Source organism: Seonamhaeicola sp. ML3, assembly GCF_023273855.1.
Lineage (GTDB): Bacteria > Bacteroidota > Bacteroidia > Flavobacteriales > Flavobacteriaceae > Seonamhaeicola.
Map to the genome: position 1 here is coordinate 1,614,801 of NZ_CP096884.1, position 57,671 is coordinate 1,672,471.

Annotated in this window: 56 protein-coding genes (2 of these 56 cut by a window edge); 29 read left to right on the forward strand and 27 right to left on the reverse strand. The window is 35.3% G+C overall.

What is annotated here, in order from left to right:
* Positions 1-285: the 3' portion of an endonuclease gene (locus M0214_RS07220; protein WP_248724795.1), read on the forward strand. The gene continues 1,065 nt to the left of window position 1, outside the view; the window shows 285 of its 1,350 coding nt (coding positions 1,066-1,350); its start codon lies beyond the left edge, outside the window; its stop codon occupies positions 283-285.
* 91 nt (positions 286-376) lie between these two features.
* The gene (locus tag M0214_RS07225; RefSeq protein WP_248724796.1) at positions 377-811 is read left to right on the forward strand and encodes a hypothetical protein; all 435 of its coding nucleotides are present in this window, start codon (positions 377-379) and stop codon (positions 809-811) included.
* Positions 812-819: 8 nt separating this feature from the next.
* Here the strand turns inward: M0214_RS07225 and M0214_RS07230 are convergent, their stop codons facing one another.
* Positions 820-1,869 carry an endonuclease/exonuclease/phosphatase family protein gene (locus M0214_RS07230; protein ID WP_248724797.1) on the reverse strand — a complete coding sequence of 350 codons (1,050 nt, stop codon included), beginning with the start codon at positions 1,867-1,869 and terminating at the stop codon, positions 820-822.
* Positions 1,870-1,988: 119 nt separating this feature from the next.
* Here M0214_RS07230 and M0214_RS07235 point away from each other — a divergent pair, with 119 nt between their 5' ends.
* Both M0214_RS07235 and M0214_RS07240 read left to right on the forward strand, forming a co-directional pair.
* Entirely contained in the window at positions 1,989-4,790 is a 2,802-nt protein-coding gene (locus M0214_RS07235) for a TonB-dependent receptor (protein ID WP_248724798.1), read from the forward strand.
* 4 nt (positions 4,791-4,794) lie between these two features.
* On the forward strand, positions 4,795-6,234 hold the full coding sequence (locus M0214_RS07240; RefSeq protein ID WP_248724799.1) for a DUF5689 domain-containing protein: 1,440 nt from the start codon (positions 4,795-4,797) through the stop codon (positions 6,232-6,234).
* A gap of 5 nt (positions 6,235-6,239) precedes the next feature.
* On the opposite strand, the gene M0214_RS07245 is transcribed toward M0214_RS07240, so the two are convergent.
* Positions 6,240-7,208: an endonuclease gene (locus M0214_RS07245; RefSeq protein WP_248724800.1), complete on the reverse strand. Its 969-nt coding sequence runs from the start codon at positions 7,206-7,208 to the stop codon at positions 6,240-6,242.
* A gap of 177 nt (positions 7,209-7,385) precedes the next feature.
* On the opposite strand from M0214_RS07245, the gene hflX reads away from it, so the two are divergent.
* Complete coding sequence (gene hflX / locus M0214_RS07250; protein ID WP_248724801.1) at positions 7,386-8,600, forward strand: GTPase HflX; 1,215 nt, start codon at positions 7,386-7,388, stop codon at positions 8,598-8,600.
* Positions 8,601-8,652: 52 nt separating this feature from the next.
* Here hflX and M0214_RS07255 read toward each other — a convergent pair whose 3' ends face one another.
* From M0214_RS07255 to M0214_RS07320, 14 genes are all read right to left on the reverse strand, one after another.
* Positions 8,653-9,579, reverse strand: a complete 927-nt coding sequence (locus M0214_RS07255) for a DUF3078 domain-containing protein (protein ID WP_248724802.1) — start codon at positions 9,577-9,579, stop codon at positions 8,653-8,655.
* 75 nt (positions 9,580-9,654) lie between these two features.
* The gene (locus M0214_RS07260; protein WP_248724803.1) at positions 9,655-10,161 is read right to left on the reverse strand and encodes a DUF2480 family protein; all 507 of its coding nucleotides are present in this window, start codon (positions 10,159-10,161) and stop codon (positions 9,655-9,657) included.
* Positions 10,162-10,232: 71 nt separating this feature from the next.
* On the reverse strand, positions 10,233-10,559 hold the full coding sequence (locus tag M0214_RS07265; protein WP_248724804.1) for a DUF59 domain-containing protein: 327 nt from the start codon (positions 10,557-10,559) through the stop codon (positions 10,233-10,235).
* Positions 10,560-10,623: 64 nt separating this feature from the next.
* A complete protein-coding gene (locus M0214_RS07270; RefSeq protein ID WP_248724805.1) occupies positions 10,624-11,046 on the reverse strand; it encodes a SufE family protein in 423 nt (140 codons plus the stop codon).
* Positions 11,047-11,182: 136 nt separating this feature from the next.
* Positions 11,183-11,941, reverse strand: coding sequence for an META domain-containing protein (locus M0214_RS07275; RefSeq protein ID WP_248724806.1), 759 nt, complete (start codon positions 11,939-11,941; stop codon positions 11,183-11,185).
* Between the two features lie 313 nt (positions 11,942-12,254).
* Positions 12,255-13,469, reverse strand: coding sequence for an aminotransferase class V-fold PLP-dependent enzyme (locus M0214_RS07280; RefSeq protein WP_248724807.1), 1,215 nt, complete (start codon positions 13,467-13,469; stop codon positions 12,255-12,257).
* 84 nt (positions 13,470-13,553) lie between these two features.
* Complete coding sequence (sufD, locus tag M0214_RS07285; RefSeq protein ID WP_248724808.1) at positions 13,554-14,867, reverse strand: Fe-S cluster assembly protein SufD; 1,314 nt, start codon at positions 14,865-14,867, stop codon at positions 13,554-13,556.
* Positions 14,868-14,961: 94 nt separating this feature from the next.
* On the reverse strand, positions 14,962-15,711 hold the full coding sequence (gene sufC / locus M0214_RS07290; RefSeq protein WP_248724809.1) for a Fe-S cluster assembly ATPase SufC: 750 nt from the start codon (positions 15,709-15,711) through the stop codon (positions 14,962-14,964).
* A 46-nt stretch (positions 15,712-15,757) separates the two neighbouring features.
* Positions 15,758-17,206, reverse strand: a complete 1,449-nt coding sequence (sufB, locus tag M0214_RS07295; RefSeq protein WP_248724810.1) for a Fe-S cluster assembly protein SufB — start codon at positions 17,204-17,206, stop codon at positions 15,758-15,760.
* Between the two features lie 53 nt (positions 17,207-17,259).
* Complete coding sequence (locus M0214_RS07300; protein ID WP_248724811.1) at positions 17,260-17,589, reverse strand: iron-sulfur cluster assembly accessory protein; 330 nt, start codon at positions 17,587-17,589, stop codon at positions 17,260-17,262.
* Between the two features lie 106 nt (positions 17,590-17,695).
* Positions 17,696-18,736: a cytochrome-c peroxidase gene (locus tag M0214_RS07305; RefSeq protein WP_248724812.1), complete on the reverse strand. Its 1,041-nt coding sequence runs from the start codon at positions 18,734-18,736 to the stop codon at positions 17,696-17,698.
* A gap of 32 nt (positions 18,737-18,768) precedes the next feature.
* The gene (locus M0214_RS07310) at positions 18,769-19,527 is read right to left on the reverse strand and encodes an MbnP family protein (RefSeq protein ID WP_248724813.1); all 759 of its coding nucleotides are present in this window, start codon (positions 19,525-19,527) and stop codon (positions 18,769-18,771) included.
* Positions 19,528-20,880 (reverse strand): hypothetical protein, encoded by a 1,353-nt coding sequence (locus tag M0214_RS07315; protein ID WP_248724814.1) that lies wholly within the window; start codon positions 20,878-20,880, stop codon positions 19,528-19,530.
* 9 nt (positions 20,881-20,889) lie between these two features.
* A complete protein-coding gene (locus M0214_RS07320) occupies positions 20,890-22,146 on the reverse strand; it encodes a choice-of-anchor B family protein (protein ID WP_248724815.1) in 1,257 nt (418 codons plus the stop codon).
* A gap of 141 nt (positions 22,147-22,287) precedes the next feature.
* Between M0214_RS07320 and thiL the strand changes: the two genes are divergently transcribed.
* Positions 22,288-23,334, forward strand: coding sequence for a thiamine-phosphate kinase (gene thiL / locus M0214_RS07325; RefSeq protein ID WP_248724816.1), 1,047 nt, complete (start codon positions 22,288-22,290; stop codon positions 23,332-23,334).
* On the opposite strand, the gene M0214_RS07330 is transcribed toward thiL, so the two are convergent.
* From M0214_RS07330 to M0214_RS07345, 3 genes are all read right to left on the reverse strand, one after another.
* A complete protein-coding gene (locus M0214_RS07330; RefSeq protein WP_248724817.1) occupies positions 23,324-23,566 on the reverse strand; it encodes a hypothetical protein in 243 nt (80 codons plus the stop codon). The two genes, thiL and M0214_RS07330, sit on opposite strands and share 11 nt — an antisense overlap.
* 408 nt (positions 23,567-23,974) lie before the next feature.
* Positions 23,975-24,754: an alpha/beta fold hydrolase gene (locus M0214_RS07340; RefSeq protein WP_248724819.1), complete on the reverse strand. Its 780-nt coding sequence runs from the start codon at positions 24,752-24,754 to the stop codon at positions 23,975-23,977.
* A 47-nt stretch (positions 24,755-24,801) separates the two neighbouring features.
* Positions 24,802-25,458 (reverse strand): hypothetical protein, encoded by a 657-nt coding sequence (locus tag M0214_RS07345; RefSeq protein ID WP_248724820.1) that lies wholly within the window; start codon positions 25,456-25,458, stop codon positions 24,802-24,804.
* Positions 25,459-25,621: 163 nt separating this feature from the next.
* Here M0214_RS07345 and M0214_RS07350 point away from each other — a divergent pair, with 163 nt between their 5' ends.
* Positions 25,622-26,947 (forward strand): aspartate kinase, encoded by a 1,326-nt coding sequence (locus M0214_RS07350; protein ID WP_248724821.1) that lies wholly within the window; start codon positions 25,622-25,624, stop codon positions 26,945-26,947.
* A gap of 58 nt (positions 26,948-27,005) precedes the next feature.
* Here the strand turns inward: M0214_RS07350 and M0214_RS07355 are convergent, their stop codons facing one another.
* On the reverse strand, positions 27,006-28,298 hold the full coding sequence (locus M0214_RS07355; protein ID WP_248724822.1) for an aminopeptidase P family protein: 1,293 nt from the start codon (positions 28,296-28,298) through the stop codon (positions 27,006-27,008).
* Between the two features lie 260 nt (positions 28,299-28,558).
* Between M0214_RS07355 and M0214_RS07360 the strand changes: the two genes are divergently transcribed.
* From M0214_RS07360 to M0214_RS07375, 4 genes are all read left to right on the forward strand, one after another.
* Positions 28,559-29,236, forward strand: a complete 678-nt coding sequence (locus M0214_RS07360) for a succinate dehydrogenase cytochrome b subunit (RefSeq protein WP_248724823.1) — start codon at positions 28,559-28,561, stop codon at positions 29,234-29,236.
* A gap of 12 nt (positions 29,237-29,248) precedes the next feature.
* Positions 29,249-31,264, forward strand: coding sequence for a fumarate reductase/succinate dehydrogenase flavoprotein subunit (locus M0214_RS07365; RefSeq protein WP_248724824.1), 2,016 nt, complete (start codon positions 29,249-29,251; stop codon positions 31,262-31,264).
* Between the two features lie 22 nt (positions 31,265-31,286).
* A complete protein-coding gene (locus tag M0214_RS07370) occupies positions 31,287-32,030 on the forward strand; it encodes a succinate dehydrogenase/fumarate reductase iron-sulfur subunit (RefSeq protein WP_248724942.1) in 744 nt (247 codons plus the stop codon).
* Positions 32,031-32,159: 129 nt separating this feature from the next.
* Positions 32,160-33,047 (forward strand): M20/M25/M40 family metallo-hydrolase, encoded by an 888-nt coding sequence (locus M0214_RS07375; RefSeq protein WP_248724825.1) that lies wholly within the window; start codon positions 32,160-32,162, stop codon positions 33,045-33,047.
* Here the strand turns inward: M0214_RS07375 and M0214_RS07380 are convergent.
* Entirely contained in the window at positions 33,044-36,466 is a 3,423-nt protein-coding gene (locus M0214_RS07380) for a hypothetical protein (protein WP_248724826.1), read from the reverse strand. The genes M0214_RS07375 and M0214_RS07380 overlap by 4 nt on opposite strands.
* 270 nt (positions 36,467-36,736) lie before the next feature.
* On the opposite strand from M0214_RS07380, the gene M0214_RS07385 reads away from it, so the two are divergent.
* The 3 genes from M0214_RS07385 to M0214_RS07395 all read left to right on the forward strand — a co-directional run bounded on the left by M0214_RS07385 (position 36,737) and on the right by M0214_RS07395 (position 39,855).
* On the forward strand, positions 36,737-37,501 hold the full coding sequence (locus M0214_RS07385; protein WP_248724827.1) for an exodeoxyribonuclease III: 765 nt from the start codon (positions 36,737-36,739) through the stop codon (positions 37,499-37,501).
* Between the two features lie 31 nt (positions 37,502-37,532).
* A complete protein-coding gene (locus M0214_RS07390; RefSeq protein ID WP_248724828.1) occupies positions 37,533-38,492 on the forward strand; it encodes an OmpA family protein in 960 nt (319 codons plus the stop codon).
* A gap of 325 nt (positions 38,493-38,817) precedes the next feature.
* The gene (locus tag M0214_RS07395; protein WP_248724829.1) at positions 38,818-39,855 is read left to right on the forward strand and encodes an NADP(H)-dependent aldo-keto reductase; all 1,038 of its coding nucleotides are present in this window, start codon (positions 38,818-38,820) and stop codon (positions 39,853-39,855) included.
* A 66-nt stretch (positions 39,856-39,921) separates the two neighbouring features.
* Here the strand turns inward: M0214_RS07395 and M0214_RS07400 are convergent, their stop codons facing one another.
* Positions 39,922-41,466: a ribonuclease E/G gene (locus tag M0214_RS07400; protein ID WP_248724830.1), complete on the reverse strand. Its 1,545-nt coding sequence runs from the start codon at positions 41,464-41,466 to the stop codon at positions 39,922-39,924.
* Between the two features lie 314 nt (positions 41,467-41,780).
* Positions 41,781-42,071, reverse strand: a complete 291-nt coding sequence (locus M0214_RS07405) for an HU family DNA-binding protein (protein ID WP_248724831.1) — start codon at positions 42,069-42,071, stop codon at positions 41,781-41,783.
* Positions 42,072-42,211: 140 nt separating this feature from the next.
* Between M0214_RS07405 and mutY the strand changes: the two genes are divergently transcribed.
* The 4 genes from mutY to gldD are packed head-to-tail and all read left to right on the forward strand — an operon-like array spanning position 42,212 to position 45,689.
* Complete coding sequence (mutY, locus tag M0214_RS07410; RefSeq protein ID WP_248724832.1) at positions 42,212-43,276, forward strand: A/G-specific adenine glycosylase; 1,065 nt, start codon at positions 42,212-42,214, stop codon at positions 43,274-43,276.
* Positions 43,277-43,308: 32 nt separating this feature from the next.
* Positions 43,309-43,758 carry a single-stranded DNA-binding protein gene (locus tag M0214_RS07415; RefSeq protein ID WP_248724833.1) on the forward strand — a complete coding sequence of 150 codons (450 nt, stop codon included), beginning with the start codon at positions 43,309-43,311 and terminating at the stop codon, positions 43,756-43,758.
* Positions 43,759-43,809: 51 nt separating this feature from the next.
* Complete coding sequence (locus M0214_RS07420) at positions 43,810-45,111, forward strand: gliding motility-associated protein GldE (RefSeq protein ID WP_248724834.1); 1,302 nt, start codon at positions 43,810-43,812, stop codon at positions 45,109-45,111.
* A complete protein-coding gene (gldD, locus tag M0214_RS07425; RefSeq protein ID WP_248724835.1) occupies positions 45,111-45,689 on the forward strand; it encodes a gliding motility lipoprotein GldD in 579 nt (192 codons plus the stop codon). Before M0214_RS07420 ends, gldD begins: the two co-directional genes overlap by 1 nt.
* Before the next feature lie 51 nt (positions 45,690-45,740).
* Here gldD and M0214_RS07430 read toward each other — a convergent pair whose 3' ends face one another.
* Positions 45,741-46,235: a heavy-metal-associated domain-containing protein gene (locus M0214_RS07430; protein WP_248724836.1), complete on the reverse strand. Its 495-nt coding sequence runs from the start codon at positions 46,233-46,235 to the stop codon at positions 45,741-45,743.
* 160 nt (positions 46,236-46,395) lie between these two features.
* Between M0214_RS07430 and M0214_RS07435 the strand changes: the two genes are divergently transcribed.
* The 6 genes from M0214_RS07435 (at position 46,396) to M0214_RS07460 (ending at position 52,871) form a co-directional block, all read left to right on the forward strand.
* A complete protein-coding gene (locus M0214_RS07435) occupies positions 46,396-47,286 on the forward strand; it encodes a DMT family transporter (RefSeq protein ID WP_248724837.1) in 891 nt (296 codons plus the stop codon).
* Positions 47,287-47,455: 169 nt separating this feature from the next.
* A complete protein-coding gene (locus tag M0214_RS07440; RefSeq protein ID WP_248724838.1) occupies positions 47,456-47,908 on the forward strand; it encodes a DUF4199 domain-containing protein in 453 nt (150 codons plus the stop codon).
* 97 nt (positions 47,909-48,005) lie between these two features.
* Positions 48,006-48,506 carry a 50S ribosomal protein L21 gene (rplU, locus tag M0214_RS07445; protein ID WP_248724839.1) on the forward strand — a complete coding sequence of 167 codons (501 nt, stop codon included), beginning with the start codon at positions 48,006-48,008 and terminating at the stop codon, positions 48,504-48,506.
* Between the two features lie 25 nt (positions 48,507-48,531).
* Positions 48,532-48,792 (forward strand): 50S ribosomal protein L27, encoded by a 261-nt coding sequence (gene rpmA, locus M0214_RS07450; RefSeq protein WP_148545509.1) that lies wholly within the window; start codon positions 48,532-48,534, stop codon positions 48,790-48,792.
* Positions 48,793-49,012: 220 nt separating this feature from the next.
* Entirely contained in the window at positions 49,013-51,856 is a 2,844-nt protein-coding gene (locus M0214_RS07455; protein WP_248724840.1) for a TonB-dependent receptor, read from the forward strand.
* Between the two features lie 7 nt (positions 51,857-51,863).
* Entirely contained in the window at positions 51,864-52,871 is a 1,008-nt protein-coding gene (locus M0214_RS07460; RefSeq protein WP_248724841.1) for a phytase, read from the forward strand.
* Positions 52,872-52,968: 97 nt separating this feature from the next.
* Here M0214_RS07460 and M0214_RS07465 read toward each other — a convergent pair whose 3' ends face one another.
* The gene (locus tag M0214_RS07465; protein WP_248724842.1) at positions 52,969-53,445 is read right to left on the reverse strand and encodes a DUF1569 domain-containing protein; all 477 of its coding nucleotides are present in this window, start codon (positions 53,443-53,445) and stop codon (positions 52,969-52,971) included.
* A gap of 94 nt (positions 53,446-53,539) precedes the next feature.
* Here M0214_RS07465 and M0214_RS07470 point away from each other — a divergent pair, with 94 nt between their 5' ends.
* A complete protein-coding gene (locus M0214_RS07470) occupies positions 53,540-53,818 on the forward strand; it encodes a hypothetical protein (protein ID WP_248724843.1) in 279 nt (92 codons plus the stop codon).
* A 172-nt stretch (positions 53,819-53,990) separates the two neighbouring features.
* Entirely contained in the window at positions 53,991-54,218 is a 228-nt protein-coding gene (locus M0214_RS07475; RefSeq protein WP_248724844.1) for a hypothetical protein, read from the forward strand.
* Here M0214_RS07475 and M0214_RS07480 read toward each other — a convergent pair.
* Together M0214_RS07480 and ahcY are read right to left on the reverse strand one after the other, a co-directional pair.
* Complete coding sequence (locus M0214_RS07480; protein ID WP_256467958.1) at positions 54,205-54,687, reverse strand: very short patch repair endonuclease; 483 nt, start codon at positions 54,685-54,687, stop codon at positions 54,205-54,207. The genes M0214_RS07475 and M0214_RS07480 overlap by 14 nt on opposite strands.
* A 98-nt stretch (positions 54,688-54,785) precedes the next feature.
* Positions 54,786-56,102 carry an adenosylhomocysteinase gene (ahcY, locus tag M0214_RS07485; protein WP_248724846.1) on the reverse strand — a complete coding sequence of 439 codons (1,317 nt, stop codon included), beginning with the start codon at positions 56,100-56,102 and terminating at the stop codon, positions 54,786-54,788.
* A gap of 67 nt (positions 56,103-56,169) precedes the next feature.
* On the opposite strand from ahcY, the gene M0214_RS07490 reads away from it, so the two are divergent.
* The 3 genes in view from M0214_RS07490 to M0214_RS07500 are tightly spaced (at most 3 nt apart) and all read left to right on the forward strand, a layout consistent with a single transcriptional unit that may run on beyond the window.
* Positions 56,170-56,796 (forward strand): 4'-phosphopantetheinyl transferase superfamily protein, encoded by a 627-nt coding sequence (locus tag M0214_RS07490; RefSeq protein ID WP_248724847.1) that lies wholly within the window; start codon positions 56,170-56,172, stop codon positions 56,794-56,796.
* Entirely contained in the window at positions 56,797-57,522 is a 726-nt protein-coding gene (locus M0214_RS07495) for a geranylgeranylglyceryl/heptaprenylglyceryl phosphate synthase (protein WP_248724848.1), read from the forward strand.
* Between the two features lie 3 nt (positions 57,523-57,525).
* Positions 57,526-57,671: the 5' portion of a thiamine-binding protein gene (locus M0214_RS07500; protein WP_248724849.1), read on the forward strand. It continues 115 nt past the right edge of the window; the window shows 146 of its 261 coding nt (coding positions 1-146); it begins with the start codon at positions 57,526-57,528; the stop codon falls past the right edge of the window.

Below are 57,671 nucleotides of genomic sequence, written 5' to 3' on the forward strand. Positions count from 1 at the left end.
ACTTACAAACTAATAGGCGAAGCTTGGTTCCCGGGTGATGAATGGAAAGGTGATGTTGCAAGAATGATGATGTACCTTAATATTCGATATGGAGAAACCTTTTCAAAGGTGGGAACAATAGAATTATTTTTGAAATGGAATAGGGAAGATCCAGTGTCTGCTTTCGAGGAACAACGAAACAGTGTGATTTTAGGAGCTCAAGGCAACAGAAATCCATTTATAGATAATCCTTATTTGGCCACTTTAATTTGGGGAGGAGAAGCTGCCCAAAATAGATGGGAATAATTTATTATACAAAAAATACAAACCGCTTCATTGAAGCGGTTTTTTTATGGATTAAAATCATTATTTTTGATTTCAATAAAAACACAAAACCATGTACGAAACTATTCTTAGCTTACATTCCTATTGGGCCTATCTTGTATTACTAGTTATAATAATTGCTGCTTTTAATGCTATCATTAAGACTGTTGGTTCTAAAGAGTATAGTGCAAAAGACTTCAGGATTTCCTTATTTACTTTAATTGTTTCTCACATTCAATTGTTAATTGGAATAGTACTGTATTTTGTGTCTCCAAGGTTCGATTTATGGAGTGAATTAGGCGGAGGCGTAATGGGAAATAGTTTAGCAAGATTTTACTTGGTAGAGCACCCTTTTGTTAATATTCTTGGAGTTGCTTTAATTACAATTGGCTACTCAAAACATAAAAAGGTACTTACTTCTGGGGCTAAACTTAAAAAGATAGCTATATTTTATTCAATAGCCTTAGTTTTATTTTTGTCTAGAATTCCTTGGAATACTTGGATTTGATAAGTTTGCTACGGCATTTCCTTCACTAGATAGATATACACGGGGTAGTGGTCGCTGTAACCGTTTGTGAAAGTTCCGCTAGAAAAACTTCTAAACGGATACCCTTTATATTTTCCTTTGTGGTGGGTTAAATAATTTGCATTAAAAATACCGCCTTTAAAATAGTTGAGTTCTTCTGAGTTTTTTTTGAGGAAAGGCTCTGTAAAAAGAATTTGATCGAACAAAAACCAGTTATCCCTGTAAGCTGTAGTTCCTATTCCGTTTTTATAGATTTTAGTAAAAGGATTATAGATGTCTTTTAGCCTTACTTTGTTTGCTTTTTCCTTAGCTTCTAGCACATTTTTCACACTTTTATTGGTAGGGTTGTCGTTTAAGTCCCCCATGATAATAATTTTAGAATAAGGGTCAAGGGATTGTAAAGAATCAACAATACTTTTATTCAACTTTGCAGCAGCTACACGTTTTGGATCGCTTCTTTCTGCGCCTCCACGCCTGGAAGGCCAATGGTTTACGATAATATGGATTAACTCATTTTCTAGCATACCGCTTACCAATAATTGGTCTCTGGTGTAAATACGGGAACGGTCTTGGTCATCAAAAATTTTGAGTTCGTAGGTACTCGATTTAATGGGCTGAAATGCATTCTTTTGATACAAAAGTGCTACATCTATACCTCGGGCATCTGGTGCGTCGTAGTGAATAATGCCATAGTCTTTTTTAACAAGTGAAGAATCATTTACCAAATCCTCGATAACCGCTCTGTTTTCAACTTCACATATACCAATAATACTAGGACTATTCTTTGTGGTTTCTTTACCAATATCGGCTAAAACCCTAGCCATATTCTTTACTTTTTGCTTGTATGCTTCGCCTCTCCCGGTTTTCATTTCCATTATCGGGCTATACTCATCAAGTTTATTGGGGTTATTAATGGTATCAAAGAGGTTTTCCAAATTGTAGAAAGCTACCGTGTGAATTTTAAACTTTTTTTCTTGTGCGTTCAGGCTAGTGGTTATCACAATTAAAAAAATCGAAAGATATATTTTCAAAGTATTCATTTTTAAACAAAAAACAGCTAATAATTGACCTGCAAAAGATAAGCCAAAGTATGATATAAAATTAGAGTTTTTATCTGAATTAGGTTACTTTTTATATATTTATGTGTCTATAAATTAGGATGAAAAAAACCACATTTACATTTCTGTTTCTATTTTTTTTACTTTCAGTTAAGGCTCAAGATACAGTAGTAAAAGGAAGTGTAAAAGAATCTTTGACCTACCTACCTATCGAAGGGGTTCTGGTAGAAATCGAAAACACAAATTTAAAAACACTTACAGATCAATTAGGAACATTTGAATTTTTAAACGATATCCCTTTTGGTGAACAAGTGTTAAGAATTTCGAAGACCGGTTATGTTTCAAAACGATTTCCCATTATTGTGAACGAAGGTGTAGTATTAAAGATTTTTGACATGAGCCTAGATAGGGACGTATCTGAAATTGAAGACTTGTTTACAATAACCTTAACCGATGACGAACTAAATGATGATGCGAGCGGTGCAGACAATATTTCAGGATTGTTAATCTCTTCGTTAGATGTTTTTCAAAGAACAGCGGCATTCGAGTTTAGTTCTTCTTTTTTCCGGATACGCGGGTTAGATTCCAATAATGGAACCATTTTATTGAATGGCATTGAAATGAATAAAGCCTTTAATGGTCGGCCGCAATGGAGTAATTGGGGAGGTGTCAATGATGTATTACGAAACCAAGAATTGGCCCTTGGGCTGTCACCATCAAGTTTCACATTTGGTGGTGTTCTAGGGAGTACAAATATTAATTTAAGAGCATCTGAGTCAAGACCTGGTGGACGAATTACCTATTCCTCATCTAACAGAAGTTATACCAATCGCGTTATGGCATCCTATGCATCGGGACTTTTAGCCAATAATTGGGCGTATACCATTTCTATAGGTAGGCGTTGGGGAAACGAGGGCTTTCAAGATGCGACGTCCTATAATTCAAATTCTTTTTTTGCTTCGGTAGAGAAGAAGTTTAACAATACCCACAGTTTAGGTTTAGTTGCTATTTACACGCCTAACCGAAGAGGTAAGACTTCTCCAAATACACAGGAAGTATTCGATTTAAAGGACATAAAGTATAACGAATACTGGGGATGGCAAGATGGCGAAAAACGAAATTCCAGAATCAAAGAAGTGAGTGAACCTATCATAATGTTAAATCACTATTGGGACTTGAATGATAAAACGTCATTAACAACCAATATTGGTTATCAATTTGGAAAACTGAGCAACAGTCGTTTAGATTATAATGGCACAGACTTAATAAATGGTTTTCCAGAAGGCGGAGGGGCAAATCCGAGTCCCACCTATTATCAAAATTCACCTAGTTATTTTGAGAGGAACTTTCCAAACGACCTGCAGTTTGCATATACCGCTTTGAGAGATTTTCAGAATGAAGGGCAAATTGATTGGAATGGCATGTATGATGCCAATATAAGTAACTCCCAAAATGGTGGAAATGCCATTTATGCCTTGTACGAAGATAGAGTTGACGACGCTCAACTAACTATTAATTCTATTTTAAATAAGAAATTAAATGATAATGCCATCTTGAATGCTTCGGTAGGTTATAAGAACCTAAAGTCTGAAAATTTTGCAGAGGTTTTAGACTTGCTAGGCGCTTCAACATATTTAGATATTGATGGTTTTGCCTCTGAAATAAACGAAGCTCAAAATGATTTACTAAACCCAAACCGGTTGGTTGGTGAGGGTGATGTTTTTAAATATAACTATAACATCTTGGCTAGTGAAGTTAGCGCTTTTGCCCAGGCCCAGTTTAACTTCAGTAAATTAGATTTTTATATTGCAGGGAATATTGAACAAACACAATATCAAAGAGAGGGGCTTTATCAAAATGGAGGGTTTCCAGACAACTCTTTTGGGAAAGGAAACAAACTCTCTTTTACAGGATTTGGAGCTAAAGCAGGAGCAACTCTTAAATTAACCGGAAAGCATGTTTTTAATTTAAATGCGGGCTACGTATCCCGAGCACCCACTATTCAGAATACATTTTCTAATTCTAGAGAAAATCATAACGTGGTACCTAATATTTCTAATGAAAATATAATGGCTGTAGATGTAAGCTATATTTTGCGTTCACCAATAGTTCAGGGAAAACTTACTGGTTATTATACGAAAATAACAGATGCTAGTGAAATCTCTTTTTTCTTTGCTGATGGTATTGGTGGCGATAATGCTGTTTTTGTTCAGGAAATTTTACAGGGTATCGACAGAAAGCATTTGGGTGTAGAATTAGGTTTAGAAGCACAGGTAACCTCTAGAATTAAGTTAAAAGGGGTGGCATCGGTTGGTCAGTTTACCTATGATAATAATCCTAATTTATACCTTTCCACAGAACCAGACCAAGAGTCGGTAGATGCTGGTTTTGTTGATGGTTTTAAAGATTTTGGTAAAGCCCAACTTAAAAATTACAAATTAGCTTCTGGCCCCCAAAACGCGTATTCGTTGGGGTTTGAGTATAGAGACCCTGAGTTTTGGTGGTTTGGTGCCGCAGCTAATTTTTTCTCAAATACATATATTGATGTGAGCCCATTAACAAGGTCATCGAATTTCAATACCGATTTCGATGGTAATGTGTTTAATGATTATGATGAAGATTTGGCTAGGGAGTTGTTAAAGCAAGAACGCTTTGATGATTATATGGTGGTTAATTTGGTTGGGGGTAAATCATGGAAAATTGGAAATTATTATGTTGGTTTTTTTGCCAGTATCAACAACCTATTGGATGAAATTTATAAAACAGGCGGGTTTGAACAAGGTAGAAACGCCAACTATAGAGAATTACGAGATGATAAAGCACTGGGTACTCCAGTTTTTGGACCAAAATATTGGTATGGAAGAGGAACAACCTACTTCTTAAACCTTAATCTTAGATTTTAAAGAGATGAAAAGGATAGAAAAAATATTAGCACTACTAGTCTTTGCAAATATGTTGTTATTTGTAAATTCTTGTATTAAAGATGATGATTACGGTATTCCAGATATTTCAGTGTCTGAACTTGAAATCCCTCAAAATCAAATCACAACATTTAAAGCGATTAAGTCCTTATATGAACAAGCAGTTAATGGCGGAAACGCTACTGTTGTGATTCAAGACGATGTTTATCTTGAAGGTTATGTGGTGTCCTCTGATAAGGCCGGAAACTTTTTTGAAGAACTCATCATTCAGAATAAAATAGATGGTAGTAATCCGGAAAACGACCCAAGACTTGGATTTAAGATAGATATTAACAAGAGCAATTTGTCAGACACATATCAGTTCGGGCAAAAAGTATATGTTAAGTTGAACGGGCTAACCATTGGTGAAACAAGCGGCGTCATAACCATTGGTAAAGGAGATGCGGTTAATGTAAAACAAATTCAGGCTTCAGAATACAGGGATATTGTATTAAGAAGTACAGAAATTGCCGAAATACAAGCTAAAGTGATTAATCTGGAAGATTTAACCGAAGCAGATGAAAATACTTTAATTCAATTGAATAATATGCAATTGAATAGGTTTGAATTGGGCGCTACTTTTGCCAGTGAATCTTTCGATGAATTTGATGGATTAAGGTTGCTGGAAAGTTGTGATTCAGGTGTGCAGGTAATCATGCAAACCAGTACATTTTCCGATTTTAAAGCCTTGTTGGTTCCTGAAGGAAACGGGAGTGTTGTAGGCGTTTACAGTCGAGATTTTAGAGACGATTTTAGTGTTATTCTACCTTTAAGTTCAGCATCTGTTAATTTTGATAGCGCCAAAAGATGCGATCCGTTGGAATTCTCCTGTGGTATTGCGTCCACCTTTGGTACTGAAAACTTATTCTTTGAAGATTTCGAATCGCAACGCAACAATCGTTTGGTTGAAGGCAATGGCTGGACGAATTATATTGAAGCTGGCTCCGAAGGATGGGAAGGATGGTCATCTACTTCAACCAATGCGTCTTTGGGACGTTCTGCCAGATTTCAATCGGCTAGTTCTGGGGATACTAAAAACATAGGTTGGTTAATTACACCTGCAATTAATTTAGACACTCAAGAAGGTGAAACGCTTCGTTTTAAAACCTCCAATAGTAGAGCGGATAGTAGTTTTATGGAAGTATTGTATTCTCAGGATTGGGATGGAACAGAAGCCAATGTTACTTCGGCGACTTGGAGCATTTTATCAGATGCTTATGTGGTTAAAGATTCCGATTCATTTGTAACTTGGTTTAACTCAGGAAATGTAGATTTATCTTGTCTTTCGGGAACTATTCATATCGCTTTTAAATACACTGGCGGGGATAAAGAATCTTTTGATGGACTTTATGAATTGGATGATGTTAGTATTGATTATGTACCGTAAATGAGTTACCTCTTAAAAACCGCATAAACAGGAAAGTGATCACTATAACCGCCTTTATACTTTTTACCAACATAGGTTCTAAAGGGCGCACCTTTAAACCTGCCGTTAAAGGTCTTTAGGAAATCTTCATCAAAGATGTTGGCATTGTAATATTCAAATTCATTTTTTGAACTCTTAAAAAAATTGGAAGTGAAAAATACTTGATCAAATAAACTCCATTGTTTAAATCTGGAAACCGTACCTCTGTTGTAGGTGCGAAGCGCCTCAAAAGGATTATACAAGCCATAATTTTCAACTAATCTAACTATACTGTTGTTATGAGGTTCGTCGTTAAAATCTCCAATCACAACTATTTTAGAAGCCTCATCTTCATGTTTCAAGGAATCTATAATTTCTCCAACCTTTTCAGAGGAGGCTAAACGTTTAAACTCGGTTTCTTTGGTGCCTTCTCTTCTAGAAGACCAATGGTTTACAATAACATGGATAAATTCACCATCTAATTCCCCAGAAACCAAGAGAATATCCCTCGTATAATCGGCAGAGCCGTCATCATCGGTCAAGTGAACGGTGAAGGTTTCAGAATGAGAGACTTTAAATGCTTCTTTATCGTAAATCAAAGCCACATCGATACCGCGTTCGTCAGGAGATTCGTAATGCACGTAGTCATAGTCAAGTCCCTCCAAATGCTTTGTGTCCAATAGGTCTTCAATGACTTTAGTATTTTCAACCTCTGCAAGACCAACAATGGCTGGGTGTTTTCCGGTTTCCCTTTTACCAATATTTGAAATGGCAAATCCTAGTTTTCTCAGTTTGTTTTTATAGCGTTTAGGCGTCCATTTTTTTGCTGAGCTTGGCAAAAAATCATTGTCATTGGTGTGTTCATCTTTAGAAATATCAAATAGATTCTCAACATTGTAAAATGCAATAGTTTGCATGTTGTCTTTCACAGGTATATCCCCAAATAAGTCGCTCATATTCTAAAAATTGATTCTAAAAATATAAAAATAAAGAATGCAAATGATTCTTTATTTTTCAGATTCCCGCTTTCGCGAGAATGACAATTTCATTTGATAGCTCAACATTCATTGTTGAGCAGCTCTTTTTTAATTAAAATGGATGCAATTGTGTAACTTTGTACATTATTAAAATTTATGATAGAAAAGAAGGACATAGCTTTAGAGAAGGCCGTTTTAATTGGAATTATAACCAAAGACCAAGACGAGGTCCAATCTAAAGAATATTTGGATGAACTTGAGTTTTTGACTTATACAGCGGGAGGTGAAGTAGTAGGGCGATTTACGCAGAAAATGGATATGCCAAACGCTAAAACTTTTATAGGGTCTGGTAAGATGGAAGATGTCCGTAATTTTATTGATGAAAACAAAGTGGGAACTGCCATTTTTGATGATGAATTATCGGCTGCTCAAGAGCGAAACATCAGTAAGATTCTTAATGTAAAAGTTTTAGATCGAACCAATCTAATCCTTGATATATTTGCGCAACGTGCCCAAACGAGTTATGCCAGAACACAGGTTGAGTTGGCGCAGTGTGAATATTTATTACCACGATTAAGAGGTATGTGGACACACCTTGAGCGTCAAAAAGGAGGTATTGGAATGCGTGGTCCTGGTGAAACGGAGATTGAGACCGATAGACGTATTGTACGCGATAAAATAGCCTTACTAAAAGCCAAAATCAAGACCATTGATAAGCAAATGGCGGTACAACGTGGTAACCGAGGAAAAATGGTTCGTGTGGCCTTGGTGGGTTATACCAACGTTGGTAAATCTACCTTAATGAATGTGGTGAGCAAAAGTGCTGTTTTTGCCGAAAATAAACTTTTTGCGACTTTAGATACGACTGTTAGAAAAGTGGTGATTCAGAATTTACCATTCTTATTAAGTGATACGGTAGGTTTTATTAGAAAGTTACCGACTCAATTGGTAGATAGTTTTAAAAGTACCTTAGATGAGGTTAGGGAAGCTGATTTATTGTTGCATGTTGTTGATATATCACATCCTAATTTTGAAGAGCATATTGCTTCTGTAAACAAGATTTTAGGTGAAATAGACAGTAGTGATAAACCAACGATTATGGTGTTTAACAAAATCGATGCCTATAAATCTGAACCTCTTGATGAAGATGATTTAGATACTGGAAGAACCAAAGCTAATTATAGCTTAGAAGAATGGAAAAACACTTGGATGAGTAAAATTGGTAACAATGCCCTTTTCATTTCTGCAATTAACAAGAGCAATTTAGAAGACTTTAAGAAACGTGTTTATGATGAAGTAAGAGATATTCATATTACACGTTTCCCTTATAATCATTTCTTGTATCCAGATTATAATTATGAGGATATGTAATAATAAAAAGGCATCTGTTTAAGATGCCTTTTTTATTTATAGTTGTTACTATTTAGAATTTATAGCTTAATCCAAGCGTCCAATACGTTTGTAAATCGTTGTCTACATCGTCAAATCCAGTTGCTGTTGCAGGAGTTTGTGCTAAAGCATAGTTTAAAGCTTCTTGTTTGTTGCTTCGTAAACCAAAATCAAAACCAACACCAATCATTTTCCAAAGGGTGTAACCAAATGAGTTGGTCCATGTCCAGCTTGAGAAATCTCCGCTTTTGTAGCTTTGGAAGGTAGATAGGTTTGTTTTAAAGTTTACTGCACCAATTTGTCTGGTATAGTCAGCTACTATTTTAGCCCCTAAAGAAGATTCAAAAACCGTGTCGCCACTACTAAACACAAAGTTGTAGTTTAGTGGGTGTATTACCACTACAAGGTTTTTAGTCGGTGTCCACGTTCCACCAATACCTAAATCTAAATATCCAGGGTCATTAAAGTTGTCTAACAATGTGGTTCTATATTCTCCCATTCCCGAAATGGCAAACTTGTCACTAAGTTTTCTACCATATAATGAAGAAATATTAAACACATCGGTTGTAGGATTGAAACTGTCATCATCGTTTGGGTTGTCCTTATCATCTAATTTTACCCAGTTTAAGTTTGTGGTTAACGCGTTTCTCCAAAAGAATTTATCTTCTATAAGGTTTGCAAAAGCGTTAACAGTAAAGCCAATATTACCCGAGCTATTATTTGGTGTTCCTTGTGCGTACCAGTTATTGAAGTTAGACAAGCTACCTCCAATGGTACCAAAAGCTCCCGTTCTCCAACCTGGTAAAGCATCTATTTGAGCTTGTAATGCATTTGCTTCTGCTTGGGCTGCATCTGCCTCAGCTTGTTTTTCAGCTTTTTTAGTTTGTAGTTCTTCTTTAGTCTGGGCATTTAAGGATATTGCTCCAAAAATCAACACAGCGAATAGTAATACTTTTTTCATACGTAAAATTTGATTTTGTAAAAGTTTTTGCAAATATAACTGTTAGACCCATTTAAGACTTTAGGTCACAAAGAATTATTTGTTTTTAAATAATGGAACCGAAGAGCAAGCCTCCCCATACATTATTGATTTAGCAACAGGTTTTAACTTGTTGGCTAACATGATATAGGCATTTTGGGGAACGGGTTTGTTGGCACAGCCTTTAATGATTATGGGTTTGCCCTCATATTCCTCAATAGGTAGGCTGCTAATAATATCTTGATAAACAGAAGTTTCTAGTATTTCTAAATCACCAATAACAACTTTTTTTACAAAAGGTTCTAGTTGAATGCTCAGTAGCATATAAGCCCAGCCAGGAATAATGGCATCTGTACTACAGGTTAAAGCCACATAACTGTCTTTATATTGAGACCAGTCATTAGATTTGACGTGTTCCCTAAAATCTTTTTCACGTAAAACAAAGCCCTCAAATAGCCAATCTTTAATGTCAAATAAAACACGTTTGCCTTCAGGATAAAAATCCTCAAGGTCTAAGGTAACTAGTTTACTGTTCGCTACGCGATTTATGATTTCGTCTGCCATTGTAAAAAGTTCAAAGTTAAAAGTTCAAGGTTTTGGGTTACTGCAAACTGTAACTGAATACTGCCACTGAATTAAAGCATCCCCAATTCCAACTTAGCTTCTTCACTCATTAAATCTTGAGACCATGGTGGGTCGAAAGTAATCTCCACTTCAGCATCTTTCACCTCATTTAACGATTTTACTTTTTCCTCAACTTCCAATGGTAAAGTTTCAGCCACCGGACAGTTAGGTGTTGTTAAGGTCATAAGTATTTTAACGTCGTAATCTTCGTTTACGAATACATCGTATATCAGCCCTAATTCGTAGATATCCACAGGAATTTCTGGGTCATAAATAGTTTTTAAAACATTTACTATTTTTTCACCTAGGGCGTTTGTGTCTATTGTTGTATCACTCATATTTAAATGTTTATGCGTTTATTTGTTGAGTCGTTTAAACGAATACACGTATCAACGAATAAACCTAGTTGAGTTGTGTTTGATACGCTATTGCGTACATTTTTAACTGTTTTACCATACTTACCAGCCCGTTGGCACGAGTAGGCGATAAATGCTCCTTTAATCCAATTTTGTCAATAAAACCGGTGTCGGCATCAATGATGTCTTTTGGATTCTGATTTGAAAATGCTCGAATTAAAATCGCAATGATACCTTTTGTAATGATGGCGTCACTATCGGCTGTAAATTCTAATTTATCATCTTTCATTTCAGCATGAACCCAAACTTTACTTTGGCAACCTTTAATAATGTTGCTTTCGGTTTTGTATTGGTCGTCAATCAAGGGCAATTCTTTCCCTAAATCTATCATGTATTGGTAACGCTCTTCCCAATCGTCAAACATTGAGAATTCGTCAATTATTTCGTTTTGAATGTCTTCAATCGTCACAGTGTCAAATTTTAATTGTTGTCACCTCGAGCGGAGTCGAGAGGTTTCTCATTTTTGTTAGTTATACCAATTGAGGTCTCGACTCCGCTCGACCTGACAATACTAATTAAACGCAAAAATACGATAACTAAAGTTGCTATTCAATGTTTTGAGCTATTGATAAGATTTCTTTAACAAGATTAGTAATGGCTGTATTTGGGTTGCCATGGTCAAAACTTGGTGTTTCGTATGTTTTTCCATTTAGAGTTACTTTTAGCTTAGCAATAGCTGCACCATCAAATAAGCGTTTTTGGGAAGGTGCGTCTAAACTCGAGAGGGTTTCTATATTGATAGTCTTAATAAGATTAATTAGTTTATCCCATTGTTCATCTGTGCATCCCATTTTAGTTATGCTGCCATTCCTTTCATTTTGAACCGAAATAGACTTTTCGTTAATTTGAATGACCTGAAAACTATTTCGGGAGTGTTGATTGTATTCTAATGAAATGGCTAAGTCTTGTTTCGTAGCTTCCATTAAAACTCTATCTCCATTTGAAAATATCAATGTATCGCCTTTTACTGAAAACAAGTTCACTTTAGATAGTGCATCCAACATTTTGCTTTCCACATCGTTGAATTTTGGAGAACACATCATTCGGGTTGATCCTATAGGTCCAAACCGTAAACCATTATCAATAGTTCCAAACGACCCAAAGAAACGGTTACATCCAGAAAATCCTGAGACTTGTTTAGTGGAATCGTTAAAGGTAATATTCAGATTAAATTCTGAAACATCATTTCCATTTAAAGTTGTAATGTTGAAGGTGTCATTCAACATAGTATTTTGTTTTTGGCCATTAGAATTATCACATGTTTTTAATGCCATAACACTGAATAGCATCAGTATCCATTTCATATTACTAAAATTTTAAAAATGAAAGTACAAAAAAGATGCCTAAATTAAAGAGTCCTTGTCATTCTGAGCGAGGCACGAGCGCGAGAATCTGTAAAATGGATTTACAAATAATTACTAGTTCGGTTTTAAAAGAGATTGCTACGTCGCTATGCGCCTCACAATGACGTCTTACTTTGTGGGACACGTTTTACACTTAGCTTGATGAAGTAAAGTATATTTCAGAATCTTTTCCTTTTAGTTAATACAAATTATGAGAACCTGAAATACTGAAACAAGTTCAGCACAGGCAAGTTCAAGTTGACAAAGGTGTTTGTCAGGATAGCATCATTTGGGCTTTTTTAATACCCGCAACTAAAACATCAATTTCAGCTTTGGTATTATAAAAAGCAAAAGAAGCTCTTATAGTTCCTGGGATTTTGTAGTAGTCCATTATGGGTTGTGCGCAGTGATGCCCCGTACGAACGGCAATACCCAATTTATCTAAAATAGAACCAACATCATAAGGATGAATACCTTCTAGATTAAATGATATCACAGATGTTTTATTTTTAGCTGTACCGTAAATTTTTAAACCTTCAATTTCTAGAAGTTTTTGGGTAGCGTATTCCAATAATTCATTTTCGTATGCTGCAATGGCTTCAAAACCAATAGTATTCATGTAATCTATAGCAGCTCCAAAAACAATGCCGCCAGCTATATTAGGTGTGCCGGCTTCAAACTTATGTGGTAAATCGGCATAGGTGGTTTTTTCAAATGTTACCTCAGCAATCATTTCACCGCCCCCTTGGTATGGAGGAAGTTTGTTTAACCATGCTTCTTTACCATAAAGCATTCCTACTCCCGTTGGGCCACACATTTTATGTGCAGAGGTTACATAAAAATCAACGTCCAACTCTTGAACATCTGGTTTTATATGCGGACAAGCTTGCGCACCATCAATTAAAACCGCTGCACCTACAGCATGCGCCTTTTTAATGATATATTCAATAGGGTTAATAGTTCCTAAAGCATTAGATATGTGGTTGGTGAAAACTAATTTTGTGTTTTCGGAAAGGAGCTTGTCGTATTCAGACATTACTAATTCGCCTTCGTCATTCATAGGAATGACTTTAAGGATAGCTCCAGTACGTTCACATAACATTTGCCATGGCACAATATTGCTATGATGCTCTAAGGCAGAAACAATGATGTCATCTCCTTTCTTAAGAAGAGAGGAAAATCCATTGGCTACTAGGTTAATACTATCTGTAGTTCCAGAGGTGAATATAATCTCATGTGCATGTTTCGCATTAAAATGATGCTGTATTTTTTGTCTGGATTGTTCGTATAAATCCGTAGCTTCTTGGCTTAGTGTATGCACACCACGGTGAATGTTCGAGTTGTAGTTATGGTAATAATTTACAATAGCATCAATAACTTGTTGCGGTGTTTGAGACGTAGCTGCATTGTCAAAATACACTAAAGGTTTACCATTAACTTCTCTGGAAAGAATGGGGAAATCTTTTCTTATTTCTTCAACGTCTAACATACTTTTGTTATAGCCTTTATACTTGTCTAAAAATTTGTGGATTCCAGTCTTCGCCGGAATGACAGCTTAAAGTTTCCGAAAAAGTTACAGGTCGAAACCGATATTTACACCTAGTTGGTTTGCTATCATTTGCGTAATTCTTCGTTTCAACTCTGGAATTTTAACAGAACTTAAAACGTTATTACTGAAAGCATACATCAATAAAGCCTTTGCTTCTTTCTCAGGTATTCCTCGTGAACGCATATAGAACAGAGCACTATCGTCTAATTGGCCAACGGTACAACCATGTGAACATTTAACATCATCTGCAAAAATCTCTAATTGAGGTTTTGTATTGATAGTCGCTTTATCGCTGATTAAGATGTTATTATTGGCTTGAAATGCATTGGTCTTTTGCGCCTCTTTTTCAACTACTACTTTCCCGTTGAATACACCAGTGGCACTATCTCCAAAAATACCTTTGTAGTCTTGGTGGCTTTCACAATTTGGTTCTATATGGTGAACTAAAGTGTTATGGTCTACATGTTGCTTGTCGCCAATAATAGTTACACCTTTTAAAGTTGAGTCTATGCGCTCACCCTCTTGGTAAAAGTTAAGGTTATTACGAATTAACTTTCCACCAAATGAAAAAGTGTGAACCGATACAATACTTTCACGCTTTTGTTTAATGAAAGTATTGTCTACTAAAGACGCTTGTTGAGTATCACTTTGTATTTTGTAATAATCTACTATGGCGCGTTTTTTTGCGAAAATTTCTGTAACACTATTGGTTAATACCGGATTGCTTGTCAAGCTTTGATGACGCTCTATTAATTGAACATGCGAATTCTCTTCAACGACAATTAGGTTACGCGGTTGTAGCATTGTTGCCGATTCATTACCCGTTGAGAAATGTATGATCTGAATGGGTTTTTCAACTATTTTTCCCTTTGGAATGTGAACATAAGCTCCCTCTTTAGAAAATGCTGTGTTTAAAGATGCTAAGCTATCATCTGTTGCAGCTTTATTGAAATAGTTTTCAATAATCAATCTGTACTTTGGTTTGGTCAATGCTGCAGACATTAAGCAAACGTCTATGCCGTCATGCGTAGTTTCAGAAAGATTAGAAGAATATTTACCGTCTACAAATACAATTTTATAGCTATCTATATCGTGTATGAAGTATTTATTTACTTCTCTATATTCTAAAGCATTTTCCTGTTTTGGGAATACGCTGTAGTCTTCTTTTAAAAGTTTATTTAAAGAGGTGTATTTCCAAGCCTCGTCTTTTTTTGTAGGGAAGCCTTTTTCTTCAAACGTTTTTATGGCATCGTTTCTAACTTCGTGAACATAAGAATCTGTCTCGGCTTGGTTCTCGAATACTAAAAATGACGATAATAATTTTTCTTTTAAATCCATTCTTTTAAGTTGAAATGTTTAAAAAGTTTGAAAGTAAAAAGTTGTTGAAAACTTTAAACGCGATAAACTTTTTACGTTTTAACTCAAGAATTGGTTAAACCAATTCTTGTTTAATCCAATCGTATCCCTTTTCTTCAAGCTCGTGAGCTAACTCTTTGCTTCCAGACTTTACAATTTTTCCATCGTGTAAAACATGAACAAAATCTGGTACTATATAGTCTAACAATCTTTGGTAATGCGTAATCACAATTACCGCATTGTTTTCACTTTTAAGTTTATTTACACCATTGGCAACAATACGAAGTGCATCGATATCTAATCCAGAATCGGTTTCGTCGAGAATAGCCAATTTGGGTTCTAACATAGCCATTTGGAAAATCTCGTTACGTTTCTTTTCACCACCAGAGAAACCTTCATTCAATGAACGCGATAAGAATTTTCTATCGATTTCCAGTAAATCGGATTTTTCACGAATCAATTTAAGCATATCTTTAGCGGGCATATCTTCTAAGCCTTTAGCTTTCCTTGTTTCGTTAATAGCGGTTTTGATAAAGTTGGTTACAGACACTCCTGGGATTTCAACAGGATATTGAAATGATAGGAAAATCCCTTTGTGAGCACGTTCATCGGCTTCTAACTCTTCAATGTCTTCACCTTCAAAAATGATGCTTCCTTCTGAAACCTCATATTCTTCTTTTCCTGCAATTACAGACGATAGGGTGCTTTTTCCAGAACCATTTGGTCCCATAATAGCATGAACTTCACCAGGTTTAACCTCTAGGTTAATCCCTTTTAAAATACTTTTGTCTTCAACACTTGCGTGCAGGTTTTCTATCTTTAACATATTAATTGGCTTCGTTTGTATTCTTTTATTTTATAGGAATCTGAGATTATCCTACGCTTCCTTCTAAACTTATTTCTAATAATTTCTGTGCTTCAACAGCAAATTCCATTGGTAACTTGTTCAATACTTCTTTACTAAATCCATTAACGATTAAAGCAATGGCTTTTTCGGTATCTATACCTCTTTGGTTACAATAAAAAATTTGGTCCTCGCCAATTTTACTAGTTGTAGCCTCGTGCTCAATTTGAGCTGTTTGGTTTTTAGTTTCAATGTATGGGAAGGTGTGTGCACCGCACTCATTGCCCATGAGTAAACTATCGCATTGCGAGAAGTTACGAGCGTTTTCTGCTCTGGAATTTATTTGAACTAATCCGCGATATGAGTTTTGAGATTTTCCAGCTGAAATTCCTTTGGAAATAATGGTTGACTTCGTGTTTTTTCCTAAGTGAATCATTTTTGTTCCCGTATCGGCCTGTTGGTAATTGTTAGTTACGGCGATAGAATAGAACTCACCAACGGAATTATTCCCTTTAAGAACACATGAAGGGTATTTCCAAGTTACGGCACTTCCGGTTTCTACCTGAGTCCAAGAAATTTTGGCGTTGGTTTCGCATAAGCCTCTTTTGGTTACAAAGTTGTAAACCCCACCTTTTCCTTCGGCGTTACCTGGAAACCAGTTTTGTACTGTAGAATATTTGATTTCGGCATCGTCTAGAGCAATTAACTCTACAACTGCTGCGTGTAATTGGTTTTCATCTCTACTTGGAGCTGTACAGCCTTCTAGGTAACTTACATAGCTGCCTTCGTCTGCAATAACCAAAGTTCTTTCAAACTGACCAGTTCCTGCTTGGTTAATTCTAAAGTAAGTAGATAATTCCATAGGGCACCTAACACCTTTAGGTATGTAGCAGAAACTACCGTCACTAAATACAGCGCTATTCAAGGCTGCATAAAAGTTATCTTTTTGAGGTACTACAGTTCCGATATATTTTTTTACTAGCTCTGGATGTTCTTTGATAGCCTCTGAGATACTCATAAAAATGATACCCTGTTCAGCTAAAGTTTCTTTAAAAGTGGTAGCAACCGACACAGAATCTACAACTACATCCATAGCAACACCGGCTAATTTTTTTTGTTCATCTAAAGAAATGCCAAGCTTTTCAAAAGTTGCCAGTAGTTCTGGGTCAACTTCGTCTAAACTATCATATTTAGGTTTACTGTTTGGTGCCGAGTAATATGAAATGGCCTGGAAATCGGGCTTTTCATAATGTACATTAGCCCATTCTGGCTCTTCCATATCCTTCCATATCCTAAAAGCCTCAAGTCGCCATTCGGTCATCCATTCCGGTTCTTCTTTCTTTTTAGAAATGGCTCTAACGATATCTTCGTTTAGACCATTGGGGAAAGTCTCTGATTCAATATCAGTATAAAAACCATATTCATATTCTTTGGTTTTTAATTCTTCTCTTAAATCGTCCTCTGTATATTTACTCATGTTTCGAGTTTATTAGTTTTAAAAGTCTTCCTATTGGGAAGATTTAGATGGGTCTATAGCGAAAAAGATTCACCACAACCGCAAGTTCTATTGGCATTAGGGTTGTTAAATACAAATCCAGTTCCGTTTAATCCTCCGGAGTATTCTAAGGTTGTACCTATTAGATAGAGAAAGCTTTTTTTGTCTACAATGATTTTAACACCGTTATCCTCGAACACTTTGTCCTCATCTTGTTGCTCTTTGTCAAATTTTAAGTCATAAGACAATCCTGAACATCCGCCACTTTTTACACCTACACGAACAAAATCTGTAGAGGCATTATAACCATCTTCGGTCATAAGCTCAATCACTTTTTTCTTAGCTGTTTCAGATACTTTAATCATTTGATTTTAATTAGATTGACTCTAAATAGAGTGCAAATATACAATATAAGTCATGGATTACCGCAGAACCTAACATTATATTAATATATGGTTTTATAGTTTTTAATTATTGATTTTTAAAAATGGGATTGTTCACAAATTCAAAATCCGAAAGAGATAAAAGGAAAGCCTTTAAATCTGCTTTATCCTGAGGGCTTAATTGAACACCGCCTTGGTCTATTTTTTTCATTAATGGGTCTATTGTGGGAGAGTTTTGAAGTCCTTCACTGTAGTGGTTTATTACTTCATCTAGAGTAACAAATCTCCCATCGTGCATGTAAGGCGCTGTAAACGCTAAGTTCCTAAGTGAAGGTGATTTGAATTTGCCATTATCGGCGGGGTCTCCTGTAACAGCTCCAAGACCCAAATCTGTAAATGTTACATCTAAGCCGTTGTTATGAAAGAGATTGTCTGTCCATAAAGGGTTGTTTTCGCTACCATGGCAATGAAAACAGTCTCCCTTGTTTTCATCCATGAATACATTAAACCCATTAAGTTCTTGAGGGGTAAGTGAGGTTTCTCCCAAAAGGTATTTATCAAACTTGGAATTTCCAGAAATTAAAGTGCGCTCAAATTGAGCAATGGCTTTGGTTACCAATGTTGAATCGATTTTTGACGTTCCAAAAGCTTGATTAAATAATGTTTGGTATTCTGAGTGATTTTGAAGTTTTTGCTCAACGGTAATCCAAGTATTGTCCATTTCTGTTGGGTCTGAAACGGGATTAAAAGCCTGATGCTCTAGACTGAAGGAACTACCATCCCAAAAGAATTTTTCATCATAATTCCAGGCCAGATTAAAAAGTGGCATAGAGTTTCGGGTTCCAAGAGTTCCGTTTACACCATCACTAAATCTATCAGGATCTGCAAAGGCGTTTTTTGGTGCGTGGCAATCGGCACAAGCTTGTGAGTTGTCTTTAGATAAAATGGGGTCAAAGAATAGTTTTTTTCCTAGGGCAATCCCTTCAACAGTTTGTGGATTGTTAAATGGTACAACGGGATTTAGTATTTTATCTTCAAATAGTTGTGGAATATCTAAAGGGCTTTTAGTTGGGCTATAGGTGTCTACCGTTTCATTTGCACAGGAGAAGCAAATAAACAGGAAAAACATACATTTATGTGCAAACCATTTTTTCAAATCTATTAATCTATTGATTTTAAACTAAATACATTTTGCCCGTTGGCATGCATTAAGATTTGAGCCGATGAATTTGGCATTAACATTTGGTTTAAAGTATTTAAATCCCAAACATTAGGGTTTTTAAACCATTCAGCAATATTCATTTCAATATTTAAAGTTGTATCGTTGGAAACAGTTATACTTCCTAGGTTTACCTCAAAGAAAGTGTCCTGTGGAAATGTTGGATTTGAGCCCGGATTGTCTGCAGCCCTAATCGCATGGTAATTATAGCCATGTTCTTCACTGTTGCTATTAATAAATTTTCCGTCTAATTGCATGTAATGATAGCCGCCTCCTAACATGACTGGAACATTCCAGGAAGCAGAATTTAAATCTGGATATACTCCATCACTATTTTTTTCATTTGTAAATCCAAATACAAAAGAAACTTTGGAATAAGTTCCTTTGGGGATGGTTGTAGATGGAGAAAATTCTAAGTTTTCACCGTTTGTGACATCAATAAGATTATATCCGTCTATGATTATGGTTTCCCCGCTAGATTTTTCCAGTTTCAAATCGGATATTAAGTAACGAAGGCGTTCAATACTAAGTTCTTCTCCATTTGCATTGGTGAATTTAATAACATTAAAATCGGAACTGGTAACCGTTATTCCATCCCAATTGTGACTAAAACTAAGCGTAATGGTATAGGCTTCTGATTCGTCATCAGAACTACAGGAAAGCAATAGTAAGAGTATTAAAAGCAAGGCAATTTTTTTCATTTATTTTGTTTTAATAATTAATAAATCAGAAAATCCTTTGTTGTTTTGAATATCAAAATCTGAACTACTGGATTCCCCAACCACCAATGCAGATCCGTCATTCAGTTCGATAACGTCGTAAGCCAGGTCAACTTCGGTACCGCCAATATTTTTCTGCCATAACAATTCTCCGTTGTTGTTTATCTTAATGATCCAAGCGTCGTTTTGGCCTTTATTGTCGGAAACGTCAATATCACCACTTCTGGAGCTTCCACAGATGATAAAGCCACCGTCTTGAGTTTTGGTTATTGCACGTGCCGCATCAAAACTGCTTCCTCCATAAGTCTTTTCCCAAATTAGAGTTCCTTCGGGAGATACTTTAATCACCCAAAAATCGGCTGCACCATTATTGGTAGAGATATCTTGGTCGTTACTTCTTGTGTCGCCAATTATTAAAAGATTTCCATCGTTGGTTGCCACAATTCCGCTGGCTTCATCGGCTTGGTTTCCACCAAACGATTTTTCCCAGATAAGTTCACCTGTTTCAGATATTTTAACCACCCAAAAATCGTAAGAGCCTTTATTGTTTTTTATGTCAACATCGTCACTATCAGATGAGCCTACAATAACATATTCGTTGGTATTAGTTTGTATAACACCATAGGGAGTGTCTGTAAATGAGCCTCCAAAAAACTTACTCCATTGCATGGTTCCGGCTGAATTTAATTTAATGGCCCAATAATCGCCGCCAGCATGCCTTTTTGATGTTGTTTTAGTGTTGCCTTGTCCTCCTGAAGCACTCACATCTAATACACCTGTGATTAAAAACCCACCATCGTTTGTGGTTATCATTGAGATACCATCATCGGCACCAGAAAAGCCAAACGATTGCTCCCAAGACACATTGCCAAAGGCATCTGCTTTTAGAATCCAAAAATCATTAAACCCGTTATTTTCCGAAACATCTCCGTCGTTACTTTTACTTGACCCTAAAATAGCATAACCACCATCGCTTGTTTGAACAATATCGTTTCCTCTATCATCATTAGACCCGCCATAAGTTTTTTGCCATTGTAAATTATGGTTTTGGTCGAATTTTAAGAGCCAATAATCAAACGATGTGTTTGTTTTATTAGCTATATCTCCATCAGAACTTTGGGTATATCCCAAAATAGCGTAACCACCATCGTTGGTTTGTATTACAGATTGAGCACTTTCGTTATTGGAACCTCCTAAGGTTTTTACAAAATCTATTTCTATGCCGACTGGAATAGGGTCTTGAATTTTAGGAGATTCACTTTTTGAACAGCTTACAGCTATCAAGGTTAAAGTAAAGCAGCATATTAAGAGTTTATGTTTTAAGGTGTTATTCATAATATAAAATTATGTTCCACTCTTTCTAACCACAAAAAGTCCTCTGTTTATATCACTTATAATAATGTTGCCACTTGGTAGATAAGGGTAGATACTCCAAGCGCCCTCAAAGCCAACATTGTTATTTTCGGGATGGGTATCGAAATAACCAATTTCTGAAAAACTGCTATTGTCTATATTGGAAATATCAAGCACACGCATTCCAGCATTATAGTTCGCGTAAAAGTAATTGTTGTCTTTAACGTAGCCATTATGATCTATAGCAGATGACGAACCAAAATAGTTGAAATGGAATTCAGGATTGTCCAGATCTGTAAAGTCAAGAATTATAGTTTTGGTATTAAAACCAAAAGTAAGTTCGTCGGTTTCGTCTCCTAGTATAAAATACTTCATATCTGTAGTTAGCCAACCTTGGTGCGTATAGCCAACATTACTGTAGCTAATTGTTGAAATTATGATAGGAGTTTCTTTATCTGTAACATCGGCGATAACCACCTCGTCTTCGTTACTCCCTATCAAGATTTCCTTGCCAGTATAGTCTAAATCGGGGCCGCTATAAGTTACTACTTGGGCGTCATGCGAATAACCACCGTCTCTTAACCCACCTTCTATGAATGGTGAAGTTGGGTTTTGTATGTTTATGAAAATTGGGCCTCCAGCAAAGGTGCTGCTTCTATTAGCGCCAACAATGTAAGCATACCCAGTCGATTCGTTAATTACAATATTATGTGCTCTTCCAAAACCAGTAAAGTGGGTATCTACTGAAAAAATTTCAGGAGGATTTGTAACAGTTCTTAAACGTGTTAAATCGAAAACCTGCATACCATGACTGTCTTCTCCAAAGTTATTATCTGCAACAATAAAAGCATGGTTGTTGTAAACCTTAACATCTCTCCAAGTAGATGTTGAAGTGGCTGTTGGTATTTTTCCTAAGTAAACCGGGTCGGTAGCATTTGATATATCCACAAAGCCAACACCGTTGTCTAAACACATTATGGCATATTCTTTACCTGTGTTTGCATCTACCCAGCCCCATGAATCGTTTCCAGATTCCTCTGCGTTAAAGGTACTTAATGGGATATTTGACATCAGGTCGTAATCGTTACAAGGATATTCTCCTGCAAATCCATTTAGGCAAGGGGTAAAGGTGTCTTGGTCTAGCCTAGTGTTAATAGGGATATTATTATCTCTTTCACATGAAACAAGCACAAAAAACAATAAGAATACTAATGAAAGAAAGTTGGCTTTTCTTTTTATTTGGCACATACAAGCAATTTTTAATCAGAACGGAATTTCGATAACAAATATTTTGTTCTAATCGAATAACCAAGTTAAAGTTATGAATTTAACGCAATAAACTATAATTATTAAATAGATTAATACATATAAGCTTCTTATTTTTGCGCCATGATAGAAGATAAAAATCAAGAAAGAACCCAATTAAGTGATTTAGGTGAGTTTGGTTTAATAGATCATTTAACCAAAAATTTTGAGCTAAAGCAAAAATCTACCATAAAAGGAATAGGTGACGATGCTGCAGTTCTAAATTTTAAGAACAAGAGCGTAGTTGTTACTACAGATCTTTTAGTTGAAGGGGTTCACTTTGATCTTAGTTATGTGCCTTTAAAGCATTTGGGTTGTAAGGCTGTGGTGGTCAATCTATCTGATGTTTATGCTATGAACGCCACTGCTTCCCAAATAACGGTTTCTATTGCTGTATCGAACAGGTTTCCTTTAGAAGCACTAGAAGCATTGTACGCAGGAATTGAGACTGCCGCAAAAATTTATAACGTAGATGTTATCGGTGGAGATACCACATCATCTAATACTGGGCTTTTAATATCTGTAACCGCTATCGGGGAAGTGGATGTAGATCAGCAAGTATACAGGGACGGTGCTAAACCAAACGATTTGTTGGTTGTATCAGGTGATTTGGGAGGCGCTTACATGGGGCTTCAGATTTTGGAAAGAGAGAAAGAGGTGTATAAAGTTAATCCTAACAATCAGCCAGATCTTGAACCTTATTCATATATTGTTGAAAGGCAATTGAAGCCTGAAGCTAGGAAGGATGTTGTACAACTGTTACAAGATTTAGAGGTAAAGCCAACCAGTATGATAGATATAAGTGACGGACTTTCTTCTGAAATTCTACACTTGTGTAAACAGAGTGGTGTTGGTTGTGATTTGTTTGAAAACAAAATTCCATTAGATCCACAAGTTATTTCAACTTGTGAGGAGTTCAATATAGACAGTACTACTGTAGCGCTAAATGGAGGGGAGGATTATGAACTTTTGTTCACGATTTCGCAAGAGGACTATCCTAAGATTAAAGCAAATCCAAGTTTAACGGTTATTGGATATATAAGGGAAAAAGAAGCAGGAATTCACCTTGTTACGAGAGCTGAAACAAAAATTGAGCTTAAGGCTCAAGGGTGGCGAAATTTTAATGACTAAATACCAACAACTCTGGGTTTAGGCGTCTCTTTTTAAGAAGTCTTCTATTGTGAACATTCTCCAATACTGCGTTTATCTCCTTGAATTTTGGTGTTAGTTCGGTTAAATTACCGTTGCTATTTGTGGTAAATTTTTTTCCGCAGTTTTTGCAAGTATACTCTTTTACGTGGAACGTGACGTTTTTACTAACTTCTAAGTCGTGTCCAAATACTTTGCATTGGATGTTTTTCATAAGAATTATGCCATTATTTAATTACGTTTTAGATAGGGAGACAATAAATTTAGAAAAATCAACTAAAAGTTATCAACAACATTTTAACAGATCGATGAAATAACCGATTTCTCCTTTGAACGTTTCTTTCTGACCTTATGTATGTGTTCCAAGGCGTTATTTATTTCCTTGAACTTTGGGGTAAGTTCAACAAGTTGGCCATTACTATTTGTGGTAAGCTGTTTGTTACATCGGGTACATGTATATTCCTTTACATGGCGAGTAACCATTTTGGTCAGTTTATAATCATGGCCAAAAATAGAGCAATGCAATTTTGGTAGAAAAGTAGGTTTTTGTTTGGGACTGGGCATGGTATACGAATTCGGAAAACATAAACCTACAAAAAACATATTAAAAAACGATTAAAAGTTAAATATTTTCGATGAAATGCATTATTTCTTGTGAAAGTTCAGCTTTATTTTCTATAAAGCTCATATGTCCATCTTCGAATTCTACTAATTTTACTTTCGTGTTTTGGATTTGAGCAATTAAGTCCTTATGGTTTAAGGCGGGATCGTTTTTGCCTAAAATCATCATCTTCTTATAAGGTGAAAAATGAAGTAAAACCTCACGGTCTTCTCTTATTTTCATACCTTCTAGCGCGGCAACAATTCCCTGTAATGGTGTTTTTAGGCATTCTTCTATAAGTGCTTCAATTTCTTTTGAAAAAATGTCTTGATTTTCTTTGGTAAATAAGTTCTTTATAGCAATTCTAATAAAGGTTTTGTGGTTTTGTTTTACAGCTTGAATACCTCTTTCTCTATTTATTTTCTTTTCTGGAGAATCTGCTCGCGAAGTTGAATTCATTAAGCATAAGCCTTTAACGTTATCTGGTCGTTTTTCTGCAAAAGCTAAAGCAACATAGCCACCCATGGAATGGCCAACCAAAATGGACTTTCTTATTCTTAGGTGTTTTAAAACAGCTTCCACAACTTCAGCCATAAGTTCCATGGAATGTATGTATCCTAAACAGCCTGTTTTTCCATGACCCAATAGGTCGATGCAAATAACCCGATTATTTTTTGAAATCTGGGGAGCTAATGATTTCCAAATAGTCGAATTTTCCAAAAAGCCATGCAGTAAAACTACAGCACTGCCTTTGCCTTCATCGGTGTAATAAATAGGTATCCCTTTATACTCTAATATCATGATACTTTAATGAAGCACAAAGGTAGTAATCGCTCGTTCAAATCCTCTTAGGATTTCACTCTTTTTATAGCTGTAAAAGCTTTATCTACATAATCGTCTTCTACCAATATAGTGAACTCGTTTGTGGTTGAAAGAACTTCATATAGAACAATACCTTCCCAAGCTAATCTTTTAAAGAAGTGGTAGTATAAACCGGCTATTTTAGAATTATTCTGAGGCAGGTTAATACTTATAGCCGAAAGTCCTTCTTGTACTGCCAAAAATGTTTCGTTTTTCAGGTTTTCTCTAACGAATTCATCCATACTACTGGAAATTATTAATGTACTCTCATGAATACCGCGTGTGAACGTGTAGAAAAGTTTGTTTTCTTGATTTATTCTAGCTAGAATTTTGGCATGGTTATCAATTAAAGTATCCGAGTTTTTTACCGTAAAATCTGTTAAGTTAGAGCGCACCGTTATGTCGCCTAAGTTTTGAATGACGCGGCGCATTTTTATAGTGTTACCTAAAGTTGGTGGCGGACTGTAACGTCTAAGTGCCATCATGATAGCACCAGGTTTAACATCTTTTTTTAGCATTTTACTTATGGGTTCTGTGAGTTCTACAGCCAGAGCACTATAGTTTATAATGTTTCTGGAAAGCGCCTCCTCTAAATAGGGTTGTGTTATTAAAATGTCTTCGACACAGTTAGATACTGTTTTCATTTCCTTTAAGTTAGTTGCTTAATGTTAAATATTTAACATTTTGTATAAAAGTAAACATTTTTTTATAAAAATAAGTTTTAAGTGCTGTTCTCGATTAATTTTGCAGCTCAAAATGAATTAGAAATTAAAAGAATAGGTGATATGCACCTTGTGGAATAATACTATGAAAGTTTTAAAGTTTGGAGGTACATCGGTTGGATCTGTAAAGAACATGGATAATGTAAAGACCATTATTAATGATGGTGAGCAAAAAATAGTTGTACTATCTGCCATGTCGGGCACAACCAATATTTTAGTTGGGATTGCCTCTAAAATTCAATCAGGTGATGTTAAAGAAGCCCAATCTGAGGTTGATGCTTTACATAAAAAATATATTGAGGTTATAGATGATTTATTGAGAGATGAAGTTCTGAACCAAGAGGTGTCTTCTTATGTTTCTGAACGTTTTGATTTTTTAGTGAGTGCGACCAAAAGTGCGTTTTCGAAATCTTTGGAGAATGAAATCTTGGCGCAAGGGGAGTTATTGTCAACCTATATGTTTAGTGCTTATTTAAAGCAAGAAGGTATCAACGCTCAGCTATTAGCTGCGTTAGACTTTATGAGGATTAATGAGATAAATGAGCCTGATTTCGACAGAACTAAAGAAGCGCTTTCTGAGGTGTTGAGTAGCACTCCAAAAGCTGAAATTTATATCACACAAGGATTTATATGTTTAGATAGCAATAACGAAGTTTCAAACTTACAACGTGGCGGTAGTGATTACACAGCAACGATTATTGGGGCAGTAATAAAGGCAGAGGAAGTTCAGATTTGGACAGATATTGACGGCATGCACAACAATGATCCAAGATTTGTTGAAGGTACAAACCCAATTTCAAATTTGTCTTTCGATGAGGCGGCCGAGCTTGCGTATTTTGGTGCTAAGATTTTACATCCGCAAACAGTATTGCCAGTAAGAGCAGACGGTATTCCTGTAAGGCTTAAAAATACAATGAATCCTCCAGCTCCAGGGACATTGATTAGTGGCGAACATGTGAAAAATGGCATAAAGGCCATAGCCGCTAAAGATAATATTACTGCAATTAAGATTAAGTCTGGCAGAATGTTGCAGGCTCACGGTTTCTTAAAAAAGGTTTTTGAAGTGTTTGAGATTTATGAAACACCTATAGATATGATTACAACTTCTGAGGTGGCGGTTTCATTAACTATAGACGATGATAAAAATCTAGAAAAAATAGTTGCAGAATTACAGGAAATAGCAACTATAGAAGTTGATAGAAACCAAAGTATTGTATGTCTAGTTGGTCACTCTATAGTGGACCATGAAGATACCTTTAAGTTGTTCCAAATATTAAAGGATGTTAAAATACGAATGATATCATACGGAGGAAGTAGAAACAACATTTCACTTCTAATAGATACAAATGATAAAATCGAAACTTTGCAAAAGCTAAACGAGTATTTATTTGAATTAGTCACTCTTAATTAAAGATCAACTAGGTTTTGCATAAAAAAAAGCGGGGTTAATTACCCCGCTTTTTCTATTTCTAAGTATTCATTAAATCCTCAATTTCTTCAATTTCAATCGGGATGTTTTCCATCAAATTGAAAGGGACTCCTGTCTCTTGAATAACCACATCATCTTCAATTCTAATTCCAAAACCTTCATCAGGAATATAAATCCCCGGCTCAACGGTAAATACCATATTAGCTTGCATAGGTTCAGTTAAAATTCCGTAATCATGTGTGTCTAAGCCCATGTGATGACTTGTGCCATGCATGAAATATTTTTTGTATGCTGGCCAGTCAGGATTCTCATTTTGTATATCTGCTTTGTCCAGAAGTCTCAGATTCAATAATTCTGAAGTCATTATTTTTCCAACCTCAATATGATAATCCTCCCATAAGGTTCCTGGGGTTAGCATTTGTGTGGCTTCGTTTTTTACATTTAAAACGGCATTATAAACAGCTTTTTGTCTTTCAGAAAATTTACCAGAAACCGGAATGGTCCTTGTCATGTCGCTCGAATAATTAGCGTATTCGGCTCCTACATCCATAAGTATCAATTCACCAGCTCTACATGGTTTATTGTTCTCTATGTAGTGCAAAACCTTGGCATTGTTTCCCGAGGCAATAATAGGTGTGTAGGCGAATCCCTTAGAACGGTTTCTTATAAATTCATGAATGTATTCTGCTTCTATTTCGAATTCCCAAACACCGGGTTTTACAAAATCCAAAACTCGCCTAAATCCTTTTTCTGTTATGTCACAGGCTTTTTGAATTAACTCAATTTCAATTTCCTTTTTAACAGAACGAAGCCTTTGTAAAATAGGATTGCTTTTGGCTACATTATGTGCAGGATATTTTTCTTTTAGCCATTTTGTAAACCTGTCTTCGCGAGTTTCTACTTCAACATTAGAACGGTAATGCTCGTTGGTGTTTATATAAACCGTATCGCACTGCGTCATGATTTCAAACATGATTTTTTCCATGTCTTTAAGCCAGTAAACAGTTTTTATGCCACTTACTTCAAGAGCTTTTTCTTTGGTGAGTTTTTCACCTTCCCAAATGGCAATATGTTCGTTAGTTTCCTTAAGGAACAATATTTCACGGTGTTTTTCTTTAAGGCAATCTGGAAATAAAACCAAAATACTTTCCTCTTGATCTACACCGCTTAAATAAAAAATATCCCTATGTTGTTGAAAAGGGAGGGTGCTATCGGCACTTATAGGATATATGTCGTTAGAGTTAAAAACAGCTAAGCTATTTGGTTTCATTTTAGAGCAAAACTGCTTTCTGTTTTCTGTGAAGAGTTTGTTGTTTATCTGGGAATATTTCATCGTATTTGTTTATTCGAGTAAATTTAAAAAGAAATCTAGACTTTTCTTGGGTTTTAAAACATGAGTGTACATTACAATCTGAGTAAATAAGTTGATTCAAAAACCAGCTAAAACTATTTCAATACCTATGACTTAAATCATTTTAAAAAACTAAGTATTATTACTTATAATTGTTCTAAATTAGCGTTAAAAAATAAATACATATTGTCTATGTATGTGTATAGGGTTACCTTTGCACAATTCTACTAAATAAATAAATAATGAGCGGATTTTTTAAATCTTCGATAGGTAGGAAAGTAGCTATGGCGCTTTCAGCCTTTTTTTTAATGTTCTTTTTAATAATGCATCTCAGTGTTAATTTAGTATCTGTTTTTAGTGAAGATGCATTCAACACAGCATCGCATTTCATGGGTACGAATCCTGTTGTTCAATATGTCATGCAACCTGTATTAATTTTCGGGGTTGTGTTTCATTTTGTAATGGGTTTTGTTTTAGAGATGCGAAACAAAAAGGCGATAGGTGTTTCTTATGCTAAGAATAACGGCGCTGCCAATTCAACTTGGGTAAGCAGAAATATGATTTACAGTGGGTTGGTTATCCTAGCGTTTTTAATCTTGCATTTTATAGATTTTTGGATTCCTGAAATGAATGTTAAATACATTCAAGGTGATATGTCTGGACTTATTGAAGGAACTGAAAACTTTAGATATTACGAAGAACTACAGCATAAATTCGTAAGCCCAATTAGAGTTGGAGCTTATGTTATTTCATTTGTGCTTTTGGCACTGCACTTGCTTCACGGATTTACATCGGCATTTCAATCTGTAGGCTCTAATGCTGGTAGGAAAAAGTCGTTACAAACATTTGGTAAAATATACTCAGTTATAATCCCTTTAGGATTCATCATTGTAGCCGTTTATCATCATTTTAATCACTAATAATTTTTTAATATGAGTGTTTTAGATTCAAAAGTACCAAAGGGTCCTATTAAAGATAAATGGACTACTTACAAAGATAAAATCAACTTAGTAAATCCAGCTAATAAACGTCTTATTGATGTTATTGTTGTTGGAACAGGTTTAGCTGGAGGTTCTGCCGCGGCGACACTTGCTGAATTAGGTTACAATGTTAAAGCATTTGCTTATCAGGATTCTCCTAGACGTGCGCACTCTATTGCAGCACAAGGAGGAATAAATGCTGCTAAAAACTATCAAGGTGATGGTGATTCCACTTATAGATTGTTCTACGATACTGTAAAAGGAGGAGATTATCGTTCTCGTGAAGCCAATGTTCATCGTTTAGCTGAAGTTTCAACGAATATCATAGATCAATGTGTAGCTCAAGGGGTTCCTTTTGCACGTGATTATGGCGGACTATTAGATAACCGTTCTTTTGGAGGGGTTTTGGTGTCAAGAACATTTTATGCCAAAGGTCAAACAGGACAACAGTTATTGTTGGGAGCTTATTCTGCAATGAACCGTCAGATTGCCCGTGGTAAAATTCAAATGTACAACCGTCATGAAATGCTTGATGTAGTTGTGGTTGATGGAAAAGCCAGAGGGATTATCGCTAGAAATTTGATAACTGGTGAGATAGAGCGTCATTCTGCTCATGCTGTTGTTGTAGCTTCTGGTGGGTACGGAAATGTATATTTCTTGTCAACTAATGCTATGGGGTCTAACGTAACAGCAGCATGGAAAATCCATAAAAAGGGTGCCTTCTTTGCAAATCCTTGTTACACTCAAATTCACCCAACGTGTATTCCGCGTTCGGGAGACTACCAATCGAAATTAACGTTGATGTCGGAGTCTTTACGTAACGACGGACGTATTTGGGTTCCCAAAAACATGGATGATGTTCTTGCTATTAGAGAAGGTCGTAAAAAACCAACGGATTTATCTGAAGAAGAAAGAGATTATTACTTAGAAAGACGTTATCCTGCATTTGGAAACTTAGTGCCTCGTGATGTGGCTTCAAGAGCAGCAAAAGAGCGTTGCGATGCCGGTTACGGTGTTAATGCCACAGGTGAAGCTGTTTACTTAGATTTTGCTGCAGCCATAGAACGTTACGGTAAAGAGCAAGCGAAAATTCAAGGTATTGAAAATCCATCAGCTGCTACAGTATACGATCTTGGGCAAAAGATAGTTGAAGCCAAATACGGTAACCTATTCCAGATGTATGAGAAGATTGTAGATGACAATCCATACAAAACACCTATGATGATTTATCCCGCGGTACACTATACCATGGGAGGTGTTTGGGTAGATTATAACTTAATGACAACGGTTCCTGGATTATACTGTATTGGAGAAGCTAATTTCTCTGATCACGGAGCTAACAGACTAGGAGCTTCCGCATTAATGCAGGGATTAGCCGATGGCTATTTCGTGTTGCCTTATACTATAGGTGATTATTTAGCCGATGATATTAGAACAGGACCAATTTCAACAGAAACATCAGAATTTGATGAAGCTGAAAAAGCTGTTAAAGATAGAATAGATTTCTTTGTAAATAATAAGGGAACTAAGTCTGTAGATTATTTCCACAAGAAACTAGGTAATGTAATGTGGAACAAATGTGGAATGTCCAGAAACGAGAAAGGTTTAAAAGAAGCCATGACAGAAATTAAGGCCATTCGCGAAGAATTCTGGAAAGAGGTTTCTGTGCCTGGTGGAGCAAATGAAATGAATCCAGAATTAGAAAAAGCAGGTCGTGTTGCAGATTTCTTAGAGTTAGGAGAGCTATTCGCTAAAGATGCTTTAATGAGAGAAGAGTCTTGTGGAGGACATTTTAGAGAAGAATCAGCTGAAGAATCTGGACCGCAAAAAGGAGAGGCTAAACGAGACGATGAAAATTTTGCTTTCGTAGCGGCTTGGGAATATAAAGGAGAACCTGCTGATGCTGTACTTCATAAAGAAGAGTTAGAATTTAAAGACATTGAATTAAAACAACGTTCATACAAATAAGAGAGTTATGTCAGGAAAAGGAATGAATTTAACATTAAAGATTTGGCGTCAAAAAGATGCTCAATCTAAAGGTAAGATGGAAACTTACAAAGTGGATGATATTTCAGAACACATGTCTTTCTTAGAAATGATGGATGTTCTAAATGAACAGTTGATTGCCCAAGGTGATGAACCTGTAGCTTTTGATCACGACTGTCGTGAAGGTATCTGTGGTATGTGTTCATTGTATATTAATGGTGAAGCGCACGGACCAGACAGAGGTGTTACTACTTGTCAGTTACACATGCGTATGTTTAATGATGGTGATACTATTTATATTGAGCCTTGGAGAGCGGCTGCTTTTCCGGTAATTAAAGATTTGGTGGTTGATAGAACTGCTTTCGAGCGTATTCAACAAGCTGGTGGCTATATTTCTGTAAATACTTCTGGAAATACACAAGATGCCAATGCCATTCCAATTTCTAAGCATGCTGCAGATGAAGCTATGGATGCTGCAACCTGTATTGGTTGTGGAGCTTGTGTAGCTACTTGTAAAAACTCTTCGGCTATGCTCTTTGTTGGAGCAAAAGTATCACAGTATGCATTGTTACCACAAGGACAAGTAGAGGCGGCAGATCGTGTTAAAAATATGGTTGCTCAAATGGACTTGGAAGGTTTTGGTAACTGTACCAATACCGGAGCTTGTGAAATTGAATGTCCTAAAGGCATATCGTTAGACAATATTGCAAGAATGAACAGAGAACTCATTAAGGCCTCTGTTAAGTAAAATAAGATGATTTAAGATTAAAGCTCATACCATAAAGTATGAGCTTTTTTTTTGAAAATTGATTGATTAAAAATGTATATTTAATTTTTACTCCTCTTTTTGGTGCACATTAGTTCCTATATAAAATTTTTGATACCGGTTTTAGTCGGTATATTTTATGCTCGTGTGGGTTTTTCTCAAGAATGTTCGAAGCCTTCATTAGATGGAAATGTGCTTTTAAAACATGTTGAAACACTATCTTCAGATTTGTTTGAAGGTAGGTTTACTGGTTCTGAAGGAGGTATCAGGGCAAAAAAGTATATAATTAATCAGTTTTATAGTTTAGGTGTTAAGCCATTAAAGAAAGATTATGAACAACCTTTTGTTTTTAAGAAAGGGGAAAAGACCTATAAAGGCACTAATGTTATAGGTTATATAAAGGGAACATTAAGACCCCATAAGTTTGTTGTGATTAGCGCACATTATGACCACATAGGTATACAGAAAGGAAAAATATATAATGGCGCTGACGATAATGCCTCTGGTGTTGCTGCTCTTTTTGGTTTTGCAGAGTATTTTCAAAAATCTCCACCAAAACATTCCGTTATTTTGGTCGCTTTCGATGCCGAAGAATTAGGTATGGAGGGCTCTAAATATTTTATGGAAAACCTTTCAATTTCTAAAGATGCGATAGTGGCTAATTTGAATATGGATATGATTAGTCGTAGCGATACCAATGAGTTGTATGTGGTAGGTACGAGTTTCAATGATTCTTTTAAGAGTATTGTTTCCGATTTCGCATCTGAAAGATTAAAACTTGTAAGGGGACACGATGGTTATGATAAAAAAGAGAATTGGGTATATGCATCAGATCATGCTAACTTTCATAAAAAAAGAATACCATTTTTGTATTTTGGAGTAGAAGACCATGAAGATTATCATGAGCATACCGATGATTTCGAAAATATCCATCCAGAATTTTATATCGAAGCGGTTAAAGCAATAATTTCTGTTTTCGAAACAATAGATAACTTCTAGAAATAAGCTTTTAATTGAACAGACCCTGTGTGTATGGTCTGGCTACTCTCTGTTTTTCTACCAAAGTAGCTAAGGTTTAAGTCTAAAAATTTGGTCAGTTTTTTTTGAGCTAGTAGCGTCCAAGTAAAATTCTTTCCGGGTTGTAAGCCCTCTAACATTTGATAGGCAACTGGAGTATTTGCACTACCATTAAATGCATTGGAAAAAAAGTTGAATTCACCATTAATGGCGCTTTTAACATTTTTGGAAAAAATAAAAGAAGCGCCGTACCGCTGTTGCTTTAAGAATTCAAATCCACCTATGGTATTTTCTTTTTGTGCAAATTCATAAAAAACATCAAAACTGGAATTATCATTGAATAAGTAGGAGAGTTTAGGGTTGAAACGAGTTTCATTAAAATTATAGTTCCTGCTTGCAAAATTCTCACTTAAACTTTCGTTGTCTTCAAATACCGAAAGTAAGTTTATAAGCCAATTATCTGATAGTTTGTGGTTAAAATTAAACTGATGGCTTTTTAAACTGTTTTCAACAAAACCAACCGATAGTATATTTCTGGTCTTGTTTTCTAAATAGGTATAAGATGTGGTGTACTTTTGCTTCCCTCTATTAAAGAATAACACATTTCTTAAATTTAACTGTAGGCCCAATTGGTTTTCGGTGTTTACTTTAAAAGGGTTTAAGTCAAAGCTATTGGCATCTCTTCTAATTTTTCTATCTATTAAATAACTTGTTTGATTATAAAAATGCGACCAGAATTTCTTTCCTTTTTTTTCACTTGTAGACCATTGAGCTGGGTTTATGGTTAAGGTCTGGCTTAATCTATTCTGATGGGTTTTTATGAAAATACGATTGGGTAAAAGCACTCTTATATATGAGCCTTGATCTTGAAACTGTGCTATTTCAAACTCTTCTAATTCCTGTATCCCATTTTCGTTATAATCAATCCACGTGTAAGTGCCTTGTCCGGGTTCTACTTCCACATAAGTAAAGTCTTGTTGAGGTAAGGTGCCAGAGTTGGTCTCGAAGATGGTATTCCATTGAACAATGTTTTTAAACAACTTTTGGTTGAATTGTAACCTCGAGTTTATAGATTGTTCGTCATCTATACCTGCCTCTTCACTTTTAAGATTTCTGTAATTGGCATATAAAGACAGGTTAGTTTTTTTATTTCTGATTAGCCTTGAATCCAAGTAAAAAGTGTTGGAGGTATTGACTTTCTCCAGCCGATTGTTTCTAATACTATCGTTTACTCTATTCTTATAACCAATTTTGGTAAAGATTTTAGTGCTATCTCCAATACCTAAGAATAATTCGTAAGATTTAAATTTCTGGCTTAACGGTGTTAAGGTATTGGTTGAAAGTTCTCTTTGTTCGTTGTCCTCAATAGTTAATTTAGTTCCTGCCCAGCTATTTTTCATACCATAAGTTACTGTACTGTTTGATCGCAAGAACGAAGATTCGTTTATGCTAGAACTCGCATTAAGGAAACTAGAGTACGAATTGATTCTAAACTTATTCAAATTTAAATCAATGTAGGTAATATGTCTATTTCCATTGAAACCTTCTGAATAGTTTAGATATTCGAACTGATAGTTGACTATCCCTTTTTCAGGATGAAAAAAGCGTAGTCCAGAATTTATTAAGGTTTGGTCGCCAATATTAGCGTTCGATACAGTGCCATTAGGCGATAGCAAATTCCAATCTCTTGCAAATTCGGCATTGTACAAACGTTCAATGGTTCTAAAATTATCCTGTATATGGTCTGCATTTGTGAAAAAGGTTAAAGACCAAAGACTGTCTTTTTTTATCAGGTTTTGTTCTATGTTTAACCGCCCAGCGAAACCATTATTATCTTCATCATCTATACTTGAAAACAGGTTTAAATCATTCTTACTACCTGTCAATTCAAAACTAATACTAGTGTTTTCGTGGGGTTGATAGTTCCCGTTCACAACAGCTATTTGAAGTTTGGTAGGCGCTACCAATTGAGTGATAGGGGCATAGTTTCCTTGGTTAACCCCTACATACTCGTAAATGTTGTTAATGGCATTAGAGCTACTCAGAATATAGTCTCCTTGATTTTGGCCAACTTGGGTAAACGTAACTCGAAATAACTCATCATTTGGGTCGTTTGAAAATACAAACGCTTCAACACCGCCAATAACTTCCTTTTTATATAAGATTCGGTTTTCATTTAATGCCTCCTGAACTTCGGAAGGAGCAACCATTAAACTTTTATCATCTCCAGCGGTAGATAATATTTGAACTTGGTCATCCGAAAGGTTTTGTTGCAGAGGTTGGTTTTTAGCATCGCTTTCAGAATATACAGAAACTCCAACCTTTAGTTTTTCGCTATTCAAATTACCACCACCATAAGCAACAAAACGGGAATAATTGCGCTCACTAAATTGATAATCTACTGTAATACGCATCTCTGAAGTAATAGGATAGGTAGAATTGAAAATTATTTCGCCAGCGTTATAGTCGATAATATAATCTTGGTCTTCACCACGTTTTACCGGTACACCATTAACATAAACCGTTTCACTGCCAGATACAATAAGTACAAACAACTCGCCATTTTGTCCTTGTAACTTATAAGGGCCTTGGTTACCTTCTTGAGCGGTAAATTGACTTCGCGTGAATTGGCCACGTACAATGGCACCAGCAGCGAAAAGGGTTGTTTGAGAATCTTCATTGCCTAAATTCGCATTAACAGATAACCCTTGTACACGTTTAGAGAATTTTGCAAAATAGGAGTTGTTATTCTGAAGGTCAATATCACCAGCTCTTATATTCCAAGAGTCGCTAAAGAGCTCAATAAAAACCTGGTCAAATTCATCCAAACGTTGGCTATATCCGCTTTCTTGCAAGGGTATATTGGCGTCTTGGATAGAAGCTCTCAGCGAAACTTTGTCATTCAGTTTTCCGGTAATCTGCAAATCTAATTCACTGTTTAAAACAGAGTTCTGATTATTTCCAATGGTAACACCACGAGAAATACTTCCAGTAGTAGTTAAACCATCAAAAGGGGTAAAGGTATTGTTGGTGTTGGGTTGAGATAGTTTGTATAGTGTTTTAAGATTACTGTTGTTAGACACAATAATAGATTCATCTAATTGCTTGTAAGTTTTGGTTAGGAAGTCTGGAAATTTTAAATAATTTATGATAATAGAATCTGTTTCAATGCGTTTTTTAAAAGTTAAAATGGCTTTTGGGAAATCTACTAGGTAATATGATGAATCTATAAAAGAGAGGTCTTTTCTTCTTACTGAAAAAGAATGCGGATTTATACTAACGCTATCAATTTTAATGGTGTCCTTTACAGCTACTTTTACTTTCTTATAGTTGGTGTTTTGTTCTTGCCCAAAACCGCAGCAGACAACAAAAAAAAGAATAGATGGTAAAAGATATTTCATTTAAGTATTTAAACTGTAATAAGTCTAAAATAGTATGTTGATAGTTTTCTGTATAAATGCCCGTTAAAGCTATAGTGTAAAAGTAATGTATTATTTATTTTAGCTGAAATGATCAAAACCATTTAATAAAAGAGTTTTGGTCTAGCTGAACTATCACACTGAGCATAGTCGAAGTGTTGTTTCAGCTTCTCAACAATATTAATAAATAACTTAATGAGATCCTGAAATACCTGCCTACAATCAGGTAGGAATTCAGAATGACAAACGAAAATGAAAATTATATCATACAACGTAAACGGTATTAGGGCAGCAGTAAATAAGGGTTTTTTAGATTGGTTAAAAGCGGCGAATCCAGATGTTATTTGCCTTCAGGAAATAAAGGCTTTAAAAGAACAATTGGATTTAAGCCTATTTGAAGAGGTTGGTTATAATTACCACTACTGGTTTAGTGCGCAGAAAAAGGGATATAGTGGCGTTGCTATTTTAAGTAAAACAGAGCCTAACCACATAGAATACGGTACAGGCATTGAATCTATGGATTTCGAAGGGCGTAATTTACGTATAGATTTCGATAATGTTTCAATTATGAGTTTGTATTTACCTTCTGGCATAAATATTGCAAGGTTGGAACATAAGTTGGAATACATGGCCATGTTTCAAGATTATATAAACAACCTTAAAAAATCTTTTCCCAATCTAATCATTTGTGGCGATTATAATATTTGTCACGAGGAGATAGATATCCATAATCCCAAAGGACTCAAAAATGTTTCAGGATTTTTACCCGTAGAGCGCGAGTGGATAGGTGCTTTTATTGATAGTGGATTTATCGATTCTTTCCGATTTATAAATCCAGAAAAACAGCAATATAGTTGGTGGAGTTACAGAGCTAACGCAAGAGCCAATAATAAAGGCTGGCGTTTAGATTATGCCATGGTAGCAGAACCATTACAAGAAAATATTAAAAGAGCCGTTATACTTCAAGATGCGGTGCATAGTGATCACTGCCCAATACTCGTAGAAATAGATAAATAATTAAATACATTAAAACCCAAAACCTAACCTAATGATTAAAAGAATTTCAGTACTCGTATTAACGCTTACAGTTTTAGCATCGTGTGTTTCCCCAAAGGTTTATAAAGAACTAGAGGCGAAATACAATAATTTGAAGAATGAAAATAGAAAGCTAGCCGATGAAAATGAAATGCTTCTTAATGCAAAAAATGCTGCTGCTAATGAATTAAAGCAAATCAAAGCAGCTTACGAAGAGGCGTTGGCAAACCGTGATAAGTTACAGGCCGATTATAACGCTACTAAATCTAACTACGATGCTCTAAAGGCGTCTTACGAAGCTTTGGAGAAAAACAGCTCAGCGGCTATTACTAAGAATTCTCAGAAGAACAGAGAGCTTCTTGCTCAGTTAGAAGCTAAAGAACAAGCATTGGCGACCGAAAATGCACGTTTAGCAAAACTTAAAAAAGAATTAGAAGACCGTTCTAACAGGGTAGCAGAATTAGAAAAAGTAATTGCAGATAAAGATGCTGCAATGAGCGCTCTAAAAGATGCTATTTCAAGGGCATTAACCGATTTTGAAGGTAAAGGCTTAACTGTAGAACAACGTAATGGTAAAGTATATGTTTCAATGGAAAACAAATTGCTTTTCAGTTCTGGAAGTTGGGCTGTAAATGCTGATGGTCGCAGAGCAGTTCAACAGCTTGGTAGTGTTTTAGGAGACAACCCAGATATCGCCGTTTTAATTGAGGGACATACAGATAACGTGCCTTACAAAGGTAGTGGTCAATTAAGTGGAAACTGGGATTTGTCAACCAAACGGGCAACGGCTATTGTAAACATCCTAAGGGAAAACGAGGCAATCAATCCGGAGAATTTAACGGCTGCCGGACGAGGTGAATATGCTCCAGTTGCAACCAACGATACAACTGAAGGTAAAGCAAAAAACAGACGCATAGAAGTTATTTTAACACCAAAGTTAGACGAGCTTTCTAGGTTGTTGAATGATAATTAGTATGGCGTTACCACAGGGGTCGGGCTTTCGGCAGTCGCTCTCTTCGAGGAGCTTCAACAAATGCCTCAATCCCTAACGCATTAAAAACCTTTCAGGAGTTAATAAATCCTGAAAGGTTTTAATTTTAAATCAGAATGTTACTTCGAGTGATTCCGAAGTATGAGGAATAGTATCGAGAAGTACTTCTCCTTAAGTATTCTCAAGAGTTCTCGATACAAAATTCTTTAATAGAATTTCACTCGAACTGACGATAGGATATTTTTTATATTTACCATTCTAAAAAATCTAAGAAGTCTAATTGTCTAAGTTAGTCTAACAATCTAATATGAAATACACCAAAATACCCAACACAAATATAAAAGTTAGTAAAATATGCCTTGGCTCTATGACCTGGGGAAACCAAAATACCGAAGCCGAAGGGCATGCTCAAATCGATTACGCGATAGATCAAGGCGTTAATTTTATAGATACAGCAGAACTTTATCCAGTTCCTGCCTCACCTGAAACTCAAGGCGCTACAAGTCGAATTATTGGAACGTGGCTCAAAAAATCAGCTAATAGAGATAAGGTCGTTATTGCCAGTAAAATTGCGGGGCCAGGCGATTACACGGCTCATATTCGAAAAACAGGCTTTAGTAGGGATGCTATTTATCAGGCCGTTGATGCAGAGTTACAAAGACTGCAAACAGATTATATTGATCTTTATCAATTACACTGGCCAGAAAGACAAACCAACACATTTGGAGTAAGAGATTATAAACATAATCCCAGTGATGCATGGAAAGATAATTTCAACGAGGTGTTAAGTACTTTGCAAGATATTATCAAAATGGGCAAAGTTCGTAACATAGGTCTTTCTAACGAGAAAGCTTGGGGCGCTATGCGCTATCTAGAAGAAAGTAAGCACAACAATTTACCAAGGCCGGTAACCATACAAAATCCGTATTCACTTTTATGCAGAACTTTCGAGGGTGATTTAGCTGAGGTATCACTGAGAGAGAATCTAGGTTTACTAGCCTATTCTCCCATGGCTTTTGGAGTTTTGTCTGGAAAATATATAAAGGGAAGCGCAGCCGATAATGCCCGCCTAAAACTGTTCCCAAGGTTTGCTCGTTACAGTGGCGAGCAAAGTACAGAGGCAGCAAAACGTTATTTAGATATTGCCAATAACAACGGATTAACCCTTGCGCAGATGTCCTTAGCTTTTGTAAATCAACTCCCTTTTGTTACGAGTAACATTATAGGCGCTACCAACTTAGAACAGTTAAAAGAAAATATAGATAGTGTTAATATAGAATTAAGCACTGAAGTTTTAGATGCTATAAATGCAGTGCATGCAGCGATTCCTAATCCGGCGCCTTAAAATTTAAATACGCCTATTTTAACCAATAAAAAAGCCTTACTAAATTAATTAGTAAGGCTTTTTAAGTTATTTAATTTGATTACCATCTTTGTCAAAAAAGTGGTACTCTAAATATGTGTAAGCATCTCTTGGTAAAATTTTCACCCATTTTTTATGTTCAAAAAACCATTTTGAACGTATAGATGGAAAACCTTTGGTTAAAAAGGCTGCTATAAAAGGATGTGTGTTTAAAGTCAATTTTTTATAGTCTTTTTTCAATAGTCTTTCAAGGTCTTGCGTAATCTTTTGCACCAAACTTATTGGAGCTTCTACCTCAGAACCATTAATACCGTTGGGGTTTTCCTCGCGGGTTTTAATATTCATTTCTGGGCGTACACGCTGTCTTGTTATTTGTATCAAACCAAATTTACTTGGCGGTAAAATTTTATGCTTAGCTCTATCATCTTTCATTTCATCACGAAGATGGTTAAAGAGCTTTTGCCTATTTTCGGCTTTGGTCATGTCAATAAAGTCTACAACAATAATGCCTCCCATATCACGTAATCGTAATTGGCGCGCCATTTCTGTAGCAGCTATTAAATTTACTTCTAAAGCAGTTTCCTCTTGGTTGTTGGCTTTATTGGAACGGTTTCCGCTGTTTACATCAATAACATGTAATGCTTCGGTGTGCTCAATTACTAAATAAGCACCTTTGGCCATAGAAACGGTTCTTCCAAAAGAGGTTTTAATTTGTCTTTCAATACCAAATTTTTCAAAAATTGGAACTTTAGACTGATACAATTTAACTATTGATTCTTTCTTTGGTGCAATTTCTTGCAGATAATCTTTTACTTGGTAATAAAGCTCTTCATCGTTTACTGTTATTCCAGTAAAGGTGTCGTTGAATATATCTCGTAAAATAGACGAGGCTTTATTCATTTCTCCTAACACTTTACTGGGGTGATGGGCTTTATGTAACTTTTTACACATTGCTGTCCAACGACTAAGCAAATTCTGTAAATCTTTATCTAGTTCGGCTACTTTTTTGCCTTTAGCTACGGTACGTACAATAACGCCAAACCCTTGTGGTGTAATACTTTTTACAAGTCGTTTTAAGCGGTCTTTTTCTTCACGGTCTTCTATTTTTTGAGAAATAGAAATACGACTGGAAAAAGGCACTAAAACAATATATCTACCGGCAATAGAAAGCTCTGAGCTTATTCTAGGACCTTTTGTAGATATGGGTTCTTTTACTATTTGTACTAATACCGATTGATTAGATTTTAATGCGTCGACAATCTTGCCGTCTTTATCAATATCTTTTTCAAATGGGAAATTTTTTAAAGAAAAATCTTTTAGTTTACCTGTGCTTACACGTTTTGTGAATTTTAAAAGGGAAGGCAATTTTGGACCTAAATCATGATAGTGCAAAAATGCATCTTTTTCATAGCCTACATTAACAAATGCGGCATTTAAACCCGGAACTGTTTTTCTTATTTTGGCTATAAACACATCACCAACAGAAAAATTGTTCTCGTCTTCATCCTTTTGTAACTCAATTAGTTTTCCATCTTTTAGTAAGGCAAAATCAACAGCATCGGAACTAGATCGAATAATCAATTCTTTATCCATGTAGTTAATTTTTATCCATTACACGTTTTGTGCAACAGATGGATTAAACAATATTTTAGATTATCTAAACTTTCGTTTAGGTAATCATCACAGGATTTTACCCGTGGAGTTCAATTAGGAACTCATTTCAATGAACGTTGTGTTTTTTAACCAAAAAAGTAGTTAACCTAACTACTTTTTTGATTTATTTTTTCTTTTTGTGACGATTAGCGCGTCTACGTTTTTTACGCTTGTGCGTCGCTACCTTATGTCTTTTGCGTTTTTTACCACTTGGCATAAATAGTGTCTTTTAAGATTAATACTTTATTTTGTTTTTACTTTACTTCTACGTTAGATTTTACCCCTTCAACAAAAACTTTTGCAGGCTTAAATGCTGGGATGTTGTGTGCAGGTATTTTTATAGTAGTGTTTTTTGAAATGTTTCTACCAGTTTTTTCTGCTCTTGTTTTTATGATAAAACTTCCAAAACCTCTAAGGTATACATTATCGCCGCTCTCTAATGAAGTCTTTACTTCTTCCATGAAAGATTCAACTGTTGCTTGAACATCTCCTTTTTCAATTCCTAGCTTCTCAGAAATCTTTGCTACTAAATCAGCCTTCGTCATTTTTAATTTTTATTTAAATTACTGTTATAATATTTTAAAGGGATGCAAATATAGGAATTTAATATTCAATATTTCAAACCTAATTCATTAAAATTTAAGATTATAAAGGTTTATTTTAGCGCTTTGTGTTAAAACTATTAATGGATTTTTCAAAGACTTTAATTCGTTGGTACTCAGTTAATAAGAGAAGTCTTCCCTGGCGCCAAACAAAAGACCCATATCATATATGGTTGTCTGAAATTATTTTACAGCAAACACAGGTTAAACAAGGGTTGCCTTATTACGAGGCGTTTTTAAAAGAATTTCCTTCTGTATCCCAGTTGGCCAATGCCGATGAAAGTAAAGTACTAAAGCTTTGGCAAGGTTTAGGGTATTATTCTAGAGCAAGAAACCTACACACTACAGCTAAGTATGTGGCTAATGAATTAAATAATGAGTTCCCTAAAACCTATAAGGGGTTGTTAAAGCTAAAAGGTGTTGGCGATTATACTGCAAGTGCAATCGCTTCAATTTGTTTTAACGAAGAAACTGCTGTGGTCGATGGAAATGTGTTTAGGGTTTTATCGAGATATTATGGTATAGATACACCAATTAATTCCACCAAAGGGATAAAGGCGTTTAAGTCTTTAGCTCAAGAGTTGATAGATAAAAAACGCCCGGCCGATTTCAATCAAGCTATTATGGAATTTGGGGCTATGCAGTGCAAGCCTAAAAATCCAGATTGTGAAGTTTGTCCGTTTAATAGTTCTTGCGTAGCTAATAGTGAAAATAGAATAGGAGAATTGCCAGTAAAGATTAAGGCAGCCAAGGTAAAAAATAAATATTTCAACTTTTTGGTCTTTATTTCTGAAGATGGAAAAACAATTTTAGAACAAAGAGAAGGTAAAGGTATTTGGCAAAACCTTTATCAGTTTCCTTTAATTGAAACCAAAAGTGAAATAGGTTATAATGGTATTAAGGAACACTTACGTAATCATGAACTTGTAAAAGATATTCCGTTCGAATTATCTCTTTATAACGAGAAAATAATTGTGCACAAATTATCTCATCAGCATTTATACACTAAATTTTGGATAGTAAATCTAAGTAGTCTCAAAAATAAAGGTGTTCTTGTGACTGAAATACATCAATATCCAGTACCAATATTAATTGGTAATTTTATCGAATCATTTTTTTTATTAATTTTAAAAAAGAGTTACAATTAAGTAATTTTGTATTCACATTGTAAACATAAATTATGTCGGGAACATTAAATAAGGTGATGCTGATAGGGCATTTAGGAGATGAAGTAAAAATGCATTATTTTGAAGGTGGTGGATGTGTTGGAAGATTTCCTTTGGCAACAAACGAAACCTACACCAACAGGCAGACAAATGAAAGAATATCAAATACAGAGTGGCATAATATTGTTGTTAGGAACAAAGGAGCCGAAATTTGTGAAAAGTATTTAAGCAAAGGCGATAAGGTGTATATTGAGGGGCGTTTAAAAACACGCAAATGGCTTGATGATAAAGGTAATGAACGTTATAGTACAGAAATTCAATGCACAGATTTCACTTTTTTAACCACTAAAAAAGAAAGTGGCCAGAATTCACAGGTTTCGGTAAGTCCTCAAGAACCTGTTGCTAATCAAAACCAACAGGTTGATCAACCAAAGCAAGACGATAACGATGACCTGCCATTTTAACTTTAGAGAATTCCCAAACAAAGGGCTTTTGTATAACTTAAACCAAAGCATTTGGACCCTGACCCCGCGAGTTTAATTTTTTTGGCTACAATCGATATGTCGATTGTTTCTAGTTTTGCACTATTGCTAGTGCTTTTGATATGTTCGGCATTAATCTCTGGAGCAGAGGTCGCCTTTTTTTCGTTAACCAAAAATGATATAGAAGCCGGTTTTGAAGAAGAATCTAAACGCCTCCAGATTATATCTACACTTTTAGAAAAGCCAAAGAAATTATTAGCTACAATTTTGGTAGCTAATAATTTCATAAACATTGCTACGGTTATCTTGTTCGCCTATTTAGGTGATTTTATGTTTGGCGGTATCGAAAACCCAAAAGTTAAGTTTGTTGTAGAGGTTGTCGTCATAACATTTCTCATACTATTATTTGGGGAAATTCTACCAAAAATATACGCCAGTAGAAATAATGTGAAGTTTGCCATTTTTATGGCTTACCCACTAAAAGTTTTAGATGTTGTTTTTTCTCCTATTAGTCTGCCTATGCGTAGTGTAACCTTAGCTATTCATAACAAACTAGGTAGGCGTAAATCTAACTTAAGTGTAGATCAATTATCTCAGGCGTTAGAGCTTACCAGTGAAGAGGATACTACCAAGGAAGAACATAAAATTTTACAGGGAATTGTTTCCTTTGGGAATACCGATACCAAACAGGTTATGAGGCCTCGTATAGATATTTTTGCCTTAAATATCGAGCAGAAGTATGCTGAGATTATGCCAGATATTATCGATAATGGTTATTCCAGAATTCCAGTATATGAAGATAATATTGATCAAATAAAAGGAATTCTTTACGTAAAAGATTTACTTCCGCACATTAATAAAAAACAATTTAACTGGGTTAAACTGATTAGGGAACCATTTTTTGTTCCAGAGAATAAAAAGTTGGACGATTTAATGGCGGAATTTCAAGAAAAGAAGGTTCACCTAGCTGTTGTGGTCGATGAGTATGGTGGTACCTCAGGGTTAATTTCTTTAGAAGATATTATTGAAGAAATTGTTGGTGACATTAGTGATGAGTTTGATGATGAGGATTTACAGTACTCTAAATTAGATGATAACAATTATGTTTTTGAAGGTAAAACCGCTCTGAAGGATATTTACAGGATTACGAAGATTGAAGATGAAGACTTTTTTGAGGAGAATAAAGGAGAGGCCGAAACTATTGCAGGTTTTGTATTAGAAATCTCAGGAAGTTTTCCTAAGTTAAATAGTAAAATAAATTTCAAAAATTACGTTTTTACAATTGAGGCTTTAGATAAAAAGCGGATTAAACTTGTAAAATTTACAATCACTTAATGAGACGTTTTCAATTCATTCTTATAGTTGTTTTATGTGTGGCATGTGGTGAAGATTACAAGCCAAAACCAAAGGCGTTTTTAAATCTTCAATACCCTGAAGCGCAATATATCAGCGTAGATATTGATGTTCCTTTCTCTTTTGAAACTAATATATTGGCCAATAAAGTTTTTACCAAGCAAATGAATGCAGCCACAGAGAGTTATGGTATTAATATTGAATATCCGGCGTTAAAGGGGACCGTCTTTTTAACTTATAAAGCGGTAGAGGATAATGAAAAGAACTTAGAGGATTTTATTAGAGATGCCCAAAAATTTACTTTAGAGCACACAAAAAAAGCTGATGAGATACCTGTAACGCCCTATGAGAATACCAATAAAAAAGTATATGGAACGCTCTCTGAAGTAAAGGGTAATGTAGCATCGCCGTTACAGTTTTATGTTACCGATAGTGTGAATCATTTTTTAGTAGGCTCGTTGTACTTTAATGCCAGGCCCAATTACGATTCCATTTTGCCAGCGGCAAATTATATTAAAAAGGATATCGTACATCTTATGGAATCTATATCTTGGGAATAAAAAAGCTCCTCAATAGAGAAGCTTTCCAGTAAAAGAGATATTTATAGGTTTTTAAGCCTCTTTCATAGCGCAAGCTTTTTTACAGCTCTCTGAGCAGGCTTTCATGTCTTCAGCATTTTTGTTAGCGCAGTTCTTTTTGCATTCTGCAGAGCACTTTTTGTCTGAAGAAGAGAATGCATCTACAGTCTTCATGTCGGTTACCTTATAAATGTCTGCAACACCAGTAACAGTTTCCTCTAAAGAAGCAGGAGTAACTTTTGCGTCGTTATATTCAACCATAGCTAACTTCTCACCAAAGTCAACTTTAGCAGACTTAACGCCTTCCATTTTAGCGATTTTCTTTTCAATGGTTTTTGCGCAACCCATTTCGCAAGTCATCCCCTCAATGGTGAATTCGGCCTTTGCGTAATTTGCATTTGGGTCTATTTCTGAAGCACTATCAGAAGCTGTTTCTACAGTTTTTACTTCAGGTTTAGCTTCGTTTTTACAACTAACAGTAAATAATGTAATAAGAGCAACGGCTAGTATGCATTTAAATGGTTTCATAATTATGGTATTCTTTTAAGATTAAATCAAAATTAAAAATAAGTGTATTAGGGTGGTTTCAGCTTAAGAAATAATTAACACCTTCACACTCGGTAAAATTAGTAAATAAAGCTGTTTTATTGGATTAAAAAGCTGAATTTTGTGAAACAATAGCATGCAGATGAAGTCAATTCACCCTAAATGGATATATCTTATTATACTTTCCTTGATTTGGGGTAGTTCTTTCATACTTATAAAAAAGGGGTTGTTAGGTCTTACGCCCATGCAATTAGGAGCAGTTAGAATCATCTTTACAGGGGCTTTCCTTTTTATTATTGGGTTTAAAAAAATTAAGGGAATAAAAACTGCTATAGCATGGAAAGGTATTGTTCTTACAGGGTTTTTGGGGACTTTTTTTCCTTCGTTTTTATTTGCCTATGCAGAGACTGAAATAGATAGTGCCATTGCTTCTATTTTAAATTCTTTAGTGCCCTTAAACACCATTATGATTGGTTTTATTGTCTTTAAAATAAAGTCTACTAAAAGACAGGTTTTGGGAGTTCTTATTGGGTTAATGGGAACAATTTTGCTTATTATGAATGGTGCTTCATTAAATCCCAATCAAAATTATTTTTATGCTTTTTTAGTTATTATTTCAACCTTTATGTATGCTGCAAGTACAAATATTGTAAAACATTATTTGCAAAATGTAAACCCTTTAGCCATTGCCGTCGGTAATTTTACCATTATTATAATTCCAGCAATTATAGTTTTGTTTTTTACGGGATTTTTTAAGGTTGAAACTTTCGAAAATGAACAGTTAAGACCTGCGCTTTTGTATATGTTACTCTTATCGCTTTTCGGAACTGCAGTTGCAAAGGTTTTGTTTAATAAGCTAATACAGGCTTCTACTCCAGTTTTTGCGTCTTCGGTTGCTTATTTAATGCCATTAGTGGCTGTGTTTTGGGGGCTTTTAGATGGAGAGCGTTTTGGTTTTTGGCAAGGTGTAGCCACAATAATTATTCTTTTTGGGGTGTATTTAGCCAATAAAAAAAGAGGTCAAACTTCTTAATTATCGTTGTCTAAATTATTAATTCTCGATTTTTTTTCCGAAATTTAAGAACATAGTAGCCTTTAAATGAGGAAACTGGTACTGAAAATAATTGCTGCCCCTTGAACTTATTAGTATTTTTTATCAGGCAAGGTTACGTGTAATTATTAACTAAATTAAGTATCAGCTCATGAAAAATTTATCACTTCCCATTAGGTTTGGTATAGTTACTAGTGCCGTTTTAATAGCTTATTTTTTAATTCTCGCATTGTTTGATAAACACGTAAATCCTGCATTTAGTTTTTTTAATGCCTTTATAACGGGTTTTGGAGTTTATGAAGCTGTTAAATTGAATAAGCTGCATTTAATGGAATCTTTTTCATATACCGAAGGTTTTAAAACAGGTATAATAACTGGCTTTGTTGCTACACTTTTATTTACAGTTTTCTTTTTGCTGTATGCAACTGAGGTTAACCCCAGATTTTTAGGGTTGCTTATGGAGACTTTTAATGGCAGGTTTAATGTTGATATTGGCATGGTAGTCTTTATTGTTGCTGTTATGGGCTTGGCTACAACTGTTGTAGCGACACTAACCGTAATGCAGCTTTTTAAGAATAGTAGAAATATTCCGCAAAATTCCTAAAACGTTTGTAGTTTAATTAATTAGCAGTATATTTGCACCCGCCTTTGGGGATTCAAAGGTGTTGTTCAATAAACTTAATTAATAAAAACGTTACGCTATGTACGCAATTGTAGAGATAGCAGGGCATCAATTTAAAGTTGAAAAAGACCAAAAAGTTTTTGTTAACCGTTTACAAACAGAAGAAGGAAAGAAAGTAGCTTTCGATAACGTTCTTTTAGTTGCAGATGGTGACAATGTAACTGTTGGCGCCCCGGCTATAGACGGCGCTCAAGTTGGAGCAAAAGTCGTTAAGCACCTTAAAGGTGATAAAGTAATCGTCTTCAAAAAGAAAAGACGTAAAGGTTACCGTGTAAAAAATGGTCACCGTCAAGCTTTAACAGAAATAGTAATTGACAGTATTGTTGCTTCAGGAGCTAAAAAAGCTGCTCCAGCTAAAGAAGTTAAAAAAGAGGCACCAAAAGCCGAAGCTAAACCCGCTGAAGCTACTCAAGATTTAAGTAAATTAACTGTAGCTGAATTAAAAGAATTAGCTAAAGCTAAAGGAATCGCTGGAATTTCTTCAATGAAAAAAGCCGATTTAATTGCTGCATTAAGTTAGTCTAACAATATAAAATCGAAATAAAATGGCACATAAAAAAGGAGTCGGAAGTTCGAAAAACGGTAGAGAATCAGAATCGAAACGCTTAGGTGTTAAGATTTTTGGTGGTCAAGCTGCAATTGCAGGTAATATTATCGTAAGACAAAGAGGAAATACACACCACCCAGGTGAGAACGTATATTCTTCAAAAGATCATACATTACATGCCAAAGTAGATGGTATCGTAAAATTCACTAAAAAGAAAGACAATAAATCTTACGTTTCTATAGTTCCATTCGAGGCATAGAAAGATTTAGCGTTAGAATATAAAAAAACCCTTTCCATTCGGAAAGGGTTTTTTTGTACTTACAACTTTAGTATGTTTCCAAAGGTTGTACTTAATGTTAAGACAATTTAAATACGGTGTTTTTTCCTATTTGTTTATAACATTATCTTAAAACTTAATTAATGTGAGTGGAGAGGTGGTTTTGTTATTTCGCTTGATATAACTAACAATTAAATTAATCATGAAAAAACAATACGTGTTTTCACTTTTTACCCTACTGTTTTCTTTTGTGGTATTAGCGCAAAATGGAAATGTTCAGGGGACTATTATTGACGATAAAGGACTCTCTGTTCCTTTTGCAAATGTTCTAATAGAATCCTTAGATAGAGGTGTTGTCTCAGACGCCGACGGAAATTTTTTATTTATCGACGTACCATCAGGTAAGCAAACTATTAAAGTTATGTATATCGGCTATTCCGATAGCGAGGTAGAGGTACAAGTAAATTCTGGGGAGACTGTAAATGTTAAAATCATTATTGAAACGAAAGCCTTAGAATTAGATGGGGTAGTAATTAATGGTTACAATAGTGGTCAAGCGAAAGCTTTAAATGCACAAAAGAACAAACAAAACATAACCAATGTCGTTTCTACAGATCAAATTGGTAAATTCCCAGATGCTAATATCGGTGATGCGGTAAAACGTATTCCAGGTATTACTATGCAGGTAGATCAAGGGGAAGCTCGTAACATTATTGTTCGTGGTTTAGCACCTCAATTAAACTCGGTAACTTTAAACGGAAGTCGTATTCCTTCCGCCGAAGGCGATAACCGAAATATACAAATGGATCTTATTCCTGCCGATATGATACAATTGATAGAGGTAAATAAAGCCGTTACACCTGATATGGATGGTGATGCACTTGGAGGTTCTGTTAATTTAGTAACTAGAACATCGCCAAATGGATTTAGGGTAGCTGCCACCGCTGGTTCTGGAGTAAATTTTATTACGAACAAACGCATTGTTAATGGTTCTCTCTTGATGGGAGACAGAACTAATAATGGAAAATTTGGTTACATGTTTTCTGCTTCTTTTAATGATACCGATTTTGGTTCAGATAATGTAGAGGCTGAATGGGTAAACGAGGCTGAGAGCCCTCTTACTGGAGACGATATAGAGGTTAATCCTTTTGTTGAAGAATCAGATATCAGAACTTATTTGGTGCAGCGAGTAAGAAGAAGTTTTTCCGCTAATTTCGATTACGCCTTTAACCCAAATAATAAACTGTATTTGAAAACCATGTACAACTGGAGAGACGATAGGGAGAACCGTTTCAGGTTACGCTACCGCTCCATTGAACCTATTTTTGAAGATGGTACAGAAACTATCACAGGTTTTCAGGGCGAAATAAGAAGACAAACCAAAGGTGGTATTGATAATGACAGAAATCAAAACACCCGTTTAGAAGATCAACGTATGCAAAACTATACATTTGGTGGTGAGCATTTATTTGGTAAAGTTAAATTTGACTGGATGGGGTCTTACGCAAGTGCCTCCGAGGAGCGTTTAAACGAGCGTTATATTGAGTATGAATTAGAGGAAACTGTAGATGGCGACCCAATACCTTTTAGTGCAGATTTTTCGAATACCAGATTCCCTGTAATTGTTCCTGAAAATTCCAGCGATGCACTTTTAAGCAGATACAGCTTAAAGGAAATTACAGAAGAAAATCAGTTTACAGAAGAGAAGGACTGGAATTTCTTTGCAAATTTGCAAATACCATTATCTCTTGTAAAAGAGCAAGAAGGTTTTATTAAAGTTGGTGGTCGATTACGTTTTAAAGAAAAAGATAGAGATAATAACTTTTTTGAGTTTTCACCAGAGACCAGCAATTTCGATAATTTGGCATTATTACCATTGGTTGATAAAACAGATGCAGATTTCTTAGCAGGAAGTCAATATGTTGCCGGTGCTTATGTTGATCCAGAGTATTTAGGAAGTTTAGATTTTCAGAATTCAAACTTATTTGAGAGTGAATCTATTGTCGATGAGTTTTTATCAGGTAATTATCTTGTAAAGGAAGATGTATATGCGGGTTACGCTATGCTTAATCAGCAATTATCTGATAAGTTATCTGTTTTAGCCGGTGTACGTGTAGAGAATACAGAAATTGAAACCACTGGAAACCTTGTGGTTTTTGATGAAGATGGTGATTTCGACCCAAATGCATCTGGCGAAATTAAAGATGACAACTCTTATGTTAATGTCTTACCCGGGGTGCACTTTAAATACAATGTTACAGATAATACCGTATTGCGCTTTGCATGGACAAATACCTTAGCAAGACCAAATTACATTGATTTAGTACCATTTAGAAATGTAGTAAGAGAAGATGAAGAGGTAAGCATTGGTAACCCAGAATTAAGCGCTACCAAATCTATGAACTTTGATCTTATGGCCGAACATTATTTTAAAAGTGTTGGTTTAATATCTGGTGGTATATTCCATAAAAGTATTGAAGATTTTATTTATACCTCACAGTTCACAGATAGCTCTACTGGTTTTGATGCGTTTCAACCTCAAAATGGTGATGATGCTTCAATCACAGGTGTAGAGGTGTCTTTTCAGCGCCAGTTAGATTTCCTTCCTGGGTTTGCTAAAAATTTCAGTATATTCTTGAACTACACCTATTTAACCTCTAGTGCCGATGGTATAAGAAATGAAGATGGAGACGAACGCACCGATTTAGATTTACCAGGAACAGCACCAAATATGTTTAACGGTTCGCTTTCTTATGGTGGTAAGAAATTAAATATACGCTTGTCATTAAACTTCTCTGATGCATACATTGATGAAATTGGAGGAAATGCTTTTGAAGACAGATATTACGATGAACAATTGTTTTTAGATTTAAATGCATCCTATGCATTTAGTGATAATTTACGTTTGTATGTAGATTTGAATAATATTACAGATCAGCCTTTAAGATATTTCCAAGGTGTGAAAAGTAGAACTATGCAAATGGAATACTATAGCCAGAGATTGTCTGTTGGTTTAAAGTATGATTTATTCAAGAGAAAGAACTAAAATATATATGCAAAAAAATATATTTTTTATAGTTGGATTAATGATGGTGTCATGTGCGAAAACGTTGCCGGTAATTACCCCCGATGTAATAACCGAAAAGACATTACATGATACCGATGATCCTGCTATATGGATAAACCCAAACGATGCTTCTAAAAGCATCGTTTTTGGTACAGATAAAAATACTGAAGGCGCTATCTATGCATTCGATTTAGAAGGCAAAATAATTGAAGAGAAAACCATCAGAAACCTAAAAAGACCAAATAATATTGATTTAGAATATGGGTTTCGATTAAACGATTCTACATTGGTTGATGTATTGGCATTTACAGAAAGGGAACGTCAGCAAATACGATTGTTTTCAGTTCCAGACATGAAACCTTTAGATAATAGTGGTTTTAAAGTATTTGAAGATGCTAACATGCCCGATGCAAATTTACCAATGGGTATTGCTTTGTATAAATCTGAAAGTACAAACAAGTTTTATGCAATTATTGGCAGAAAAACAGGTCCTAAAACAGACTATCTGTATCAATATGAGCTATTTTCAGATAGTTTGGGCGTACATGCCAATTTGGTGAGAAAGTTTGGTGAATTTAGTGGTGAAAAAGAAATTGAAGCCATTGCCGTAGACAATAATAAGGGGATTGTTTATTATTCAGATGAGGGATATTGTATACGGAAATACCATGCTGAGCCCTCTATGGGGAATAAAGAAATTTATTGTTTTGGCGGTGAATACTTTAAAGAGGATATAGAAGGAATAGCCATAGCAAATTATGAATATGGTTCTTTTTTAATTGTGTCTAATCAACAGGCTGGAACCTTCAATATTTTCGATGTAGAAACGAATGCTTTTATAAAAGAGATTAACCTGGGAACCTCAGAAACTGATGGCTGTGATGTTACAACACGCCCTCTAGGGGATAAATTTCCTAATGGGTTATTTGTTAGTATGAATAACGATAAAACATTCTTTTTCCATGATTTAAAGAAACTCAATTTAATAGAGTAATTTAATTTTTGACACATCTGAAAAGCCCTTTTCTGTTATGGAAGAGGGTTTTTTATTTGCTAAATGGTTTTGTTCCCTTATAGTAAGTTCAAAAAAATTATTGGAACTCTAATATGTCTCGTACTATTTTTAGGTGATGATGAGTATGAAGGTCTAAAAACCTAAGCGTCTGTTTTTTTGAAAGTGTACCAAAGATTAAGTGTTTAAAATGGTTTGTGTCCTGTAGCTGTTCTATACCCTCTAAAAGGTCTTTCGCCTTAAGCAATTGTTTTAGTAAATCTTGTTTTAATATAGTTTCTGGAGGCAACACCACTTTTGGTGATTTTGCTTTTCCTCTCGGAATGAAATTTAATCCAAAAAGAATCATTCTACTTAAGTTGAAGTTTCTTTTGTATTCCTGAGGATTTGATTTTGACATGGTTTTTATGACGCCGTTTATTACCTTCAAACAATGGTCTAGTTGCCAGCCTACGGAAACCTTGGAAACAGATTTATTAATGACTTCAAATTTGGGGATATATTCTTCCATTTGGGATAAGTGGATGCGTAATTTTTCAATTTTAGTATCGGTCATGCATAAATTTAGGAATATAATTTCAAAATAATTTATTAACTTTAAAGTATTGCATGTGCAATTTGGAATATGTTGGACTTAAAAATTTATGCTTATGCTACCATTTAGATCAGAAATACGGAATTCTCCAACCCAAGCAACAATAAAGATATTTTTAGGAGATGTCGCTTTAGATGAGCGTATTAAAAAACACTTAGAACATTTTAATGAAATAGATGCTATTGAGATAAGGAAGAGTGTAGAGCGCAATAGAGTAGGTGAGAATCTCACAGTTTTTTTAAAGGAAAATGTAGATATCAACAAAATGAAATCTTCAATAGATTCCAGTCTTTGGTGGTATTTTGAAAGAGAATACGAACCTAAGGATGTTTAACTAATCATTTCATATAAATACTTTTTTCTGGCAAGAATTTAGATTAGCTGAGCACGAAATTTTATTTGTAGTCGTTAAGGATTTATGTATAAATCTTTAACGATATTTTTTTTTGCCTTTTTATTTTGGCTTGTAAATCTTCACAAAAAGAAACGCCATAATTTTAGCTTGTGTGAGTAAAAGTTATTTTAAGCCTTACCTAAAACAAACTAAAGCCAATCCTTTAGTATGGTCAACAGGATTGATGTCCCCAGAAGCGTATACTTTAAAATGGGCTATTGATGGTTGGTTGAAGAATGAAACTGATTTGGAAATTAGGGAGCGAGCGGCCCAAGCCTATCACAAATATCAAAAATGTGGTATAAACGGAGCGAGAAGGTTATTAGTTACTGGGTATTAAAACCAGCTAAATCTAAATACACCATAATGTCGTTAAGACATTTATCGAGTTCTTCCTTTATGTCTTTATCCCAAAATCTAAAAATAGTAAAGCCTAAGTCGAATAGTTCCTGATTCACTTCCTTGTCTCGTTGCATATTGCGTTCAATTTTAGGAGTCCAAAAATCGCGATTCGTTTTTATTTTTGATTTTCGTTCCTGCCAATTGTATCCATGCCAATACTCGCCGTCAATGAATATAGCCAATTTGTATTTCTTTATAGATACATCAGGTCTTCCAGGTAGTGATTTAGAGTCTACGCGATAACGAACACCTTTAGCCCATAAAGCACTTCGGAATAACATTTCGGGTTTTGTGTTTTTACCCCTAATCCTGCTCATTATTTTGGAGCGTTTTTTTGTGGTATAAAAACCTGAGGCCTCGTTAAACCGAGGAACTTTTATTTTGGCATGTCCATAATTTGTTGACATGCTTAAAGATAATGATTATACAGAATAAAAAACCCCGAGCATAGTAGCTCAGGATTTTTCAAATATTCTAAAAATCTATTAATCTAAGAAGTCTAGATTTAATATCTGTAATGTTCAGGTTTGTAAGGGCCCGCAACAGTTACGCCAATATATTCAGCTTGCTCTTCAGTTAACTCAGTTAATTCTACACCAATTTTTGCTAAATGAAGTTTTGCTACTTTTTCATCTAAGTGTTTTGGTAACATGTACACTTCATTGTTATAGGCTTCAGAGTTATTCCAAAGTTCTATTTGTGCCAAGGTCTGGTTTGTGAACGAGTTACTCATTACAAAACTTGGATGACCAGTGGCACAACCTAAGTTTACTAAACGTCCTTCGGCTAAAACAATAACATCTTTTCCGTTTAAGGTATACTTGTCAACCTGAGGTTTTATTTCAACTTTGGTGTCTCCATAGTTTTCGTTAAGCCAAGCCATATCTATTTCATTGTCAAAATGGCCAATATTACAAACAATGGCTTTGTCTTTTAATGCCTCAAAATGCTCACCTCTAACAATGTCTTTATTTCCAGTAGTAGTAATAACTATATCGGCATTACCTATAACAGTTTCTAATTTCTTTACTTCAAAACCATCCATAGCAGCTTGAAGCGCACAGATTGGATCAATCTCTGTAATAGTAACGATACTACCTGCGCCTTGAAATGATGCTGCAGAACCTTTACCTACATCACCATAGCCGCAAACTACTACACGTTTACCAGCTAGCATAACATCTGTAGCACGACGAATCGCATCAACGGCACTTTCTTTACAACCGTATTTGTTATCGAATTTCGATTTGGTTACAGAGTCATTAATATTGATAGCAGGAAGTGGTAGTGTTCCGTTTTTAACACGTTCGTATAAACGGTGAACACCAGTTGTGGTTTCTTCACTTAAACCTTTAATTCCAGGAACGAGTTCGGGGTATTTGTCCAAGACCATATTTGTTAAATCGCCACCATCATCAAGTATCATGTTAAGTGGTTGCCTGTCTTCTCCGAAGAAAAGGGTTTGTTCAATACACCAGTCAAATTCTTCTTCAGTCATGTCTTTCCAGGCATAAACTGCTGTTCCAGCATCTGCAATAGCAGCCGCAGCATGATCTTGTGTTGAGAAAATATTACAAGAACTCCATGTTACATCAGCACCAAGAGCTTGTAAAGTTTCGATTAATACAGCGGTTTGAATTGTCATATGTAAACAGCCAGCTATACGTGCTCCTTTTAATGGTTGCGTGTCTTTGTACTCTTCACGAAGACTCATTAAGCCTGGCATTTCAGCTTCTGCTAATTCAATTTCTTTTCTACCCCAAGACGCTAAAGTGATATCTTTAACTTTGTTAGGGACATAGGTAAGTGTTTTTGTACTCATATTATTATATTTGTGGGTCTTTAAAGAATTTTTTTGTAAAGATAACGAATAACTTTCATAAAACTAAATGCCTCTTTTTAAATCTATTTTTCCAAATAAGGATACTTGTGTAAAAATCTGGAAGATTTCAGAGTCTTATGCAGAATTAATGGAGCCCTTAGCTTTAACAGATTCTAGTCGAGAACGTGTGGAGAACATGAAGAGCGAGTTGCACCGACGAGGATTTTTAAGTGTGCGGCATCTACTTCGGGAATTTGGCTATACAGATAGTGATTTATACTATGATACTAACGGGAAGCCGCATTTAAAGGATGGTAAAAACATTTCCATAACACATTCTTTTAACTTTTCGGCAGTAATTGTAAGTGACAATTTGGTTGGCATAGATATTGAAAAACAAAGAGACAAGATTACCATAATAGCACATAAGTTTATTGATTACGAAGATGACTATTTGGATGAAAAGGATGAAGAATACAAAAGAAAACTTACCTTAGTTTGGTGCGTAAAAGAATCGTTGTATAAACTTTTTGCAACACCTGGTTTAAGCTTTAAGAACCATTGTTTAACGATACCCTTTAACATTTCTGATGGTTCTACTAAGGCGTGGGTAGATTACAATAATAGGAAATGCCGATATAACATCCAGTTTTTAGAGTTTGAAGGTTTTTCTTGTGCTTATGCTATTTCTTAGATGAAGTCGATTTACAAAAATATTGAGTCTTCAATTCTAAAAGGAGAAAAGCTATTAGCAGTTCTTATAGATCCCGACAAAATGAAACTAGAACAGCTTTCTGGTTTTATGCTTAAACTTAACCAGTCTGTTACCACACATGTGTTTATTGGGGGAAGTAGAGTTAATGCTCAGGCTACAGATAACCTAGTAAAAGAGGTTAAAAAGTATACTCATCTTCCAATTGTTTTATTTCCAGGAGATGTCAATCAGATTTCAGATCAAGCAGATGCGTTATTGTACTTATCATTAATCTCGGGTAGAAACCCCGAGTATTTAATAGGGAAACATGTTCTGGCTATTCCTCGATTACTGGAGATGGATTTAGAAATCATACCCACAGGTTATCTTTTAATAGATGGCGGAAAAAAAACAGCGGTGGAAAGCGTTACAGCCACTAAGTCATTACCTCAAGAAAATACCCAAGATATTATCAATACCGCCAAAGCAGGTGAGTTTTTGGGAATGAAACTAATATATTTGGAGGCAGGAAGTGGAGCTAACATAGCTGTTGCCCCAGAAATAATCAGTAGCGTTAAGGCTTATGTAGATATACCAATTATTGTTGGAGGAGGTATTCGAACAAAGCAACAATTAGATTTGGCCTACAAAAACGGAGCAGACCTAGTCGTTATAGGAACTGCTTTTGAGGAAGACGACTCATTTTTTGATGAATTAAAAAAGTAAAGCATGAAAATATCAGTGGAATTAACATTAACACCTTTGCAAGACGATTTTGAGCCTGCCATCATTCAATTTATAAAAAATTTAAGAGCTTCTAATTTAAAAGTTTTAGAAAACCCTTTGAGCACACAGGTTTACGGCGAGTACAATGA

Excerpts from the sequence above, each read along its gene's own strand:
- M0214_RS07225 (WP_248724796.1), top strand. The coding sequence starts at position 377 with ATGTACGAAACTATTCTTAGCTTACATTCCTATTGGGCCTATCTTGTA.
- M0214_RS07230 (WP_248724797.1), bottom strand. The coding sequence starts at position 1,869 with ATGAATACTTTGAAAATATATCTTTCGATTTTTTTAATTGTGATAACC.
- M0214_RS07235 (WP_248724798.1), top strand. The coding sequence starts at position 1,989 with ATGAAAAAAACCACATTTACATTTCTGTTTCTATTTTTTTTACTTTCA.
- M0214_RS07240 (WP_248724799.1), top strand. The coding sequence starts at position 4,795 with ATGAAAAGGATAGAAAAAATATTAGCACTACTAGTCTTTGCAAATATG.
- M0214_RS07245 (WP_248724800.1), bottom strand. The coding sequence starts at position 7,208 with ATGAGCGACTTATTTGGGGATATACCTGTGAAAGACAACATGCAAACT.
- hflX (WP_248724801.1), top strand. The coding sequence starts at position 7,386 with ATGATAGAAAAGAAGGACATAGCTTTAGAGAAGGCCGTTTTAATTGGA.
- M0214_RS07255 (WP_248724802.1), bottom strand. The coding sequence starts at position 9,579 with ATGAAAAAAGTATTACTATTCGCTGTGTTGATTTTTGGAGCAATATCC.
- M0214_RS07260 (WP_248724803.1), bottom strand. The coding sequence starts at position 10,161 with ATGGCAGACGAAATCATAAATCGCGTAGCGAACAGTAAACTAGTTACC.
- M0214_RS07265 (WP_248724804.1), bottom strand. The coding sequence starts at position 10,559 with ATGAGTGATACAACAATAGACACAAACGCCCTAGGTGAAAAAATAGTA.
- M0214_RS07275 (WP_248724806.1), bottom strand. The coding sequence starts at position 11,941 with ATGAAATGGATACTGATGCTATTCAGTGTTATGGCATTAAAAACATGT.
- M0214_RS07280 (WP_248724807.1), bottom strand. The coding sequence starts at position 13,469 with ATGTTAGACGTTGAAGAAATAAGAAAAGATTTCCCCATTCTTTCCAGA.
- sufD (WP_248724808.1), bottom strand. The coding sequence starts at position 14,867 with ATGGATTTAAAAGAAAAATTATTATCGTCATTTTTAGTATTCGAGAAC.
- sufC (WP_248724809.1), bottom strand. The coding sequence starts at position 15,711 with ATGTTAAAGATAGAAAACCTGCACGCAAGTGTTGAAGACAAAAGTATT.
- sufB (WP_248724810.1), bottom strand. The coding sequence starts at position 17,206 with ATGAGTAAATATACAGAGGACGATTTAAGAGAAGAATTAAAAACCAAA.
- M0214_RS07300 (WP_248724811.1), bottom strand. The coding sequence starts at position 17,589 with ATGATTAAAGTATCTGAAACAGCTAAGAAAAAAGTGATTGAGCTTATG.
- M0214_RS07305 (WP_248724812.1), bottom strand. The coding sequence starts at position 18,736 with ATGTTTTTCCTGTTTATTTGCTTCTCCTGTGCAAATGAAACGGTAGAC.
- M0214_RS07310 (WP_248724813.1), bottom strand. The coding sequence starts at position 19,527 with ATGAAAAAAATTGCCTTGCTTTTAATACTCTTACTATTGCTTTCCTGT.
- M0214_RS07315 (WP_248724814.1), bottom strand. The coding sequence starts at position 20,880 with ATGAATAACACCTTAAAACATAAACTCTTAATATGCTGCTTTACTTTA.
- M0214_RS07320 (WP_248724815.1), bottom strand. The coding sequence starts at position 22,146 with ATGTGCCAAATAAAAAGAAAAGCCAACTTTCTTTCATTAGTATTCTTA.
- thiL (WP_248724816.1), top strand. The coding sequence starts at position 22,288 with ATGATAGAAGATAAAAATCAAGAAAGAACCCAATTAAGTGATTTAGGT.
- M0214_RS07330 (WP_248724817.1), bottom strand. The coding sequence starts at position 23,566 with ATGAAAAACATCCAATGCAAAGTATTTGGACACGACTTAGAAGTTAGT.
- M0214_RS07340 (WP_248724819.1), bottom strand. The coding sequence starts at position 24,754 with ATGATATTAGAGTATAAAGGGATACCTATTTATTACACCGATGAAGGC.
- M0214_RS07345 (WP_248724820.1), bottom strand. The coding sequence starts at position 25,458 with ATGAAAACAGTATCTAACTGTGTCGAAGACATTTTAATAACACAACCC.
- M0214_RS07350 (WP_248724821.1), top strand. The coding sequence starts at position 25,622 with ATGAAAGTTTTAAAGTTTGGAGGTACATCGGTTGGATCTGTAAAGAAC.
- M0214_RS07355 (WP_248724822.1), bottom strand. The coding sequence starts at position 28,298 with ATGAAATATTCCCAGATAAACAACAAACTCTTCACAGAAAACAGAAAG.
- M0214_RS07360 (WP_248724823.1), top strand. The coding sequence starts at position 28,559 with ATGAGCGGATTTTTTAAATCTTCGATAGGTAGGAAAGTAGCTATGGCG.
- M0214_RS07365 (WP_248724824.1), top strand. The coding sequence starts at position 29,249 with ATGAGTGTTTTAGATTCAAAAGTACCAAAGGGTCCTATTAAAGATAAA.
- M0214_RS07370 (WP_248724942.1), top strand. The coding sequence starts at position 31,287 with ATGAATTTAACATTAAAGATTTGGCGTCAAAAAGATGCTCAATCTAAA.
- M0214_RS07380 (WP_248724826.1), bottom strand. The coding sequence starts at position 36,466 with ATGAAATATCTTTTACCATCTATTCTTTTTTTTGTTGTCTGCTGCGGT.
- M0214_RS07385 (WP_248724827.1), top strand. The coding sequence starts at position 36,737 with ATGAAAATTATATCATACAACGTAAACGGTATTAGGGCAGCAGTAAAT.
- M0214_RS07390 (WP_248724828.1), top strand. The coding sequence starts at position 37,533 with ATGATTAAAAGAATTTCAGTACTCGTATTAACGCTTACAGTTTTAGCA.
- M0214_RS07395 (WP_248724829.1), top strand. The coding sequence starts at position 38,818 with ATGAAATACACCAAAATACCCAACACAAATATAAAAGTTAGTAAAATA.
- M0214_RS07400 (WP_248724830.1), bottom strand. The coding sequence starts at position 41,466 with ATGGATAAAGAATTGATTATTCGATCTAGTTCCGATGCTGTTGATTTT.
- M0214_RS07405 (WP_248724831.1), bottom strand. The coding sequence starts at position 42,071 with ATGACGAAGGCTGATTTAGTAGCAAAGATTTCTGAGAAGCTAGGAATT.
- mutY (WP_248724832.1), top strand. The coding sequence starts at position 42,212 with ATGGATTTTTCAAAGACTTTAATTCGTTGGTACTCAGTTAATAAGAGA.
- M0214_RS07415 (WP_248724833.1), top strand. The coding sequence starts at position 43,309 with ATGTCGGGAACATTAAATAAGGTGATGCTGATAGGGCATTTAGGAGAT.
- gldD (WP_248724835.1), top strand. The coding sequence starts at position 45,111 with ATGAGACGTTTTCAATTCATTCTTATAGTTGTTTTATGTGTGGCATGT.
- M0214_RS07430 (WP_248724836.1), bottom strand. The coding sequence starts at position 46,235 with ATGAAACCATTTAAATGCATACTAGCCGTTGCTCTTATTACATTATTT.
- M0214_RS07435 (WP_248724837.1), top strand. The coding sequence starts at position 46,396 with ATGAAGTCAATTCACCCTAAATGGATATATCTTATTATACTTTCCTTG.
- M0214_RS07440 (WP_248724838.1), top strand. The coding sequence starts at position 47,456 with ATGAAAAATTTATCACTTCCCATTAGGTTTGGTATAGTTACTAGTGCC.
- rplU (WP_248724839.1), top strand. The coding sequence starts at position 48,006 with ATGTACGCAATTGTAGAGATAGCAGGGCATCAATTTAAAGTTGAAAAA.
- rpmA (WP_148545509.1), top strand. The coding sequence starts at position 48,532 with ATGGCACATAAAAAAGGAGTCGGAAGTTCGAAAAACGGTAGAGAATCA.
- M0214_RS07455 (WP_248724840.1), top strand. The coding sequence starts at position 49,013 with ATGAAAAAACAATACGTGTTTTCACTTTTTACCCTACTGTTTTCTTTT.
- M0214_RS07460 (WP_248724841.1), top strand. The coding sequence starts at position 51,864 with ATGCAAAAAAATATATTTTTTATAGTTGGATTAATGATGGTGTCATGT.
- M0214_RS07465 (WP_248724842.1), bottom strand. The coding sequence starts at position 53,445 with ATGACCGATACTAAAATTGAAAAATTACGCATCCACTTATCCCAAATG.
- M0214_RS07470 (WP_248724843.1), top strand. The coding sequence starts at position 53,540 with ATGCTACCATTTAGATCAGAAATACGGAATTCTCCAACCCAAGCAACA.
- M0214_RS07480 (WP_256467958.1), bottom strand. The coding sequence starts at position 54,687 with ATGTCAACAAATTATGGACATGCCAAAATAAAAGTTCCTCGGTTTAAC.
- ahcY (WP_248724846.1), bottom strand. The coding sequence starts at position 56,102 with ATGAGTACAAAAACACTTACCTATGTCCCTAACAAAGTTAAAGATATC.
- M0214_RS07490 (WP_248724847.1), top strand. The coding sequence starts at position 56,170 with ATGCCTCTTTTTAAATCTATTTTTCCAAATAAGGATACTTGTGTAAAA.
- M0214_RS07495 (WP_248724848.1), top strand. The coding sequence starts at position 56,797 with ATGAAGTCGATTTACAAAAATATTGAGTCTTCAATTCTAAAAGGAGAA.